Source organism: Pseudomonas sp. PA-1-6B, assembly GCF_021609545.1.
Classification (GTDB): domain Bacteria; phylum Pseudomonadota; class Gammaproteobacteria; order Pseudomonadales; family Pseudomonadaceae; genus Aquipseudomonas; species Aquipseudomonas fluorescens_BV.
This window is the reverse complement of sequence record NZ_WJZM01000052.1, coordinates 1-40741: the sequence shown is the minus strand read 5'-3', so window position 1 is coordinate 40741 and position 40741 is coordinate 1. Positions and strand designations below refer to the sequence as shown.

The 40741-nt window shown below is 55.9% G+C and carries 35 protein-coding genes and 5 pseudogenes; 12 read left to right on the top strand and 28 right to left on the bottom strand.

From position 1 onward, the window contains the following. The 5 genes from GIV35_RS21295 to GIV35_RS21275 all read left to right on the top strand — a co-directional run. Window positions 1-1306, top strand: a 1306-nt coding sequence (locus GIV35_RS21295; RefSeq protein WP_236491440.1) for an RHS repeat-associated core domain-containing protein, incomplete at its 5' end; no start/stop codon positions are given. Next, window positions 1303-1713, top strand: a complete 411-nt coding sequence (locus GIV35_RS21290) for a DUF6896 domain-containing protein (RefSeq protein WP_105226239.1) — start codon at window positions 1303-1305, stop codon at window positions 1711-1713. The genes GIV35_RS21295 and GIV35_RS21290, both read left to right, overlap by 4 nt. Window positions 1714-2004: 291 nt before the next feature. After that, window positions 2005-2346: a polymorphic toxin type 47 domain-containing protein gene (locus tag GIV35_RS21285; RefSeq protein WP_219848559.1), complete on the top strand. Its 342-nt coding sequence runs from the start codon at window positions 2005-2007 to the stop codon at window positions 2344-2346. After that, window positions 2346-2735: a hypothetical protein gene (locus GIV35_RS21280; protein WP_223024184.1), complete on the top strand. Its 390-nt coding sequence runs from the start codon at window positions 2346-2348 to the stop codon at window positions 2733-2735. The genes GIV35_RS21285 and GIV35_RS21280 overlap by 1 nt, the downstream gene beginning before the upstream one ends. 117 nt (window positions 2736-2852) lie before the next feature. Next, the gene (locus GIV35_RS21275) at window positions 2853-3215 is read left to right on the top strand and encodes an Mpo1-like protein (RefSeq protein ID WP_003189844.1); all 363 of its coding nucleotides are present in this window, start codon (window positions 2853-2855) and stop codon (window positions 3213-3215) included. A gap of 9 nt (window positions 3216-3224) precedes the next feature. On the opposite strand, the gene GIV35_RS21270 is transcribed toward GIV35_RS21275, so the two are convergent. The 3 genes from GIV35_RS21270 to GIV35_RS21260 form a co-directional block, all read right to left on the bottom strand. Beyond that, window positions 3225-4022, bottom strand: coding sequence for an acyl-CoA thioesterase (locus GIV35_RS21270; protein ID WP_105226237.1), 798 nt, complete (start codon window positions 4020-4022; stop codon window positions 3225-3227). An 89-nt stretch (window positions 4023-4111) separates the two neighbouring features. Then, a complete protein-coding gene (locus tag GIV35_RS21265; RefSeq protein ID WP_105226236.1) occupies window positions 4112-4873 on the bottom strand; it encodes a CHAD domain-containing protein in 762 nt (253 codons plus the stop codon). A 41-nt stretch (window positions 4874-4914) separates the two neighbouring features. Further along, window positions 4915-5193 (bottom strand): hypothetical protein, encoded by a 279-nt coding sequence (locus GIV35_RS21260; protein ID WP_003189839.1) that lies wholly within the window; start codon window positions 5191-5193, stop codon window positions 4915-4917. Between the two features lie 216 nt (window positions 5194-5409). On the opposite strand from GIV35_RS21260, the gene GIV35_RS21255 reads away from it, so the two are divergent. Continuing rightward, window positions 5410-6447, top strand: a complete 1038-nt coding sequence (locus GIV35_RS21255; protein WP_003189836.1) for a patatin-like phospholipase family protein — start codon at window positions 5410-5412, stop codon at window positions 6445-6447. Between the two features lie 115 nt (window positions 6448-6562). On the opposite strand, the gene GIV35_RS21250 is transcribed toward GIV35_RS21255, so the two are convergent. From GIV35_RS21250 to kdpF, 6 genes are all read right to left on the bottom strand, one after another. Then, window positions 6563-7252, bottom strand: coding sequence for a response regulator (locus GIV35_RS21250; RefSeq protein WP_003189833.1), 690 nt, complete (start codon window positions 7250-7252; stop codon window positions 6563-6565). 153 nt (window positions 7253-7405) lie between these two features. Further along, complete coding sequence (locus GIV35_RS21245; protein WP_213153478.1) at window positions 7406-10048, bottom strand: sensor histidine kinase; 2643 nt, start codon at window positions 10046-10048, stop codon at window positions 7406-7408. 127 nt (window positions 10049-10175) lie between these two features. Further along, window positions 10176-10721: a potassium-transporting ATPase subunit KdpC gene (kdpC, locus tag GIV35_RS21240; RefSeq protein ID WP_105226234.1), complete on the bottom strand. Its 546-nt coding sequence runs from the start codon at window positions 10719-10721 to the stop codon at window positions 10176-10178. 27 nt (window positions 10722-10748) lie between these two features. Then, window positions 10749-12812 (bottom strand): potassium-transporting ATPase subunit KdpB, encoded by a 2064-nt coding sequence (gene kdpB, locus GIV35_RS21235; protein ID WP_236264244.1) that lies wholly within the window; start codon window positions 12810-12812, stop codon window positions 10749-10751. 9 nt (window positions 12813-12821) lie between these two features. Further along, window positions 12822-14516 carry a potassium-transporting ATPase subunit KdpA gene (kdpA, locus tag GIV35_RS21230; RefSeq protein ID WP_236264243.1) on the bottom strand — a complete coding sequence of 565 codons (1695 nt, stop codon included), beginning with the start codon at window positions 14514-14516 and terminating at the stop codon, window positions 12822-12824. Between the two features lie 9 nt (window positions 14517-14525). Beyond that, window positions 14526-14615, bottom strand: a complete 90-nt coding sequence (gene kdpF / locus GIV35_RS21225) for a K(+)-transporting ATPase subunit F (RefSeq protein WP_003218754.1) — start codon at window positions 14613-14615, stop codon at window positions 14526-14528. Window positions 14616-15028: 413 nt separating this feature from the next. Between kdpF and eat the strand changes: the two genes are divergently transcribed. Together eat and GIV35_RS21215 are read left to right on the top strand one after the other, a co-directional pair. Further along, window positions 15029-16393, top strand: coding sequence for an ethanolamine permease (eat, locus tag GIV35_RS21220; RefSeq protein ID WP_236264241.1), 1365 nt, complete (start codon window positions 15029-15031; stop codon window positions 16391-16393). A gap of 110 nt (window positions 16394-16503) precedes the next feature. Beyond that, window positions 16504-16671, top strand: coding sequence for a DUF2897 family protein (locus GIV35_RS21215; RefSeq protein WP_065950345.1), 168 nt, complete (start codon window positions 16504-16506; stop codon window positions 16669-16671). Between the two features lie 59 nt (window positions 16672-16730). Here GIV35_RS21215 and GIV35_RS21210 read toward each other — a convergent pair whose 3' ends face one another. The 8 genes and pseudogenes from GIV35_RS21210 to GIV35_RS27350 form a co-directional block, all read right to left on the bottom strand. Then, a complete protein-coding gene (locus GIV35_RS21210; RefSeq protein WP_236264239.1) occupies window positions 16731-17579 on the bottom strand; it encodes an urea carboxylase-associated family protein in 849 nt (282 codons plus the stop codon). A gap of 14 nt (window positions 17580-17593) precedes the next feature. After that, window positions 17594-18238, bottom strand: a complete 645-nt coding sequence (locus tag GIV35_RS21205) for a GntR family transcriptional regulator (protein WP_236264237.1) — start codon at window positions 18236-18238, stop codon at window positions 17594-17596. A 140-nt stretch (window positions 18239-18378) separates the two neighbouring features. Next, entirely contained in the window at window positions 18379-18711 is a 333-nt protein-coding gene (locus GIV35_RS21200; RefSeq protein ID WP_213153482.1) for a ComEA family DNA-binding protein, read from the bottom strand. A gap of 188 nt (window positions 18712-18899) precedes the next feature. Continuing rightward, window positions 18900-19472 (bottom strand): annotated as a pseudogene (locus tag GIV35_RS21195) (plasmid pRiA4b ORF-3 family protein). A 3-nt stretch (window positions 19473-19475) separates the two neighbouring features. After that, complete coding sequence (locus tag GIV35_RS27365) at window positions 19476-19625, bottom strand: transposase domain-containing protein (protein ID WP_329609854.1); 150 nt, start codon at window positions 19623-19625, stop codon at window positions 19476-19478. 84 nt (window positions 19626-19709) lie between these two features. Further along, window positions 19710-20317 (bottom strand): annotated as a pseudogene (tnpC, locus tag GIV35_RS27360) (IS66 family transposase); the annotation flags it as partial. 107 nt (window positions 20318-20424) lie between these two features. Then, window positions 20425-20631, bottom strand: coding sequence for an IS66 family transposase zinc-finger binding domain-containing protein (locus GIV35_RS27355; protein WP_329609853.1), 207 nt, complete (start codon window positions 20629-20631; stop codon window positions 20425-20427). Further along, on the bottom strand, window positions 20589-20945 hold the full coding sequence (locus GIV35_RS27350; protein WP_329609852.1) for a transposase: 357 nt from the start codon (window positions 20943-20945) through the stop codon (window positions 20589-20591). The genes GIV35_RS27355 and GIV35_RS27350 overlap by 43 nt, the downstream gene beginning before the upstream one ends. A 352-nt stretch (window positions 20946-21297) precedes the next feature. Here GIV35_RS27350 and GIV35_RS21185 point away from each other — a divergent pair, with 352 nt between their 5' ends. After that, a complete protein-coding gene (locus GIV35_RS21185; protein ID WP_213153483.1) occupies window positions 21298-22422 on the top strand; it encodes an acyltransferase family protein in 1125 nt (374 codons plus the stop codon). 46 nt (window positions 22423-22468) lie between these two features. Here GIV35_RS21185 and GIV35_RS21180 read toward each other — a convergent pair whose 3' ends face one another. Further along, the gene (locus GIV35_RS21180; RefSeq protein WP_213153494.1) at window positions 22469-22606 is read right to left on the bottom strand and encodes a hypothetical protein; all 138 of its coding nucleotides are present in this window, start codon (window positions 22604-22606) and stop codon (window positions 22469-22471) included. 683 nt (window positions 22607-23289) lie between these two features. On the opposite strand from GIV35_RS21180, the pseudogene GIV35_RS21175 reads away from it, so the two are divergent. From GIV35_RS21175 to GIV35_RS21165, 3 genes and pseudogenes are all read left to right on the top strand, one after another. After that, window positions 23290-23880, top strand: a pseudogene (locus tag GIV35_RS21175) (reverse transcriptase domain-containing protein); the annotation flags it as partial. A gap of 168 nt (window positions 23881-24048) precedes the next feature. Next, the gene (locus GIV35_RS21170; protein ID WP_236264235.1) at window positions 24049-25086 is read left to right on the top strand and encodes a hypothetical protein; all 1038 of its coding nucleotides are present in this window, start codon (window positions 24049-24051) and stop codon (window positions 25084-25086) included. A 113-nt stretch (window positions 25087-25199) separates the two neighbouring features. Beyond that, window positions 25200-25406 (top strand): annotated as a pseudogene (locus GIV35_RS21165) (transposase domain-containing protein); the annotation flags it as partial. A 17-nt stretch (window positions 25407-25423) separates the two neighbouring features. On the opposite strand, the pseudogene tnpC (GIV35_RS21160) reads toward GIV35_RS21165, so the two are convergent. The 10 genes and pseudogenes from tnpC (GIV35_RS21160) to GIV35_RS21115 form a co-directional block, all read right to left on the bottom strand. Beyond that, a pseudogene (tnpC, locus tag GIV35_RS21160) lies at window positions 25424-26944 on the bottom strand (IS66 family transposase); the annotation flags it as partial. Window positions 26945-27472: 528 nt separating this feature from the next. Then, entirely contained in the window at window positions 27473-29467 is a 1995-nt protein-coding gene (locus GIV35_RS21155) for a polysaccharide biosynthesis protein (protein ID WP_034126705.1), read from the bottom strand. A 152-nt stretch (window positions 29468-29619) separates the two neighbouring features. After that, window positions 29620-30798, bottom strand: coding sequence for a DegT/DnrJ/EryC1/StrS family aminotransferase (locus GIV35_RS21150; protein WP_223024194.1), 1179 nt, complete (start codon window positions 30796-30798; stop codon window positions 29620-29622). Between the two features lie 99 nt (window positions 30799-30897). Further along, on the bottom strand, window positions 30898-31524 hold the full coding sequence (locus tag GIV35_RS21145) for an acetyltransferase (RefSeq protein WP_034126703.1): 627 nt from the start codon (window positions 31522-31524) through the stop codon (window positions 30898-30900). Beyond that, window positions 31521-32117, bottom strand: a complete 597-nt coding sequence (locus GIV35_RS21140; RefSeq protein WP_034126702.1) for a sugar transferase — start codon at window positions 32115-32117, stop codon at window positions 31521-31523. The genes GIV35_RS21145 and GIV35_RS21140 overlap by 4 nt, the downstream gene beginning before the upstream one ends. After that, window positions 32114-33331 carry a glycosyltransferase family 4 protein gene (locus GIV35_RS21135; RefSeq protein WP_034126701.1) on the bottom strand — a complete coding sequence of 406 codons (1218 nt, stop codon included), beginning with the start codon at window positions 33329-33331 and terminating at the stop codon, window positions 32114-32116. The genes GIV35_RS21140 and GIV35_RS21135 overlap by 4 nt, the downstream gene beginning before the upstream one ends. Before the next feature lie 2 nt (window positions 33332-33333). Further along, window positions 33334-35163 (bottom strand): heparinase II/III family protein, encoded by a 1830-nt coding sequence (locus GIV35_RS21130; RefSeq protein WP_223024196.1) that lies wholly within the window; start codon window positions 35161-35163, stop codon window positions 33334-33336. Further along, complete coding sequence (locus GIV35_RS21125; protein WP_034126699.1) at window positions 35160-37304, bottom strand: bi-domain-containing oxidoreductase; 2145 nt, start codon at window positions 37302-37304, stop codon at window positions 35160-35162. Before GIV35_RS21125 ends, GIV35_RS21130 begins: the two co-directional genes overlap by 4 nt. Before the next feature lie 99 nt (window positions 37305-37403). Beyond that, window positions 37404-39332, bottom strand: a complete 1929-nt coding sequence (gene asnB, locus GIV35_RS21120; protein ID WP_047710368.1) for an asparagine synthase (glutamine-hydrolyzing) — start codon at window positions 39330-39332, stop codon at window positions 37404-37406. A 10-nt stretch (window positions 39333-39342) separates the two neighbouring features. Continuing rightward, window positions 39343-40653: an oligosaccharide repeat unit polymerase gene (locus GIV35_RS21115; protein WP_233475325.1), complete on the bottom strand. Its 1311-nt coding sequence runs from the start codon at window positions 40651-40653 to the stop codon at window positions 39343-39345. Window positions 40654-40741: the final 88 nt, after the last annotated feature.

Genomic DNA, 40741 nt, shown 5'->3' with positions numbered 1-40741 from the left:
GCAGCAAAACTACCTCTACCAACGCCAATACGACTACGACAAAAGCGGCAACCTCACCCGCCTGCTCGACACCCGCAAGGGTGAACACCTTTACCGCTACGACCCCCTCGCCCGCCTGACCCGCGCCGATCACTCGCAAGACGTACAGGAACGCTTCGCCCACAACCCGGCCGGCAACCTGCTGATGCAAGACCGCCCCGGCCCGGACATCGTCGCGGCGAATCATCTGATGATCCAGGGCGACCGTCATTACCACTACGACGCCTTCGGCAACCTCATTCGCGAACGACGCGGCAAAGGCCAGCAACTCGTCACCGAATATCACTACGACTGCCAGCATCGGTTAGTCAGCATCACAAAACCGAACGGCCAAACCGCCAGCTATCGCTATGACCCATTTGGACGCCGCATCAGCAAGACCGTAGACGGCAAGACCACCGAGTTTTTCTGGCAAGGCGACAAGCTGATTGCCGAACACCATGCAGAGCGCCATCGCAGCTATCTCTACGAACCCGACAGCTTCCGCCCATTGGCACTATTGGAAGGTTTCGGTCCACAAGCCACAACGCCCTACCACTACCAACTCGACCACCTCGGCACCCCGCAGGAACTGACCAGCCCCGAAGGCGAAATCGTCTGGTCCGCCCACTACCGCGCCTACGGCCAGATCGCCCGGCTCGACGTGGGAAAAGTCGACAACCCACTGCGATTTCAAGGCCAGTATTTCGATGCGGAAAGCGGCCTGCACTACAATCGCCATCGCTACTACAATCCGGATATTGGTCGTTACCTGACGCCAGATCCAGTGAAGCTGGCGGGTGGGATCAATGGGTACCGGTATGTGCCCAATCCGACGGGATGGGTAGACCCGCTAGGCTTGAATTCATGCCCAGGCGATGATGGGTGTAAAAAGCAAACGAGTGCTGACGATCCATCCTACAAGTCGAGCGTGGATGATGGACAGCCTTCAGCTCCTCTTGTTCACGGAGTAGACGCAACCTTCTTAAATAGAACACACAGCATTGAAGGGAAGCGGTCAACCAAGCGTGTGGAAGAAATTGCTCGCAGTATGCGAAACGACGGATACGATAAAAATACGCCAATAGACGTTTTTGAGTATAACGAGCAACGCTATATTGTTGATGGGCACCACCGAGCTGCCGCTGCAAGACAAACAAAGACGCCAGTCACCATAAAACTAATCCAGAATATAGGTGACCATAACAGCTCGTTCAACAGCACCCAGGACGTAATAGACGCTTCAAATGCAGTAGGACTGGATAGACTGGAAAGGCCTAGACGATGAGAGTTCAGACGCTAGAACATTTGATCACAGAATACTTGGAACAAGTAAAAAAGGCTACCGACTTACTTGAGCAAGTGTTTGGAACCAAAAATATCATTGGTCTGTGGCGATCCAAAAAAATCCCGCAGCGTGGGACGGTCGCTGCAAATGTCACCTACGAGCTGCACGGTATTGGTTGCAGTGTTTACTTATCTGAAATATGTGTCGACTTTGATTACGGCCCGGACGATAGGGTCGACGGTTTCGACTCGTGGAGGCTGTATATGTACGCATGCGAAACACCCAGCAAGTATAAAAAATATACAGATAAACAAGCCTTGGAACGTGAGTTCAATGCGTACCTAAAAAAGGGCAAAGCCAAGAAAATCGAAGGGTCCACATCTAATTTGTACTTCATACAGTCTTGATGCCGTTCAGGTAAATCTCCTTACCCTAGACACTCTGAATATCGAATATGGGATGGGACTTGACCTCGATAACTGTGAACCAGCCAATGCATGTGCAAACTGACCCAACAACATCGGAGGTAAGCCTTGGTGCCGATCAGTCAAGCGAACGCAATACTCAAAGCAACGAAGATCAAAAGTGGGAGCTGGCTTGCCTGCGAAAGCGGTAGTGCAGTAACAGAGGCAGTGACTGACACACCGCCTTCGCGGGCAAGCCCGCTCCCACAGGGGATCTGCGCTTAACAGACTGGAATCCTTCCCACATTCACACCCACGGCGCCACTCTTTCCCACCGATGGTTTGGATGAGGCTTTTCGCAGAACGGGTATACCCAGGTCCGAATACAGCGTATCGAAATGGGGCAAAGACCAATATGGCAAATCATTTCCAACAGAATGGCGAGTACAAACCGGTCCCAATAGAGGAGCGGAAGTGAATATTGACGATCCTATGCTCGTGCCAAGTAAAGAAGGTCCGAAATCACCTCATATTGGCTATCAAACACCTGGAAAGAGAGGCGACGGAGGAGCCAAAAGAGGCCATATACTGCTCCAACTGGTTCCTGTCAGCCGGTCCAGAATAGGTGTCCCCTGATGAGTTACCTGGAAGACGAAATAGACGAAGCCTGTAATGCGCTGAACCTCGACGCTGGAAAGCTTGATTCGAGCGAACTCAACTTGTTGATAAGCTCTCTGACGAGAAAATTCTTCAAAGCGCAGAGCAATGTGCTTGATCCCATCGAACTGAACGAGAAAAGCACCGAACACAACCCTGACTTTTGGAAGGAGATGCCGCATCGCATTAGCGGGAATGGCCTGGTTCTGCTGGTATTTGACTCAGCGTATAGCGCCTGGAGAATGGAAAACGCTCGAGTGATAGCCTCTGTGTTAGGCGAAACCACCGGATATCCGTTTTGGATAACCGATAAAGAGCTGACGTTCTTGGTACACATGGATGATCATGACTGTGTCATTTGGGCATGAGGGTCACTCCGCCTAAATTGCAGCCTATGACCCCCATAGCCAGCCCCAATTCGCCACCCTGCCCACCTCAACCTAGACTCTGTCCAAGTTGTTTCAACGGACAGAGGATTCACCACCATGGGCAAACGTCACCCCAACCTCCCCGCCTGGCAATGGCGTCAGTACCCACAGAACCATCAGCACCCAACCAACCTGGCGTTGCACCTGATTGCCGTGCCGCTGTTTATCGTCGGTTTCCTGCTGATCGTGTCGGGCGTGTTCAGCCTTAGTCTGGCCAGCTTCGCCGTCGGCGTGATTGGTATTGTCGCGGGCCTGGCGTTGCAGCGTCACGGCCATAGCCTGGAAGCCCAGGCCAGTGAGCCGTTCAGTGATCGCAAAGATGCGGTGCAGCGCCTGGTGGTCGAGCAGTTCGTGACCTTCCCGCGCTTTGTGCTCAGCGGTGGCTGGTGGCGCGCCTGGCGGCAGCGGCACCACCACTGACCGGCGGGTTCAGGCGAACACCACCACGGTCTGACGGCTGAGGGCGATCAACTCGCCGGTCGGGCTCCACAAGGCAGCGGCAGCGTGGCCATAGCCGTCGCGGGCGTGTTCGATGTTGACGTGGTACTGGCACCAGTCGAGCGTAGTCAGGTCTTGCAGCGGCTGGATGAACTCGATGGTCCAGGTCAGGGTGCTGCCCGGCGCGGGCTTTTTCAGGTGTGGCAGCAACGCCGGTGGCCAGGCGTCGACCAGGGCGAGGATATGCGCCTCGGTCAGTGGTTCTTCTTTCACATCCCCCCGCAACCGTACCCAGCCACCCATGTCGCGGGACTTATTGCCGGTAAACGGCAGGCCACCCACGGCCCAACGCATCGCCAGGTGGCGCATGAACTCAGGGGTAACGCCCTTGATGTACGGCAGTTCCTGGCACTCATCCCAATGTTTGAATACCGGTGGCGGCTCACTTGCCACGTCAATTTCGGAGGGGCGAGAGGCGCCAAAACTGGCCTGGACCAGGGTCGCCACTTCACCGTTCTGCACCACGCGCCCGAGCAACTGGCTGACCGCCTTGCCTTCGCGCAGCACTTCGACTTGATAACTGGCAGGTACATCCGGCGCTACCGGGCCGACAAAGGTGATGGCCAGCGAGCGCAGCGGTCGATCCGCCGGCACCTGGGCGCGCAGCGCCTCGTACTGCAAGGCAGCGACCAGGCCGCCAAAAGTGGCCCGGCCCTGGGCCCATTCGGCAGGAATGGTGACATCCAGCGGATTGCTACGGGCAGCGTCGAGCAAATCACTAAAGCGCATGGCGACCTCACATCAAGAAAATCCTGGAGGAATCTTAACCATCGAATTGCGCAGGCACAGCGCCCATTCCGGCCAAAAACCGGACCGGTTTAAAAACACTCGGCGCTGAGCGTGTCCAGCACGCGGTCGGCCTTGCCTTGCGCCTTGAGCATGGTGCGCTGCCACACCGCTACGCAGGGTTGCAGGTCCGGCTCGTGCCCGGCCTGGGCCAGCCACTGCCAACAGTCATGCCAGTCACCCAGCGCGCTCTGGGCTTTCTTCAAGTGCGACAGGGCCTTGGTGGGTAATTTGTCCAGCTCGGGATACGCCTCGGCGGCATAGCGCACGCGCTTGATCAGCAACCGTAGTCGATGACGGTCATGATCGGGATCCTTCAGCGCCTCATCGAGTCTCTGCGATTGCTTGGCCAGGCGTTTCTGGATACGCGGGCGCAAGCCCTTGAGCAGTTTCTGGTGCTGTGACGCGCGGATAAACCGTGGGAACGCATCCAGGATCAGCAGCAAGTGCGCCAGCTCCGGGCTTTGCGCCACCTGGCGATAAGCCTCGGGCTGCAGACGCAGGCGACGATCAGCCGCGTCGTGATAGCCGTGCTGATGCAAATACGCCGCCAGCACCTCTCGGTCGCGTAGCGGCGTAGTCAGTTGGCCAACCGTGCTGGCGGCCAATTCAAGCTGTTCGACACCGGGCAGCCCGCGCAAAGGGCGCAACAGGCTGCGCAGGCGGCGTACCGTGGTGCGCAAATCATGCAAGGCTTCATCGTCAGTGACGGCGGCGAGGCGAGCCTGGCAGCTCAGTAACCCTACTTCCAGGCCAATGACCTGAGCGACTAACTGATTGACCAATGCTGACATCCTGCCCTCACTTTCCGATGAAAAATCCTATCCGCCCTGGGTTATCGCCCGGCGCGAGACTCACGAATGTAGAACCGCGCCTTTTCGGCCTTGTTGGAGCAACCCTCGAACGCCTCGAACTGCTGCTGAGTCTTGGCGCCAGTCAACAGCGACAACGCCTTCGAATAGCTGACAGTGCCGGCAAAACCTTCGGCCTTGGCCAGGTCCAGCTCTTTCCAGGCGGCGTCCAATTGCGAGCCACAGCTGTCGCGATACGCGGTTTTCCCGGCACAGCCAGCCAAGGCCAACACGATCACAGGCACACAGATCCAGGCTTTCATTGATGACACCTCAAATATACAAATTCAGTCGTAGCCTGTAGACGTTGCCTACAGGGAAAAGTGCCTTGTCCTTAGCCTGAAATCAGTAGTACCTATTGCCAGAGCATACCCGAGCCTGATCGCCAGCCTGGAAAAATATTGCGCGCTGTCAGCAAGGATTGAAGCAGGCCCCTTGATGGGTGCATTGTGGGCCCCTGTTTTGCGAAGGATCTGGCCATGAAGAAACGTGTTGCCTTAGTGCTGGGCTCCGGTGGTGCCAGGGGCTACGCCCATATCGGGGTGATCGAGGAAATCGAACGACGCGGCTATGACATCGCCTGTATCGCCGGCTGTTCCATGGGCGCCGTGGTGGGTGGGATCTACGCCGCAGGCAAGCTCGACGAGTACCGCAACTGGATCGAAAGCCTGGACTACCTCGACGTATTGCGCCTGGTAGATGTGAGCTTTCGCCTGGGAGCGATTCGCGGTGAGAAGGTGTTCGGGCAAATCCGCAAGATTGTCGGCGATATCAATATCGAGGAGCTGCGCATCCCCTACACTGCCGTCGCCACCGACCTCACCAACCAACAGGAGATCTGGTTCCAGGAAGGCTGCCTGCACCAGGCCATGCGCGCATCGGCGGCCATCCCCAGCCTGTTCACACCGGTGATGCAGGGCAACCGCATGCTGGTGGACGGCGGCCTGCTCAACCCGCTGCCCATCGTTCCGGTGGTGTCGAGCCATTGCGACTTGATCATTGCGGTCAACCTCAATGCCACCAACCAGAAACACTACCAATTGCCGGTGATCCAGCGCCCGCCGGCGTTCAAGAGCCGCTTCAACAGCCTGGCCAAGTCACTGGGCTCCCACCTGCCCTTTCGCCGCAAGCAGGCCGAGCAGTTGATGAAGCTGGAACAAGAAGCCTTGCAGGCCCAGGCCGCCGAAATCAACCCGTGGCTGGAGTCTGCCGAACCCGAAGCCCAGCAACCTGCCGCGGCGCCGGAGAAAGCCGGCGCACCGAAGTCGGCCACCGGCTCGTTCATCATCGACAACGTCGGGCCTGCCTCGCTGCTGGACCTGATCAACCAGAGTTTCGAGGTGATGCAAACCTCATTGGCACAATACAAGATCGCCGGGTATCCGCCCGATGTGCTGATCAACGTGCCGAAGCGGGTGTGCCGGTTTTTCGAGTTCTATAAAGCGCCGGAGTTGATCGCTTTGGGGCGGGAGATTGCCAGTGATACGTTGGATCGGTATGAAAGTGAGCAGAGTTGAGCGTGTAGGTGTTGCGGATGGCCTCATCGCGGGCAAGCCCGGCTCCCACAGGGGAATGCATTTCAACTGTGGGAGCTGGCTTGCCTGCGATGGCGCCAGCACAGGCACCAAAGGTTCAGGCACCTAGCAACCGATACCCCACCCCCGCCTCAGTCACGATAAACCGTGGCTGGGTAGGGTCATCCGCCAGCTTCTGGCGCAGGTGCCCCACCACGATACGCAGGTAGTGGCTGTCCTCGGTATGGGTTGGCCCCCAGATGTCCTTGAGCAACTGCTGTTGGGTAATCACCCGCCCCGGGTGGCGTGCCAACTGCGCCAGCACTGCGTATTCCTTGCGGGTCAGCGCCACTTCAGCACCGTCCAGCAAAACGCGGCGATAGGCCAGGTCGACCGTCAGCGGGCCAAAACTCAAAGCGGCTTCCTGGGCCTCTCCGGCCGGTGCCTGGCGCAACAGCGCACGCACACGGGCAAGAAACTCCTGGATGCCGAACGGTTTGGTCACGTAGTCATTGGCGCCACCGTCGAGGGCCTCGACCTTCTGACCTTCGCTGGCCCGCACCGACAGCACCAGCACCGGCACGCTCGACCACTCGCGAAACTCGCGCAGCACCTGTTGGCCGTCCATGTCGGGCAGGCCCAGGTCGAGTACCAGCAGATCCGGTTTGCTCAAGGCCGCTTGGGCCAGGCCTTCGTTGCCGGTGCCGGCTTCGATCACCTTATAGCCCTGGGAGGCCAGGCTGATGCGCAAGAATTTGCGGATCTGCGGTTCGTCATCAATGACAAGAATCGTCGCGGTCTGGCTCATGGTGTCTCATTAAAACCCATTAAAAAAATCACCCCCTGTAGGAGCGAGCTTGCTCGCGAAAAACCTCTAGGCACCGCGTGCATTCAGGACGCCATCATTATCGTTAACGACCTTCGCGAGCAAGAACTAGGCGTCCCCCTGTTCCTACAGGGCTTATTCCAGGGCAGGTTGTGTGGGTAGTGGTAAAAACAAGGTGATGCAGGTACCCAGACCGTCAATGCCATCGGCAACGCTGATATGCCCACCGTGCGCACCGACCATGCCCTGGCAGATCGCCAAGCCGAGGCCGGTGCCCTGCCCGCCTCGATCACCGCGGGCAGCGGTGTAGAACATGTCGAAGATCTTCGCACGCTCCTCCTCGGGAATCCCCGGCCCTTCATCCGCTACGGCAAAAAACAACTGCTCATCCTGCACGCCCGCACGCAACTGCAAGCGGCCCTGGGGCGGCGAAAACCGCGCGGCGTTTTCCAGCACATTGACCAGAGCCTGCTCAATCAGCGCCGCATGCACATACAACAAGGGCAGTTCCGGCGGCACATCGGTGCTCATCTGCAACGGCGCCAGCACGGCGCGCAATCGCCCAAGGGCACTGCCGACAATATCGCCGGGCGACACCCAATCGCGTGCCAGTTTCAGCGCACCGTGGCCCAGGCGGGTCATGTCCAGCAGGTTCTGAATATAGCGGTCGAGGCGCTCGGCTTCATCACGGGTGCCTTCGAGCAATTCGCGGCGATCCTCCAGGGGGATGGCTTCACCAAGGGCCAGCAGGCTGTCGATGCTGCCGCGCATGGAGGTCAATGGCGTGCGCAAGTCGTGGGACACCGAAGCGAGCAAAGCGCTGCGCAGTTGTTCGGTTTCGCCGTGCAGGCGCGCCGATTCCAACTCCTGCCCCAATTGCGCCCGCGCCAGTGCCTGGGCCAGCGGTTGGCTCAACGCGGTGAGCAAGCGTCGACGTTGCCCGCTCAATTCCAGGCCAGGCTTGGCACTGACACCCAGCAACCCCAAAGGCCCCTCTTCACCCGACAGCGGCCACCACCACCAACGCCCAAACGGCAAAGTGCCGGTGCCCATGCCGGCCGGCTGATCATGCTGCCAGGCCCAATCGGCGGCGGCGCGTTCGGCTTCGGTGAGGGTCAACGGGCCACCGGTCTCGACCTTCCAGCCGCCCTGTCCGTCGCGATTGACCAGGCACAGGTCGAGCTCGTTCCAACCTTGCAGATGGTGGGCGGCGGCGCTGATGACGGCTTGGCGGTCGGTGGCAGCGGTGAGCTTGCGCGACAGGTCGAGCAGCTCGCTGGTTTCTTCCTGGGTATCGCGCAACGCCTGCAACTGGCGGCGCTGGCGTGCGGCGAGGTTGCCGGTCAACGCTGCCATCAACAGGAAGAACAACAGGGTCAGCACGTCTTCTTCGCGCTGGATGGCGAAGGAAAAATTCGGCGGAATAAATAGAAAATCGTAAGTCAAAAACGACAGTGCCGCGCACACCAGGGACGGCCCCAGGCTACTGCGCACCGCCACCAACAGCACGGCAGCGAGAAACACCAACGAGATGTTCGGCAGCGCCAACGCGCTGGACACGGCCCAGGCCACTGCTGCAGCAGCGAGGGTGGCCACCACCGCCAAGGCGTAATCGAACCACACCAACCCGCGTACCTCCGGCAGGCGTGGCGGTGCAGGCATGTCATCGCTGTCGAGGACGTTGATTTCCAAGCCGCGGGCATTGCGCAACAGGCGTGCCGCCAAGCCGCCACCGAACAGGCGCCGCCGCCAGCGCATCCGTGACTGGCCTACCAGCACTAAACTGGCACGGCGTTCGGCGGCGTGCTGGATCAGGGTCTTGGCCACTTCCCCGGCGCGCAGCAACACCACTTCCCCGCCCAGCCGCTCTGCCAGTTGCTGGGCGTTTTGCAGGCGCAGGCGCGATTGCTCATCCCGCGCACGGCCGTTGTCGATGTGCACCAGGCTCCAGGGCAAATGCCGACGCTGAGCCACGCGGCTGGCATGGCGCACCAGGCGTTCGGCTTGGGCATCGCCATCCACACCGACCAACAGGCGCCCACGCACCGCCGGCGCAGCCTGGCCGAGTTGGCGATAGCCCTGGGCCAAGTCATCGTCGACGTGGGCGGCGGCAGTTTGCATGGCCAGCTCGCGCAGGGCCATGAGGTTGGTCTGGGTGAAAAACGCATCGATGGCCGCACGCGCCTGTTCGGGCACATACACCTTGCCGTCACGCAGGCGCTCGAGCAGCTCGCGAGACGGAAGGTCGATCAGCAGCAGTTCGTCGGCCTCTTGCAGCACCCAGTCCGGCAGGGTTTCGCGCACTTGCACGCCGGTGATGCCACGCACTTGGTCGTTGAGGCTTTCCAGGTGCTGGACGTTGACCGTAGTGAACACGTTGATGCCGGCGGCGAGCAGTTCCTGGATGTCTTGCCAGCGTTTTTCATGACGACTGCCGGGAGCGTTGCTGTGGGCCAGTTCGTCCACCAGCACCAGCTTTGGCTTGGCGGCGAGCAGGCCGTCGAGGTCCATTTCTTCGAGCATCACGCCACGGTATTCGCTACGCAACAGCGATTGTTGCGGCAGGCCGCTGAGCAAGGCTTCGGTCTCGGCGCGGCCGTGGGTTTCAACCACCCCAGCGATCAGGCGCACGCCCTGGCGCAGTTGGGTATGGGCCGCCTGGAGCATGGCGTAAGTCTTGCCCACACCGGGCGCGGCGCCAAGGAAGACTTTGAGCCGGCCACGGCCGTCCCGGGGCAGATCGGCTAACAGGGCATCGGCGCGGCCGGCGTCGCTCATGCTCGGGGGTTCCTTCAGGTATTGATAGAGAGTCTTCAAGGCCACCATCGCGGGCAAGCCCGGCTCCCACAGTGGAATACATTCCAAATGTGGGAGCCGGGCTTGCCCGCGATGGCAATCGTCTTGCTTACAACGCTTCCAAAGCCATGTTCAAGGCCAATACGTTTACTACGGGCGGGCCTACCAGAGGGCTTTCGATATGCTCATCCAGCAACCGCTGCAAGGTCGACACTGGCACATTTCGCGCCGCCGCCACTCGCGCCAGTTGATAGGCAATCGCCTGCGGTGGCAAGTGTGGATCAAGGCCGCTGCCGGAGGTTGTCAGCGAGGCCAGTGGCACCGGGCCCTGGCCAGGCACTGACTGTTTGCCGGCATCCTCGATGATGCGGGTCGCCAGGGCAGGATTGCTGGGGCCCAGGTTACTGGCACTGCTGGACACTGTGGCAAAAGCACCGGCTGACGGGCGTGGGTGAAACCAGCGGTCACCGGTAAAGTCCTGGGCGATCAGGCTGGAGCCGCGCACCTTGCCGCTGGCGTCGCGCACCAGGCTGCCATTGGCCTGGTCGGGGAACGCGACCTGTGCCACGCCAGTGACCACCAGCGGGTAGGCGACGCCGGTGATCAGAGTCATGAGCAACAGCAGACTCAGGGCCGGGCGAATGATGTTTGTCATGGTCAAATCCTCAATAAATCAGACAGGTCAAACCAGGTGCAGCGCCGTCAGCAGCATGTCGATGGCCTTGATGCCCACGAACGGCACCAACAGCCCGCCCAGCCCGTAGATCAGCAGGTTGCGCCGCAACAACGCCGCCGCACTCGCCGCCTGCACCCGCACGCCGCGCAGCGCCAGCGGAATCAGCACGACGATGATCAAGGCGTTGAACACAATGGCCGAAAGGATCGCGCTCTGTGGGCTCTGCAAGTGCATGATGTTGAGCACGCCCAGTTGCGGGTAGATCGAGGCGAACAGCGCCGGCAGGATCGCGAAGTACTTGGCCACGTCGTTGGCGATGGAAAAGGTCGTCAGCGCGCCACGGGTCACCAGCAGTTCCTTGCCGATCTGCACCACGTCCAGCAGCTTGGTCGGGTCGCTGTCGAGGTCGACCATGTTGGCGGCTTCACGCGCGGCCTGGGTGCCGTCGTTCATCGCCATGCCGACGTCAGCCTGGGCCAGCGCCGGGGCGTCGTTGGCGCCGTCGCCGCACATGGCAACCAGACGACCATCATTCTGCTCATGGCGAATACGCGCGAGTTTCTTCTCTGGCGTGGCTTCGGCCAGCACATCGTCCACCCCTGCTTCAGCGGCAATCGCGGCGGCGGTCAGCGGGTTGTCGCCAGTGACCATCACGGTGCGAATCCCCAACTTGCGCAACTCGGCAAAACGCTCACGGATACCTGGCTTGACCACGTCTTTGAGATGGATCGCCCCCAGTAACTTGCCATCGGCGCACACCAGCAAGGGCGTGCCGCCGCTTTGGGCGATCTTGTCGATTTCCCGCGACAACGCAGGCAGCAGGTCGCTGCGTTGCTGGCCGATAAACGCCAGCAGCGAGTCCACCGCGCCTTTACGGAACACACGGCCCTGATAGTCGACACCGGACAAACGGGTCTCGGCGCTGAAGGGCACGGCGGTCAACGCCTCCAGGCTCGGCTCGGCCTGGGGGTGCAAGGCGCGCAGGTATTCAACGATGGATTTGCCTTCCGCCGTATCATCGGCCAGGGACGCCAGCAACGCGCCTTCGGCCAATTCGCGGCCACTGACGCCAGGTGCAGCGACCACGGCCGAGCAACGACGGTTGCCGAAGGTGATGGTGCCGGTCTTGTCCAGCAGCAACACATGCACGTCCCCCGCCGCTTCCACCGCGCGTCCAGACTTGGCGATCACGTTGAGACGCACCAGGCGGTCCATGCCGGCAATACCGATGGCCGACAACAAGCCGCCAATGGTGGTAGGAATCAGTGTCACCAGCAGTGCGACCAGGAACACCAAAGGCAAGCTGCCATTGGCGAAGTGGGCGAACGGCTGCAAGGTCACCACCACCAGCAGGAAGATCAGGGTCAGGCCGATCAGCAGGATATCCAGCGCGACTTCGTTGGGGGTCTTCTGGCGTTTGGCGCCCTCCACCAGCGCGATCATGCGGTCCAGGGTGGACTCGCCCGGGTTGGCGGTGATGCGGATCAGCAGCCAGTCCGAGACCAACCGAGTGTTGCCGGTAACGGCCGAGCGGTCGCCGCCGGACTCGCGGATGACCGGGGCGGACTCGCCGGTGATCGCTGCTTCGTTGACCGCCGCAATACCTTCGACGACTTCACCATCACCGGGGATCATTTCCCCAGCAGCCACACGCACCACATCACCCTTGCGCAGGCTGGTGGCCGGCACCACCTTGAAGCTGCCATCAGCTTCCTGGCGACGGGCACTCAAGCCTTCGCTGCCAGCCTTGAGGCTGTCGGCGCGGGCCTTGCCACGGCCTTCGGCCAAGGCTTCGGCGAAGTTGGCGAACAGCACGGTGAACCACAGCCACACCGCGATTTGCACCGCAACAAAGGTGGGCACGGTGGTATCGGGCACAAAGCACAACACGGTGGTGAGGATGGCGGTCAGCTCCACCACCAGCATCACTGGCGAGCGTTGCAGTTGGCGTGGGTCCAGCTTGACGAACGCCTTGACCAGTGCCGGGCGCCACAGGGCCGAGATAGCGGTTTTGGCGGGCTCCTGGGGTTTGACCGGGGCCGCGTTTTTTACAGGCATATTCATTTTCATATCCCTTAACTAGAAGCCCATGCTCAAGTGTTCAGCGATGGGGCCCAACGCCAGCGTCGGCAGGAAAGTCAGGCCGCCCACCAGCAAAATGGTAACGGTCAACAAGGTCACGAACAGCGCGCCATGGGTGGGGAAGCTGTTCTGGCCAATCGGCGCGGTCTTCTTCATCGCCAGGCTGCCGGCCAGGGCCAGTACCGGGAGGATGTAGCCAAAGCGGCCGATCAACATGCCCAGGCCGAGCATCAGGTTATGGAATGGGGTATTGGCGCCGAGGCCGGCAAACGCCGAACCGTTGTTGGCACTGGCCGAGGTATAGGCATAGAGCAATTGACTGAAGCCGTGTGGGCCAGGGTTACTGATAGCGCCCGCCGGGCCCGGGAGGCTGGCAGCGATGGAACTCAGCACCAGCACGCCGACCGGCATCACCAGCAGGGTCACCACCAGCAATTGCACTTCCTTGGCTTGGAGTTTCTTGCCCAGGTATTCCGGGGTGCGGCCGATCATCAGGCCGGCGAGGAACACCGCGATCAACACGTTGAGCAACATGCCGTACATGCCGGCACCCACGCCGCCGAAGATCACTTCGCCGACCATCATGTTGACCAGCGCCACCATCCCACTCAGGGGACTGAGGCTGTCCTGCATGCCATTGACCGAACCGTTGGACGCCGCGGTGGTGGTCACCGACCACAGCACGGTACCGGTGGTGCCGAAGCGTGTTTCCTTGCCCTCCAGCGGCACGGTCTGTTCCACGGCAGGGTGGTTCAGGGTCGGATTGGGCTGGTATTCGGACCAAAGCGACGTCGCGCCGCCGATCAGGAACAACGCCAGCATGCACGCGAGGATCGCCCGGCTCTGACGCAGGTCCTTGACGTAATGGCCAAAGGTAAACACCAACGCCACCGGGATCAGGATGATCGAGGCCACTTCAAACAGGTTGGCCCAGGCTGTCGGGTCTTCAAACGGATGCGCCGAGTTCACGCCGAAGAAGCCACCGCCGTTGGTGCCCAGTTGCTTGATCGCAATCTGGCTGGCGGCCGGCCCCAGCGGAATCACCTGGTCCACGCCCTGCAGCGTGATGGCATCCACATAGTGAGCGAAGGTTTGCGGCACGCCCTGCCATACCAGGAACAGCGCGAGCACCAGGCACAACGGCAGCAGGCCGTAGAGGGTGGCGCGGGTCATGTCGACCCAGAAGTTGCCCAGGGTCTGGGCAGATTTGCGCCCGATCCCACGGCACAAGGCGACCAGGACGGCGAGACCGGTCGCCGCACTGACGAAGTTCTGCACCGTGAGGCCGGCCATCTGACTTAGATAACTTAGGGACGCTTCGCCGCTGTAGTTCTGCCAGTTGGTATTGGTCATGAAACTGACGGCGGTGTTGAACGCCAGGGTCCATTCCTGGCCCGGCAGTTTTTGCGGGTTCAGTGGCAGGGAGCCCTGAAATAAAAGGATCGAGAACAACAACAAGAAGCCCGCCAGGTTGAATGCGAGCAAGGCCAGCATGTATTTCTGCCAGCTCTGTTCCTGCTGCGCATCCACGCCCGAGAGGCGATAACAGGCTTTCTCGACAGGCCCCAATACGGGCGTGAGCCAGGTGCGCTGGCCTTCCATCACCTTGTAGTAGAACCGCCCCAAAAAGGGTGCCGGCACCAGTACCACGGCAAAGAAGGCGATGATCAGCCAATAGTCATAACTGTGCATAGCCCGCTCCTAGTTCCGATCCGCGCGTAACAGCGCAACCAGCAGATAAATGAACAGCGCCACGGCCAATAGCAGTGACACTCCGTCCAGAACGCTCATGGAAATTTCCCCGTCTTGCGGCGATTGCCGCGTGTGGGGGCATTGTCCGCAGGAGCGGTGTAAAGGAACGAGAGCGAGGGGCTGGGTGGGGCGTAAAGATGGCGTAAAGAGTGGGTTTATGTGGGGTTTACAGCGGGGTTTGCCGTGGCTGGGAGGGCCTCTTCGCGGGCAAGCCCGGCTCCCACATTCGACTGCGTTCTTTCAATTAAAACTCGGTCAAGTGTGGGAGCGGGCTTGCCCGCGAAAGCGCCCGCCAAGTCACCACCGCACTTATGTGGTGCAACTCATGCCGCATTCAAACGCCAAACCGTCCCTTCGGCGACATAGGCATTGCTTTACGACATAGTTCTGAGGCTTGGCATAGCCACTGCAACACCTTGAATCATTACAAACAGTTCAAGGAGCGCAGCACAATGAACACACAACTCAAGCCCACCTTGGGCACCTTGCATCTATGGGGCATTGCCGTGGGGCTGGTGATCTCCGGCGAGTATTTCGGCTGGAGCTACGGCTGGGGCGTCGCCGGTACCTTGGGCTTTCTGGTGACCTCGTTGATGGTCGCCGCGATGTACACCTGCTTTATCTTCAGCTTCACCGAACTGACCACTGCGATTCCCCACGCAGGAGGCCCCTTTGCCTACAGCCGTCGCGCCTTCGGTGAGAAAGGTGGCTTGATTGCCGGCCTGGCCACCTTGATCGAATTTGTCTTCGCCCCGCCCGCGATAGCCCTGGCCATTGGTGCGTACCTGAACGTGCAGTTCCCGGCACTCGACCCCAAACACGCCGCCGTCGGCGCCTATATCGTGTTCATGGGCCTGAATATCCTCGGGGTAAAGCTCGCCGCCACCTTTGAGTTGGTGGTCTGCGTGCTGGCCGTTGCCGAACTGCTGGTATTCATGGGTGTGGTCGCCCCGGCCTTCAGCTTCAGCCACTTCGCCCTCAACGGCTGGGCCGGCTCCGACACCTTCGGCGCCCCGGCGATTGCCGGGATGTTTGCCGCCATCCCCTTCGCCATCTGGTTCTTCCTCGCCATCGAAGGCGCTGCCATGGCCGCCGAAGAAGCCAAGGACCCCAAGCGCACCATTCCGAAGGCCTACATCAGCGGTATCCTCACCCTGGTGATCCTGGCCATGGGCGTGATGTTCTTCGCTGGCGGCGTAGGTAACTGGCGCGCGTTGTCGAACATCAACGACCCATTGCCCCAAGCGATGAAAACCGTGGTGGGTGAAAGCTCCGGCTGGTTGCACATGCTGGTATGGATTGGCCTGTTCGGCCTGGTGGCAAGCTTCCACGGCATCATCCTCGGCTACTCGCGCCAGTTCTTCGCCCTGGCCCGTGCCGGTTACCTGCCGTCTTTCCTGGCCAAACTCTCACGCTTCCAGACACCGCACCGCGCCATCCTCGCCGGCGGCGTGGTGGGTATCGCCGCCATCTACAGCGACGGCCTGATCAACCTGGGCGGCATGACCCTGACTGCCGCGATGATCACCATGGCGGTGTTCGGTGCCATCGTCATGTACATCATGAGCATGCTCAGCCTGTTCAAACTGCGTAAGACCGAGCCGTTGCTGGAACGCACCTTCCGCGCACCGGGCTACCCCATCGTGCCGGGTATTGCGCTGGCGCTGGCGGTGGTATGCCTGGTGGCGATGGCCTGGTTCAATACCTTGATCGGGCTGATCTTCCTGGGCTTCATGGCGGTGGGTTTCATCTACTTCCAGCTGACCGCACAAGACCGCGTCGATGCACCCGCGGATGCGATGTTGACCGGACAATAGCGCCTATGAGGCAGAACGGGCCTACACTGAACTACTCAGAAAGCCCATGACTCAAAGCAGTCATTACCGTGGGAAGCTTTCCCACGAACATCTGCCTCAAGGAGAGCCTTATGCCGTGGTATGCGTGGTTGATTATGATAGTCGCGATCGGGTCGATCGTCGGTGGGCTGATGATGCTGCGCGACAGCGCCAACAAAGTCGAACTCACCGACGAACAACGCAAACGCGTGGCCGAGCGAAATGCGCAGGCGGATGCCAAGGATGCACAAGACAGATAAATCGCGTGTAACCCCGTGGCGAGGGAGCTTGCTCCCGCTGGGCTGCGAAGCAGCCCCCCCTACTCCCAATCCGCCTTGGCAATATGCAACCCATGTTGCCCCTTATAGGCCGCACGCTCCGGCTGGCTCCAGCCACTGAGCAACTCATCCTCCAGCCTATAGATCTCCACCCCCAACGGCCGACACACCGTCAACGGGTCCTGCGCCTCCGGCCCCCACATCGGCAGCGACAAATCCCCGCCAGGGCACGTCGACAGCGCACACAGCAGATCAATCTCGGCAAAGAACTCCAGGTAATCGCCCTTCTGCGCCGGACAGGCCTTCATAAAGTACATGTCATCGTGATTGAGCCCGGTGCACTGGAAAATATTCAACACGTCATGCACATCGAACTCCGTCAGCCCATGGGGCAATACCGCACGGGTCAGGTTCGAGTGGCAATGGTGATGAAAGTCCTCCCCCGTCAGCATACGGTTCACATAGGGGTCGCACCGCGTGCCCAACAAGTCATGCAAACGCCCACCGTGCTCATCAATGCCGTAGCTGGACAGACTGTCATCGGTGATCGTGACCAAGGGCCTTAAAAAGGGCAGGTTCGACCACAACCGATCATGGGTGCTGACATGAGCGCCTTGCAGCTGACGAGTGCGCGCAGCCCACAAACGTTCGCGCGGATCGTTGGCGTTCCAGACATTAAAGTCCCCCACCTGCGGCCCCACCGGCGTGGTCACACGAAACACATGCCCGGCCGGCACCTTCCACGCCCTCCCCGTACGGATCGGCACCTCGAACTGTTCGATCAACGTGCGCTGGGTTTTCTGATCACGAATACGCTCATAGAACGCCGTATCCACCTGCAACGCCGAACCTTTGCTGACCTGGTAAGCGGCCGGATAGTCTTTGTACATGGGGCAATCCTCCATCAAGGGTGATCAAACAGGGCGAGGGAAAGGTGTTCTGAATCGTCCAGGTACAGGCTCATCGCCTCGCTGGCGGCCTGGGTTTGGTTGCGGGTTAGCAATGTGTATATCTCATGGTCGCGCTCCAGCCAGGGCGACTGGAAGCGCTGCTCGTCCGGTGCGGCGCAGAACACCAGACGCAACTGGGCAATCACCTGAGCGAAAAACTCGTCGAACAATGGGCTGCCCATCAAGGCGACGATCTGTTGGTGGAACATAAGACTGTGGGTGGCCACGGCTCGCCAATCTTCGCGCTCCCGGGCCAGGGTGGTGGCGTCGATGGCGTTTTGCATACGGCCTGATTGAGTGTCCGTCAGCGGGCCGCTTTGGGCTATGGCCTGCAACTCCAGGCTGCGGCGGACTACGAAGAGGTCGCGTACTTCTGCTCGCTCCAAGCGCCGAACCATGACGCCCTTATTGCGCACATAGCGAGTAAGGCCCTCCTGGCCCAGACGATGCAGCGCCTCGCGAATCGTATTGCGGGATGCGTTGTAGGCCTTGACCAGCTCGACCTCGATCAGCGGCATGCCGGGCAATAGCCGGCCCCCGATGATGTCAGCGCGGAGTTCCAGGGCGATTTGGTCGGCTAAAGATAAAGTGAGTGGCATCGTTACCTCGAGATTGTTGAACAATCACTGAGGAGGAGGTAATCACGTTTCGTGCCAATGCTGCCTGCGAATTACAAGGCGCAAGGTCCGATAAGGAAAAGGCCGGTCAATGACCGGCCTTCTGCGCTTTTATTACATCTTCAATTAATAACCAACCTGTCGCGATTCTTCTCCAGCAGTGCCTTGCCGATGCCTTTTACTTCCAGTAACTCATCCACCGCTGTGAACGGGCCGTTGCTTTCACGATAGGCGATGATTGCCTTCGCCTTGGAAGCACCAATGCCGAATAGATCGCGACGCAGGGTCTCGGCGTCGGCGACGTTGAGGTTGACCTTGGTGGATTGCTCGGTCTTGGTCATCTGGGTGGAGATGGGGGTTGGGGGCTCTGGCTTGATTGACGGCGCAGCGGTGGTGGCGACGGAGAGGCTGGTGAGGAAGGCGAAGATGAGGGATGAGATGTAGAGGTTTTGCATTGGTGACGCTCCATGACATCAGTAAGAGAAAAAAGCAGCTTTTCCGAAGCTGCTTTTCTAACTTAGGTGATTGCTAGAGACTGTCAAAAACTGATAAGTAACCGGGCGTGTTTAAAAATCAGGTCATAAAATTGCACCAGGGCCGATCAAACGTATGCGTCCGAGCTACACCGCCTTGCAACTCAAACCTAAATTCGTTTAAACCACTGATTCACGCGCTCGCACTTAATGCCGCTGGATCAAAAACATCGCCATGCCATTCAACCATGTCGTCATGCTCTGGATGATTGGGGTGGGCCATCGCCGCCAAAAAGTCCTCATAGCCAGCCCCGCCACCCACATTTTCCGGTGGGCAAGCATTGGCGCCATCGATGCAATACGGCACCTGAGGACAGGCAATAGCGGGTAACGTTTTTTCGACCTTGATACTGTGATGCCAGCTGTCACCAAAGTCGTAGAGATAATTAAATGTCCGCTTTCCGTTCAGCGCCTTGATCAGCGTTTTACGAGCTTCCGGATTAACCGTCGGCCCCCCAGCCATTGGGATCGGGCATACCATAACGCTCACCGGCAATTTCAAACTCATGCAGATGGCTATCATCTCTAGCCCATCACGGCCTGGATGACACGGTGCAGTTTGCCCAAGGTGATGTTTCAGGCCCCGCGAGCCGGCGCCAAATCTTCGGATTGGTCCACTTCAGCGCAATGTGCAGCAGCAACAGGTCGGAGGCGGGTTTGGGTAAACGGACAATTTTAACCATGGATCAGGCGGCCTCGCAGTGTTCAGAGTGGCTCAAAGAAATATTCCAGGGCAGCAACTCACTTACCCGATTGATTGGGTGCTCGGCAATGTGCTCCAGCACATAAGTCAGATACGCCTGTGGGTTCAATCCGTTTAGCTTGGCCGAACCCACCAGACTGTAAATCGCCGCGGCTCGTTCTCCGCCGGCACCGGAACCGGCAAACAGATAGTTTTTGCCCCCCTGCGCGACGGCGCGCAGCGCCCGTTCGGGGGGGTTGTTGTCGATTTCGATTCGACCGTCATCGCAGCAACGCGTTAAAGCCTGCCACCGGTTTCGGTATAGAGGATTGCACCGCCTAATGTCGATTTTTTCAACAGTTGAGTGAGCGTCTGGTTAAGCCATGCGTGTATTTTTTCCAGCAGCGGACTGGCCCGGCTTTGCCGAATCGCTTTGCGTTAGTCTGGCGGTTGCCCTCGAATTTCGCTCTCGATGGCATACAGGGCAGCAATTCTTTACAGCGCCTCGCCAGCAAGTGGTGAAGCCTGGTCTTTGTAGACATCGTAAAACTTGAGGCGGGCATGAGCCCAGCATGCGGCTTCCTGAATAATGCCCGTCGCATACAACTGAGCAAAACCGGCATAGCCGTCAGCCTGCAAGATCTCGCTGAAACTCTTGAGATGAGCGCGGGGATGTTCTCCCTTGCGATCTGGCGAGTAGGCAAACCATACAGCCGCGGGCGTCGTGTAACCAGCAGATCGGTCGTCGCGCACGTACGTCCAGAGGCGAGCCGTTTTGGTTTTGCCGTGGCCCGGCGCGAGCACGCCAATTGATGTGTCGTCGGCATGAACTTTGTGCCCGCTCATGACATGGCGCTCAAGCGCGTTGACCAGTGGCCTGAGCAATTGGCTGCTCTGGCCACCCAGTCGGCCAGGGTTGAGCGCTCCAGATCCACGCTCTCACGGGCGTAGGTCTAAGACTGGCAATACAAAGGCAGATGATCGACAAATTTAGAGACAAGCACGTGAGCCAGCAGCCCAGGGCCTGCAAGGCCTCGGACTATCGGTCGACTCGGTGCAGGAACTTGGGCAATGTGCTCGCAGCAACTGCAAACCATCTTCGGGCGCACATGCAGGATCACTTTAAAACGCGCCGGGACGTACTCCAGCACCTCAGACATATCCTCACCCAACTGGCGCAGATTCCCACCGCAGCCAGAACATTACGACTCGGGCTGATGCGCTTGTATTTCGCGAGGCAGATGTTCAGGCAACGGCTCGCGCCGAGAGACGACGCGAGGAGACGAGGAGGTGATTCGGTTGGCGGCGTCAGTTCAGTCTGGATGACTTGCAACTCTTCAAGGTTCAACTGGAGTTGGTCGATCATCGCATCCAATTGCTCGGAACTGCGACCGAACTGCATACGACGCAGCTTGGCGATCATCATGTTCAAGCGCTCTATCTCTGCCCGCTGGGCAGAGACCAGAGTTTTCAAGGCTTGAAGATCGTTAGGCAGCTCCGTCGGCGGTGATGGCGGCAGCGGTTGACAGGCGAGCCTGCCTGGTTTTACAGGAGGACTGGCGCAACCGCTAACACCTCCAAAGCGCGAAGTTTCGGAACTCCTCTCAAAAGCCCCCCCAGAAGCGCAAAGCGCTCCATTACCTCAAGGAAATGACAGGGCTGGAGACCGCGCTCTACAAGGGGGGCGCCTTTAGTTCTGGAACATCCACCCTCCCTCGGCGTCCTGCCGAACGAAATTTACCGACTGCCCTGTCGCAATTTCAAAACACGTCTACAGTCTCTGTTATTCGAACGGACCTCGATTACAACAATACAAAGGAATCATCATGCATAGGATCGCTTTTGCGAACGCCTTGCGCGGTATCGCCGCCCTCTGCGTGGTCAATGCCCACTACGTCCTGATGTTCAATTACATCAAGGGCGCATACGGCGGGCTGCTTCCTCTGACGGAGCCTGTATTCCCATCCTGGATGCTCGAAACCTTCAATCCTATCGGAAACATGAATATGGGCGGCTTTGGCGTGGCCTTGTTTTTTCTGATCAGCGGCTTGGTCATTCCGATTTCTGTCGCAAGTCTTAATGGAAGCGCTCTCGCAAAAACAAAATTTGTGATCGCTCGTATTTTCCGTATCTGGCCGACGTACGCCGTTGGCCTGCTTGTCACCCTCGGAGCCCTCAGCGTAGCGGCCGCGTATATGGGCAATAACGCTCCCTATACCGCTTCGCAGGTTCTCATGCAGATGTCCCTATTCCGTGATTGGTTCGGCAGTTCGGCGCCGCTGGATGGGGTGGTGTGGACGCTGGAGGTTGAAGTTAAATTCTATCTAGTAGTGTTGCTGTTCTGGTCGATGATTAGCCGGGGAAAACTTCTCCCTCTATACGCGCTAAGCGTATCTACCGTGATGGTGGCTAACTTTTATCCGGGGAATATCCACCAGGCCGGCGCGCTAGCCGCCTTCGTTTTTCCGATAAAATACATTTTCTTCATGATGATCGGCGTGGCATTCAACTATCACTACCGGGGTTTTATTAGCAGCGAAAAACTCTTTGCCATAAGTATCAGTATGCTATGCGTTTTTGGTTACAGTGGATTCACCGAGGGATGGCCCTTTGAAGTAATCGCGGCCTACTTTATGGCTTTTGCCGTTTTCACAGTTCTATATTTTTTTGCAAGCAGTTGGGCGGGCGGCCCTACCTTCACTTTTTTTTCAAACATCAGCTATCCGCTATATGCCTGCCATGGCGCACTAGGCTTTGTTGGCATGAGAATTATGATAGACCATGGAATTGGTGCCATGCCTGCCCTAATCATCCAAACGACGGTTACTATTTTTGTTTCATGGATCATCCACAAGGCGGTTGAAGATCCAACTCACCGTATGGGGAAAAGGATAGCCGCAAGCATAGGGAAGTCACGACAGATAAGCAGGTTCACTAGATCTACTCAATAAAAAAGCCCGCGTTCTGCGTAATGCTGTTCACTTAAGCGGAGCAGCCTTACGGTTTACTGGAAACCGGTTTTTTCAGATCTTCACCGTCCTTGGTCTTGATGGCCTTTGGCGGGGCCTCCCTGAGGATTCGGCCGGCATCGTTGGCGGTCAGCCACTCGAGTTCTTTGATGGTGATTTTGGTCATGAAATGGACTCCCCCTACTTTCCCCCCACAAAAACATCGGCTCTTGATGGACGTTACTGGACTCGTAGAGCAAAACACCGCTGGAGCTCAAGTAAATACTAGCGTGGAACAATCCAGAGTAAAATTTTGGAAGCTTTCAAGAAGTATGAAAAAGGAGATGGGGTGCTAGGGGTCGAGTGTTCGAATCACTCCATCCCGATCATTATTCCTGAGTAGAATCAGATACTTGAGCCAACCAGCTAGATCGGCTTTTTTGTGCGCGCCCAGCATGGGCGCAATCTTGTGGGTGAAAGTCCCGCCGTGAGCTGAGCACAGCGAACGAAGTGAAGCGCAACTGCATGAGGGCGACCGAGTGTGGGGAGGAAGCGTGAATCGAAGCCATGAGCCGATGTACAAGAACCGGATGTAAGGCAAGGCCGATTAGGGCGAGCGGGCACAAAACCGCGAAGCTCTTGTGGTCAAGGATCAGGCTGTGTAAATCCGGCGGTTGTGTGGTGAAGGATTGCGTTCTTACCTGGGGAGATCTCGCCTCATGCCTGAAAGGGCGACGGTGCAAGCTGGAGCGAGAAGTCAGCAGAGGCCGTAGTAGTCTTTTTTTTGACGAAGGGCCGAACGAGAGAAAGCGTTATAGGCCATGTTGATGCGAAAGACCGGAAGTCAGATGCCTGCCAAACGCGGGGCTGATGGAGACTGCGAACGGTGAAGCCGTGAGAAGCTCCGTCAGCGACGAGGTCAACCGCCCGCAAAATGAAACCGACAACGCAGGGCAAGGGCTGCTCGAGCGGGCCTTTGCGAGAGAAAACCTCAAGCGGGCGTGGAAACGGGTCAAGGCCAACAAAGGTGCGGCCGGGGTCGACGGTCTGGATATTGATCAGACGGCCGAGTATCTGCTGATCCAATGGGCGGCGATTCGTGAACAGCTTCTATCAGGTGTCTACCGGCCCAGTCCGGCACGGAGTGTAACCATTCCCAAACCCGACGGCGGTCAACGCGAGTTGGGTATCCCAACGGTCACCGATCGTTTGATCCAACAAGCGTTGCTGCAAGTCTTGCAGCCATTACTCGATCCGACTTTCAGTGAACACAGCTACGGCTTCCGTCCTGGACGCTGTGCGCAGGGCGCCGTTTTAGCGGCGCAGCGCTATGTTTCTTCAGGACGTAAAGTGGTGGTGGATGTTGATCTGAAGAAATTCTTCGACCGGGCCGACCACGATATATTGATCGATCGTTTACGCAAACGGATCGCGGATCGGGCGGTTACCCCTTGGCTGCGCTTAAAGGACTAACTGGCAGCTATGGGTGGTGAGGTAATTTTGATCAGCCGAGGTGTAGAAAAAATAAATTTATCAATTGGTTACGTAATTTCTTTAAAAAAAAACTGTATGTATGTACAGTTGTTGGCGCGCCGATTTGGCGTTACTTAAATAGTTACGAGGAGAATCATGCCAATCTATAGAGATACCCCTTACGTTTTCACCCCCGACCCTGAAAATGACAACGGCCCAAAGATTCAGTCCTTGCTAAAAGCTGGCTACCGCTGGCTGCAAATCAATGGTCCTGAATGCCCAATTGGAACCACAGTCCTTCTCAACCGTGACGACAACTGGCCCTATAGCGGCCAGATAATCGAGCCAGCACCAGGCATCGACAAGGTGACAATTGACGTTTCTGGCGTTGGGAGAAATTCAGAACAGCCGACCGATCCTAGCTATGCCGGGATCGACTACCAGGGGAACGTGCGCCCGGGAAGCTACCTGACGGCTCCGGCATACGAAAATACGACTCAGATATTTGTCGCTGACACGACGCCTTATACAAATGGGTCGTGGATCGTGATCTCGGACGCATCCACCGACTTCGATACCCACCCGATGCCGCTTGATGGGCCGCTCGAGGTGCGCCAGATCATCTATGTATTGGCAGACTCTCTGATTCTTAACCGAGTTATAAAGCGTGATCACCCCGAGAACGCTATTGTTGCCTTGTGCGAACCCATCAAGAATGTTTACATTCGGAATCTCGAGTTCACCGGTAACGCTACTGTTGGTTTGCACTTGCACTACGCGCAGCACTGTGTTTTCGAGAACATTACATCAGTAGATTGGACTGGCCGTTGCATGCTTTTGCTTGATAATGGCGGTGAGTACAACACAATTCTTAATAGTTACTGCACTGCGACGGAACCTGGTATTGAATCCGGTCAAACCGCATGGGGCGTTGTCATTGAAGGACAGGACTCCACCCGCGTGATCAATTCAGGCGGTGAAAACTGTGGTGTTGGGATGGGCATGAATTACAGTATTGATTGCGTGTCAATTAATGCGCGCGCGCAGCTCAACACAGTAAATGTTGGAGTTTATACATCGTCAATTCGGACTGGATTTCTCCGACCTACTGTTGAGGGCGGGATTATTCTAGATACAGTGATCACGGATGATTGTGTGGATTGCTATATGGTCGAGCCACTACCTTTTTCGTGATTTTTTAGTGAAAGGAAAGCCCGCAGAATGCGTAATGCTGTTCACTTAAACATTTGAGCTCACGCTGGGCTTCCTAGAAAATCCGATGCCAGACTCCTGGCATCGAATTTTTTATGTCTGTTCAGCAAGAACTGCCCGACCTTGGCGACCTTTTTAACTTCTCAAACCTGAGCACCTTCACCCAGAACATCCCGGTCGAGTGGGTTGCATCGGCACTCGGGCTCTCCTCCCAAGCCACCATCCGTAGGCGCCGCTTGCCAGCCGATCAGGTGCTTTGGCTCGTTCTGGGCATGGCGTTGTTTCGTATGCGACCCATAAACCCCACCTGCCCAACGGTCATTTCGGGCGAGCAGTTCCAAGGCAGCAGAGCTTCGTAGTCTGTTACTGACGAGGCGTGCGGCAGCCGCTCAAGTGCGTGGCGCAGTCACGTATAAGGCTCTTGGCCATTGACCTTGGCGGTCTCGACCAAGCTGTAGATCTTCTCGCTGGCACTGGCACCGTTGACGGTATCACTGAACGGCCAGGCCTTGCACCCGACGACAAACGGCTTGGTCGCTCTTTCGGCCGCGTTGTTGTCGATGGGCAAGTAACCCGCTTCGACATAACGCTCCAGCCGGCTCCAGTTATTCGCCAGATAATGCACGGCCTTGCCAAACGCACTTTGTGCCGTCACCTGCGACTGGGTTATATCCAGCCAACTTTTCAGTTGGATCAGGATTGGCAGGCTTCTCTCCTGTCGACCGACAAACCGCTGTTCATCGCTGAAGTCCTTGAGCTCACGCTCGATGCCGTACAGCGTGTTGATCATCGTCAGCGCGATATCGGCCCGTCCGGTTCAACCCTTGGGCTGCACTTTTTGCGCGTCCACGAACTTGCGACGCGTATGGGCCATGCACGCCAGACGTTCCACACCTGGCTGCAAAGCCAACGCGTTATAGCCAGCGTAGTCGTCGGTTATGACATAGCCATGATAACTTTCCAGCAAGCGCAACGGCACTTCCTGCGCACGGCTGGACGTGTAATCAAACAGCACGACTTTTCGATCAGGCGGGCCACTGGCCTGCCCCCACATCCAGGATTAACTGGTCGGGTCTCGATCCGGTTCTTTCAACACCTGGACACGGATTTCATCGCAGTGGATGACCGGGCTTTCCAGCAGCCGGTCACGCATCAAATTGATCAGCGGCTGGAAGTGTTCGCTACAGCGATAATCCAGCAAGCCAGCGTTTGCCGAGGGATCTCGATGCCGTGTCGGCTCAGCACACTTTCGAAGCGGTGCAGCGGCAGACCATCGACGTATTTGGTCGTTAGCAGCATGGCCAGTACGCTTGGGCTGGCCATGCTCTTTTCGATCAGTTGCGCAGGTTTGTCAGCCGTGACCGGGGCTGATTCGCAGCCCCTGCACCCATAGACCTTGCGGATATGTTTGAGACCAGGATCTGCATCGGCACGATGTCCAGTTGCTCGCTGGTCTCTTCGCCGATGGCATGTTTGCGGCAACCGCAAGTACAGGTCAGTTCGTGTTCGGGCAGTTCATGGATGACTTCGATACGCGGCAGATCGGCCGACAACGGTTTGCGCTTGCCACGGCGTGCTGTCGGCGAAACAACTTCTTCATCGGCGTCACCGACTGAAGGCACCGGCTCGCTTTCAGGCTCATTGAACAAGGCCAGTTGCGGCGTATTGGGCTCACCGGTTTGCTCGGACTTGCGCCCCAACAGACGGTCGCTCAACAACTTGATCTGTTCTTTCAGATCGACGATGTGCGTCTAATAAGCCTGGGCCGATTTCTCCTGGCGATTGAGCGCCTCAAGCAGCAATTGCTTGAGCAAGACAGATCATCAGGAAGGTCATCGGGTCAGGCCACATAGCGCGGCGTCAAAACCTGATGGGGACGATTCCAGAGATCAAAACCCTCGAGCAACCAGTTCAGTTCCTGAACGCTGAGGATGATCGCCTCGTCCGTGGCATCGGGCGACCTTGATGCGGTTACGGGCTTTGTTGAGGAAGACGAACAGTACAGGGTCGAACACGGCCACCTTGACCCAGCTCAACCAGGGCTGTAAGGCCGTCGATGGACTTTCGAAAGTCCGCGGGCTTGGGGTAGAGATAGACTTTTTCGACTTTGCTGTCGGGGCGCATCATGGCTGGCAGCCCCCAGAAAGAAATCGGGAGCGCAGCATCGGGCTTCAGTTAGTTGCTTGGAATGTGGGGTTCGTGGAGCGGATACAATCAATGAAGGCCCCCAACCCCTCGATAAACCCAAGAAATCGAAGAGGTTGGAGAATAGTTGACTCTAAGCAAACAAAAACTTGTACTTGTAAAGTCGCCACAAACGCCTGAATTATTATTTTTTGAAAAGGCAACAAGAACTGTAGAGAAAAAATCAGGGATCAAGTCGTCGTTGCTGATATATCCAATCGACGATTTCACCGTCAGGAGAGTAACCACTGACCGTTTCACGTAGAAGCTGACGTACGCGGCTGTAATCGTCCTTCTCAACAGCATTAAGCAATTCTGTCAGACGTGCCTTCAATATATCCCAAGACAAATAGTCCTCACTAGCACTCATAATCATCGGGTGCGACGTCATTACAACATTGTCACCAATTAAAAGTTCTTCATAGAGCTTCTCACCCGGTCGCAGCCCAGTAAACTCGATGGAGATATCACCTTGAGGGGCCTTATCAGAGCGAATACTCAGACCCGATAAATGAACCATTTTTTCTGCCAGCTCAACGATTTTCACTGGCTCGCCCATATCCAGAACAAATACGTCCCCGCCCTGTCCCATTGAGCCGGCCTGGATAACCAATTGGGCGGCTTCGGGAATACTCATGAAATAACGAGTGATTTTTGGATGTGTAACTGTTATTGGGCCACCCGACTTGATTTGCTTGTGAAACAACGGAATCACTGACCCGGAAGAACCCAAAACGTTCCCAAAACGCACCATTGTGAAGCGGGTTTTATTAATATAGGAAACATTGGCTTTATCACCAAACAAGACCGGAGCCATCTCCTTGCTCAATGCCTGCAGCGTCATTTCAGCAAGACGCTTGGTACTCCCCATTACATTGGTTGGACGCACAGCCTTATCAGTAGAAATAAGAACAAAATTCGCTACCTTCGCTCTTAAAGCCGCCTGCGCAGTGCTCAATGTGCCTATCAGATTATTCATTACTCCTTCAGCAATATTGTGCTCAACCATAGGTACATGCTTATAGGCTGCTGCATGATATACCGTATCAACATGCCAAGTATTCATGACATCCAAGAGTTTTTCCTGGTTACGGACAGACCCTAGGATAGGTAATAATCTTACAGTCAAAGACTCGCGTAAAACCCGCTGCTCCAACTCTTGCAAAATGCTGTAGAGATTGAACTCACTATGTTCATAAAGCAGTAATGTTGTCGGCTGAAGAGCAAGAATTTGTCGACAAAGTTCCGATCCTATTGAACCGCCGGCCCCGGTTATAAGGACCGACTTCCCCTTGATACAATGTTCCAACAAATCATCTTGCGGAGGCACGGAGTCTCGACCCAGCAAGTCGGCTATATCAACTTCCTGAATATCATCAACCTTCACTCGCCCACTGGCCAGATCCATAAAGCCAGGTACGCTTTGTACGTGAAGGGAAAAACCCTCAAGAAAACTCAATATTTCTCGGCGGCGCCCACGATTGGCAGAAGGGATTGCAAGAAGTATTTGCTGAGCGCCAGTCATATCAACCATCTGTTGGATATGCTTGGGTTTATAAACATGCAGCCCCGAAATGACCCGGTCAGCAATACTGCTATCATCATCAATAAACGCGACAGGACGCATGAGTCTACCCATCCGTAAGGCCGCAACCAATTGATTACCCGCTGCGCCAGCCCCATAAATCGCCACCCTCGGTAATCCATCGTCTCGGCTAGTGAACGGAACATGCTGTGCAGCAGCAAACCAATCGCCTAGAAAATATTGACGCATCGCAAGACGTAGGCCTCCAATCATAATCATGCTCAATCCCCAGTAATTGAAGATGACCGAGCGCGGAACGAAGGCTTGCTGATTGTTGTTCCAATAAACTATCAGAGCGAGAATTAATGCCGACAAACTCACAGCTTTAATAATAGCAATTAATGCGTCGTTTCCGAAGTAGCGCATTACCGCGCGGTACATGCCAAAACGCACAAACAGAGGAATAGCAACGATTGTGGCGCTCAAGAACAACCAAAGGTACTCCTTGAACGGATTGATCAACTCATCAACCCCTAAGCGAACAACAAAGGCCATCCAGAGAGCAAACCAGACGAGAAAAACGTCGGTCACTACTTGAAAGGCGCGTTTTTGCCGTCGCGTCAGCCCCAATAAAAAGACTCTTAACTTATCCATAACACCTTGAAACACCTCTGCTACTCCTAAGATCACACCTGCGCCTTGTTGGGTAACGGCAAAAAAACTCTTGAAAGGTTCTCGTTGACCAAGACGTTAAGAAAATCCTTAAGCATTGGAAAAACACACGCCACTACCCATGTACTAACCGATTACTCCTCGGTAGCTAGCTGCATGACCGCTTTTAGGACCGAACATGTTTTTTCAATTTCAGACCGCGTCAGCGTTGGATGCACAAGAAACATCATACTCGTTTCGCCGAGTTCCCTCGCCACCGGCAACCGGCTCGCTGGCCGCCAGCCAGTATTGTCAAACGCCTTCTCGAGATAGACCTCGGAGCAGGACCCAGAAAATACCGGAACTTCTCGTGCCGAAATCTCCGCCAGAATACGATCACGATCCCACCCGGCCTTGAGTGCCTGAGGCTCGACAAACACGTAGCACTTATACGCCGCGTGAACACTACCCTCAGGCGCGATTGGCACACGCACACCCTTGAGTTGGCTGGCGCAGTCCCATATCTGACCCGCATTCGCAAGCCGACTGGCTTGCCAATCTGTCATGCGTTTGAGTTGAATCCGACCGATTACGGCCTGAACCTCTAGCATTCTCCAGTTCGTACCGAAGCTTTCGTGCAACCAGCGAAAGCCAGGGGGATGGTCACGTTCATAGACTGCCTCCCAGCTTTTGCCATGATCCTTGAACGACCACATATCCGACCACAGCTTACGATCGTTGGTTGTGACCATTCCGCCCTCTCCGCCTGTCGTCATGATCTTGTCCTGACAAAAGGACCAGGCTGCGATGTGGCCAATTGACCCCACTGGGCGCCCCTTATAACGAGCGCCATGAGCTTGGGCACAATCTTCGATCACTTTAAGATCGAACTCCTCGGCCAAAGCCATGATCGGATCCATATCACAAGGCCAGCCGGCCAAATGCACACAGATTAGGGCTCGGGTGCGAGGAGTCAGCACAGCGCGAATAGTCTGCGCGCTGAAGTTCTGCGAATCGCGATCCACGTCAGCGAAAACCGGAACAGCCCCGGCATTTACAATGCTTGAAACAGAAGCAAGAAAAGTGCGTGAGGTGACAATTACTTCATCGCCGGCACCAATGCCCAAGGCCTTCAAGGCAAGGTCCAGGGCAACCGTTCCGTTGGCCAGCCCGATGGCGAATTCGGTTCCCGCCCATGCCGCGAACTCCTTTTCAAACTCACGCCCCTGTGTACCGGTCCAGTAGTTAACCTTATTGGACAGAACCACATCACGTACAGCATCAGCCTCTTCTTCAGTAAAAGAAGGCCAAGGAGAAAATGGTGAATTCAACACAACCAGTACCCGTCAGTTTTCATTCGAAAATATGAAAGACTCGTCAACATGAGCCCCGTTGCAATTCGCTCGACACGTTGTTCACGCAGCGACGACTTTTCAAGAACCGTGCAATAACCTGGCCGGTACTCCGGCGACTGTAACCTCGTCTGGCACGTCTCTGACTACTACGGCTCCAGCGCCAACCATGACCTTTGAACCGATGCTCACAAGTTGTCGGACGCAGGCGCCTATGCCTATCCAGCTCATATCCTGAACGCAGACGCCCCCTGCAAGCCGGGCGCCGGGGCTGATGTGCACACACGACCCCAATAGACAATCGTGGTCAACACTGCAGCCCGTATTGAGAATAGCGCCACTGCCAACTCTCGCATCGGCATTCACAACCGCTCCAGCAAAAATCACCGATCCCTCACCAACCGTGGCATACCGGCTGACTGTTGAACCCGGATGGCGCAGCGTAACCAGTTTAGCGCCCGCCGCCTTTAGTTGGCCCAGTTTTGCTTGGCGGACCCGATTGTTGCCGATCGCCACCAGCACTCCGTCATATTCATGCACAGCGGCCATCAGCCTCTCGGTGTTGCCTACGACATTCCAGGCACCATTTCGCACCAAGCCAGGCCACGCGTCATCGAAGAACTCAATGATGTCCCATCCACAGCATTCGGCTGTATCCGCGACGACTTTGCCATGGCCGCTTGCACCTAATACCGCAAGGCGGCTCATGACTTGGAGCCCGTAAACTTCGATGCTGTAGCTTCGCCCTCGGCACTGATACCGTCACGTACCAGAACTTTTTTGATTGTCAGGAAAATGACCTTAATATCCAGCCAAAAAGACTGATTATCAACGTACCAGGTATCCAGCTTGAACTTTTCTTCCCATTCGATTGCATTGCGCCCGTTGACTTGCGCCCAACCACTCACGCCCGGGCGCACCTCATGACGACGGTATTGCTCTGCGTTGTAGAGAGGCAGATATTCCATAAGCAGCGGACGAGGGCCCACAAGACTCATATCGCCTTTAACCACATTCCACAACTCGGGCAATTCATCCAGGCTACTGGACCGCAGGAAACTCCCAAAGACTGTCATGCGTTGTGAGTCTGGTAAAGGCTCGCCGTTCGCATCATGAGCATCTCGCATCGTGCGGAACTTGATCATTTCGAATGGTTTGCCATGACGACCTGGACGTACCTGACGAAACAGAACGGGAGATCCCAGTTTCTTGCGGATGTTCCATGCAATTACTGCTATGACCGGGGAAAGCAGAATTAGTCCAAGCAAGGACGCAAATAAATCAAACCCACGCTTGATCATCTGGCAACACCCTCCAGCCAATCCACAAATCGATCCGCCAACTTGCGTCGATCAAACTCTCTGACCGCCAACTCTCTACCGCGTGCGCCCTTGTCCAGCAGGTCGTTACGATCATCTGCCGCCTGTATCAAAGCATCTGCGAACAGCGCAGCATCGTCGGGAGGTACGACAAAACCGCAGTTTTCCTTGGCGATCATCTCAGCAAGCCAGCCAGGATAGTTATTTAAAACAGGTAACCCCGAAGCGATATAGTCGAAAAACTTGTTAGGCGACGTACCGTAGTAAAAGGCTGGTACGTTTGCCAATATTTGCAGGCCCAGATCTGCGCTGGCCATCAAACCTGACAACCGGGCCTTGTTCACCGGGTCGTGAAATATCACATTGTCCAAGTGTTCTTGCGCTGCGCGTTTTTGAAGCGCGGGTTTAAGCTTGCCCTGCCCGATCAAAACCAGCCGGATATCATCGCGCTTTCGCAGTTTCAGTTCTCGAGCTGCATCCAGTACCGCATCCAGGTTGTTGGCCACCCCGTGAGTGCCGGCAAAAACCGCAACCAGATGATTTTTATCCACGCCAGCCGGCAACCATGGCTCAGCATGCGTATTGAAAATATCAAGGTCACAACCGTTTGGAATCATTTCGATTCGATCATGTGCTACACCGCGGTGCGCAATACCTTTCACAATACCGGGTGACAAGCCAATGAGGCGGTGAGCCGAACGATAACTCGCCCACTCAAGGAAAGACATGGCAGCAAGGATCACTGGATTACGAATGACGCCCATCGCTTTCGGCAGCTCGGGCCAGAGATCCCGAACCTCGAATATAAAAGGCTTATTGCGAAACCACCGGGCGAATATCCCGGGGATACCAGCTGTCAACGGCGTAGTGGTCGCAAAAACCAGGTCGTAACGCTCGGTTAACGCAATACCGATACTGCGCACGGCAAACTTCAAAAAGCTCAGCGCTCGGACAAACAGGCCATCGCTGTTGGAGTACGCCAAGTCAAATTCAATGATCTCGATACCATCGACCATACCTTGGCGTTTTCCACCAACGAAAGGGCTTTCCAGCCCGGTTTGGCCACCACCATAGCTGCCACAGACCATTGTCACCTGGTGCCCCCTGGCAACCAGACGACAAGCCATCTCATAAGACCGAATACCGGTCGCTCCTTTCGGAGTCGAAAAATGCTGATGAAAATAAAGGACTTTCATGTCTACCAGTGATACTCCGTAGTCAAAACGCCCGCCGAAGTCACCTCAACCTCTAGCACCGGCACTTCAGTTTTTTGTAAGTAGTAACGAGACTCCCAACCCTGGACGAGCTCTCGACGAACGATAGGCATGCTGCCAATGACCGATATTCGATGCGAGCCGTTGGTCAGAACGTCGCCTTCAAGCCGCCAGTCCCCCGGCTGCAAGCGCCATCGTAGAACTGCACGATCCTTGAACCCGGTAAATTCATCTCTGACCTGCAAGCCGACATCCGTCAGACTGACGTGCCGCTCGTGACGGACTCCGCTACCATCGACATACGTGGCGCCACATGAGCTGGCGGCAACCTGGTCAACCAGGCTTTCGACCTCTCGCGTTCGCAGCCATTCCCCAAAAAGAAACCGGCTGAGTCTGGGCATCTGGTCTCGCCCATCAAATTGAAGCGTGTTGTGGCTGGCGGTTCCAGGAAAATAACTCAGCCACTGCGCTGAGGTGTTGTAGCTGAAAGTACCTGCGTCCCGGAGCAAGTTAATACCTGCACGCCATAGATCCACATGCAGGGCATCTGCCTGGCTGGGCCGAAATCGGAATCGCGGATAGCGCAATACGGCGTAGGTCTGCTCACGCCGTAACAATGCATAACCACCATGATCAAACAGTTGACTAGCTGGCCGCGCCGCTACAGCCGATGGACTCGGCAGCAGCAGCCAGCGCAGTGGCAGATCCCACTCACCTGCAGCCTCGTAGGCTCTCTTTCCGGCAAACAACGCCATGGACAACTGCACGGCAGGCCTGAAGTCGCGATAGTCCGTATCCGTCAATGGGAGCAGTCGGGCGCCATCATTTGCGCCAATGTTAGGCGCATCACCCGTGTGCTCGTCGACTAACGAAAATAACCAATGCGCGGCTGCGCGAGCCCTGAGCTGGAAGGTGGCAGAGAACGCCGGGAGCGCCAGTTTTTTTCTCCAGACTTCAACCATGGAAAACGTGTCGAGCATCACCCTATGATAATTGACGGAGTACTGGCTGAAGCTGCCGTCTTGCTCAATCAACCGAGCGGCACGATTTTCAAGCCATCTGCGCCCCAAACGCTGCCAGCGTTCGCCCTCAGGGCGACCACTTAACGTCAACCAACTGCCGCCGACAAAAAGCGCAGCCGCCTCCGAAGTCCCGTGGTTATTATCCTGAGCCATTGCATAGCTCAGCGTCGGCTCAATACGCTGGAGATGCAGCAGAACCAGGTCCACGAGACCTGGCAATGGGCTGGCAAACTGTTCGAGAATGACCGAACTCATTGCCAAGTGCAGGACTCGAATGGACGCCTCCTGGCCGCACTTCCAGTTAGGACCGCAATAGGGAGGATTATTGACGCACCAATCCGCCAGCCAAGCGTTTAACTGTACAGTTCCCGCAGAGCCGCCAACACAGGACTTCTGGGCAAAGGTCAACGTCCAGTCAAAGCGCGACGCTTCCCAGATATTCTTTATATCACCGACAGCGGCATCAAAATCAGGAATCCGCCACCATTCCCGTCCAGGATCAGGCACTCGAACTCCATTCAGAGGATTCAAATGCCAATCAGGAGGTGCGTCAGATATCGGGCATTCCCATGCCCCGAAATATCGGACCTGGGAATCCCATTGGGATGCACATGGTAACGAGGCGGCCTGTCTAGCACTTTCCGCAAAAAACGGCCCCTGGGGAACTTCAGCCCGAAGGCGTCGGACCGGGTTCAAGCCCGTCTTGACCCCAAGCCGGTAGCCCAATGCACGCGCCAGATTGCCAAAACCGAGAGCTAGCGCAGTTTTGGCCTTAACAAGAAGAAGGCTCATTGCTCGCGCAGAATCCGGGCAACTTCAATGCTCACGCGTGCCACTTCGAATATTTCATCAGAGGTGATCGGCGTGACAGTCCCATTTTCCACCGCGGCCAGGAAAGCCGCAGCACACTCGCTTTGCCCCTTGTTCTGCTTCCAGAGATTCAGCTTGCTGAAGCCCGGCCAACCGAAACCTTTCAACTTGCGGAAGTTATCCAATTGCAGGACACGTCCAGCAGCGAAGACTTCAACCCGCTCCTTTGGAAAGCTTGAAGCGCCATTGGCCAGATAGTGGATTGTGCCGAAAGAGCCATCCTCAAACCCGAGGGTAATTGCCGCTTTATCTTCAGTAATGGCTACAGCTGGCGTATCCCCCATTCTACGGGCCTGGATCGAAACAATTTTGCTACCTGCCAGAAAGCGCATCAGATCAATGAAATGACACGCTTCGCCAATAATACGGCCACCGCCGACTGAGGGGTCCTGGGTCCAGTGATTCGAGGGAATCGCTCCGGCATTCATCGTCATGATGAAAGACTTGGGCTCTTTGACAGCCGCAAGCAACGCCTTCATCTTTTGTACCTGAGGCGAAAAACGTCGATTGAACCCAACCATCAAATGTGGCTTGAGCCCTTTTTCAACGGCATTTCGATAGGCTTCTTCAACCGTTACCAGATCCTGGGCTTCAATTGCCAAAGGCTTTTCGACGAAGACATGTTTACCTGCCTCCAACGCCTGGCTGACAAAATGAGCATGGCTGTCGTGACGAGTGACAATTGCGACGGTGTTGATCGTACGCTCGCCAAGCATCGCATTGATATCAGTCGAGGCCTGTGCAAATCCTGCCTTGCTACCGTGAATGACACCATTGATACCGCCGGCAGTAACAATCGTATGGAACTGAGCACCTGCGGCCTTAAATGCCGGTATCAGCATTCTTGATGCATAGTTTCCTGCGCCAATGAAGCCAACAACAGGTTTGACGGGGTCGAAACTGGCCGCCGCACCGGGTGCCAGTACTACTTCCTTGATGTTTCGCTCGGTATCTTGGGAGGTGTATTGAAGAATGATGCCCAGCGCCGAATTATCCGTCGTAAGCGTCTGATAGGCATCCGCTGCTTCTTCGAATGCAACCCGATGGGAGATCAGCGAGTTGACCTCCAATTGGCCGCTGGCGAGCATATCCAGGACGGCTTCGAAGTTGCGCTGTTCAGTCCAACGGACAAAACCTATCGGGAAGTCGTTGCCTTGATCTTCGTAACTTGGATCATAGCGCCCGGGCCCGTAAGAACATGAAACCTGAAATGTCAGTTCCTTTTCATAGAAGTCAGCTCGACTCAACTCAAGCCCGGTTACCCCGACCAGAACAATACGTCCCCGTTTGCGACACATATGTGCCGCTTGGGTGACAGGATCGGAAGACTTGGTAGATGCCGTGATAATGACGCCATCCACTCCTCTTCCGCGGCTGAACGTCATCCCCGCAGAAACGACATCCTCTCCCTTGCCGGGATTGCATGTTTCGGCACCATAACTGCGAGCCAAAGCCAGCTTTTGTTCATCGAAGTCAATGGCAAGTACTCGACAGCCTTGAGCCCGCAGCAGTTGAACCGTCATCAATCCGATCAGACCAACGCCGGTGACTACGAAGGTTTCCCCCAGTGTCGGTTGAGCGAGCCGGATACCCTGCAAGCCAATACTGGCCAACACCGTAAACGAGGCGGCTTCATCGCTCACCGAGTCCGGAATCAAGGCACACAGATTCTTGGGAACAACAACGATATCGGCATGAGGACCATTGGAAACAACACGGTCGCCGGGCTTGAAGCCGGTCACATCCTTCCCGACGGCACCCACGACACCTACATTGCAATATCCAAGGGGCAACGGTTGTGCAAGCTTCGAGCGAACGGCTTCGACGGTTGTCGCCAAGCCATCAGTCTGAACCTTTTGCAGAACCATACGAACCTTGTCAGGTTGCTGGCGAGCTTTTTCCAACCAGTTGGCCCGCCCAAACCCTACCAGCATGCGTTCCGTGCCGGCAGAAATCAGCGTATTGGTTGTATTGATCTTTAGCGCGCCACTGCGAACAGCGGGAGCCGGCGCGTTAACCAATGACGTCTCACCGCTAGCCATGTTCTGAACAACCTGCTTCATGCATTCACACCAATAAAGTTAAAAATTCACTCATCACTGAGAAACTTGTATAGAGCTGTCTATCCTACCATCGGATATGGTCGGGGCGTCGGCGCCCACTCAACCGTCGAGGGCGAAATTGCCGTCCAGGTACTGCTTGCACCAGAGTTCCATGCAAACGATGCCGAACAACGTATAGGCAGCGTCTATTCGACCAGAACGATCTGCATCGATCAGATGCGCCACTGCCTTAGGGTCGAAAATCCCCCTCTTAAGCAGGGATGCAGGAGAAAGCACCTCATCGACCAAAGGCTTCAAACGTCCTTGCAACCAGTTGCGAAGCGGCACACCGAAGCCGGTCTTGGGTCGGTAGATAACATCGTGAGGCAGATAGGGTTCCATGGCTTTCTTGAAAATCCATTTCCCCTCCCGACCTTTTTGTTTGATATCCGAAGGCAATGAACCTGCCAGGCGTACCAAATCAAGATCCAGCAGCGGTACACGCACTTCAACGCCCGTCGCCATACCCATTTTATCGGTGTAATTGAGATTGTGATCGGTGAGAAAATGCTTGCACTCCAGGGTAAGCATTTTATCCAGGGGCGTAGCATCCGAAGGTAGCCGCGAGAGTGTTTCTCGCATGGGGGCAAACAGATCATCTGCTGCCAACTCACGTCGCAAGTCCGGGGCTAACAAACTATAAGCCTGATCAGGCTCAAGCCAAAGGAAATAACTGATCAAGCGATCATTTGCCGGCAAGTCCGCGTATCGAAAAGCCTTCCCGAGACGGCGAGACAGCGGAGAGGATGCCGGAAGCAAACTTGAACTACGGGCCAGTACCGAGCGCAGCGGGCGAGGCATCCCTCCCCACCAACGCTCTTGCGCCAAAGCGAAATGACGGCGATAGCCGGTAAAAATGTCATCCCCCCCAGCACCGGACAACAGAACCTTAATGCCGTTCTGGCTTGCCAGCTCGGAAATGAACAACGCATTCAATGCAGCTGGATCCGGCGTAGGCTCATCAAGCAGATAAACCATTTCTGGTAGACGATCCATCATCTCATCACCGACGCCTACAACATGTAGGTCGACGTCCAGATGCTTGGCAACGCGCTGTGCGTACGGAAGGTCATCCGCGAAGCCTTCGTTTGCAGTGGATCCATTGTCGACACGAATACTGAAGCACTGCAACCGCCCTTTATCGCGTATTTCCTGTGCGGCGAACGCAACTATGGCGCTGGAATCCAACCCGCCTGACAAGAATGAACCCAACGGTACATCAGACACCAACTGACGCTGGACGGCAGTCCTGACTGCATCGGCGACATCGACAGCGACATCGGCAACCGTCTTTTTCAGGGGTTTCTCTGAAATAGGCAGTTCATAGTAGAACCAGCTCTTCTCGATATGCCCATTACGGACACATAAGGCTTGGCCAGGTAAAACTTTTTTGATATCCCGCACAATCGTGCGATCGCCTGGCGACCAAAGAAAACCAAGGTGCGCCAGCACGGCTTGCGGGTCAATTTCAGTTTTACTGAAGCCCCCTCTGATCAAGCCTTTCATTTCACTTGAAAATGCAAAGCAACCATTATTGGAATGGATATAAAGCGGTTTGACGCCGAGCTGATCCCGGGCCACCCAAAGTGTTTGAGTATCACGTTCCCAGAATACGACCGCGAAAATCCCGTTTAACCGATTCAAACACTCGATTCCGTAGCGACAGAAGAGCGCGAGCAATACTTCGGAATCTGACTGGCTGGAAAAATGATCTCCCGCAGCTTCGAGATGAGCTCTTAACTCACGAAAGTTATAGATTTCACCATTAAACACCATCACCACTCGCCCATCGGCAGAGACCATCGGTTGATGCCCGGCTGAAGTCGTATCAAGAATGGAAAGGCGCACCTGACCCAGCCATACACCAACGTCGGTATCAGACCAAACACCTTGATCATCTGGCCCGCGACGTCGAATAAACGAAAGCGCTGAAGAGAAATCAATAGACTCTCGCGTTCCGTTATGGATGTAGCCCAAAATTCCACACATATCAATTTCTCTAAATTGGGTTGTTAACAGGCTCGTCGCGCTTTGAGCTCAAGAACAAAAAAGGTATTAATATAGACGCTATGAGAAGAGCGACCGAAGCCAATTCGCCTCGAAAAAGGTGAAGCAGGGAGGCCACCGCCAATGCATATAGACCTAGCGCTCGATCACTTTGAGGGTTATAGATAACCGCGCCATAAAGCCGTCCTCCTATAAGCCCAAGGAAAAAACCGCCAAACAGTACACCTAAGGTACCAAAATTCATGTAAAGCTCACCAAAAATACCCGGTGGCATTGTCGTGCCCTGCAAAAGCCATTTATCTGGCCAAAAGGCTTCTGTAAATACGCCCGCGGCAGTGAGCGGCTTATCGGGAAAAAGACCCGATGGGATCAAAATCAACACGAGCATCAACAGAGTTGTTCCGTTTTGCCATTCAAGCCTTTCAGGCATCGCATCTACCAGCACAGTCATTGTTTGCAACTGCATTAGGTTGCCTGTGAACTGAGTCGCCAAAAAGTGAATGAAGGATAGAAAAACGCCTTGCTCTTCGTTAATAAAAAAGAACTTGCCAGCCACAAGAAATTCTTGCTTAAAAAGATGATACGCCATTAAAGAGACAAACATCACTCCGCCAAGCACAGCCCCTTTTATGAGGTTGACACGTTTAACACGATAATGTCTAACGACAATCATCGCCAATACAATAATGAAAATTGTCGACTTCTGACCTTGAAGCGCGCAAATAAACAAACCACTAAAAAAATATAACCAAAAACAAAAGCGTTCGGACAGCGTTCTTTTTTTACTGCCCGTCAGGCGTATAAACCAGGCAAGCGAGACAGACAGAAACAGATTCTGAAGAAGAAACAGGCCGTTCAACCCTGCAAATGCTCTTATTCTATCGCTCGCGCCATAAAGCAACCCCCATACCCCTCCGAGGATTATAAGAATGGCTGCAAAGGCCAGCAGTGCCATTAACGTAAATATTGTAGACCTTTGAGAGAAGATTCTGGAGCTCACTATGTAGCGAACCTTAACGGGAAAATTCAAGTGAGTCTTTCGCCCTAACCAACAGCCCATTAAAACAAAAACCAAAGCCAGAACATATAACAAAACAGCATAATCTATAGAACTACTTTTATCCGAATAGTTGAAATCCCAATACAGACTAAACCCATCGAACCCCATAATGAATGGATACAGCGGAACGATCACGCCGGCAAACCAGATCACCATAAAGAAAAAACCAAAACCAAAACAATCAAATACTCTCTTTCCAATAGGCGTTCGTAAACGCCCTTGCTCCGAATATTTATCTTCCAAGGCATTATCCTCTAGAGTCATAAATCAGCGAGACGGAGTCTCACCGCAACCAAAAGCAGCATAGAGGACAAAACAACACCCGTTGCAT

Excerpts from the sequence above, each read along its gene's own strand:
- GIV35_RS21125 (WP_034126699.1), bottom strand. The coding sequence starts at position 37,304 with ATGAAGCAGGTTGTTCAGAACATGGCTAGCGGTGAGACGTCATTGGTT.
- eat (WP_236264241.1), top strand. The coding sequence starts at position 15,029 with ATGAACACACAACTCAAGCCCACCTTGGGCACCTTGCATCTATGGGGC.
- GIV35_RS21205 (WP_236264237.1), bottom strand. The coding sequence starts at position 18,238 with ATGCCACTCACTTTATCTTTAGCCGACCAAATCGCCCTGGAACTCCGC.
- GIV35_RS21180 (WP_213153494.1), bottom strand. The coding sequence starts at position 22,606 with ATGACCAAAATCACCATCAAAGAACTCGAGTGGCTGACCGCCAACGAT.
- GIV35_RS21265 (WP_105226236.1), bottom strand. The coding sequence starts at position 4,873 with ATGTCAGCATTGGTCAATCAGTTAGTCGCTCAGGTCATTGGCCTGGAA.
- GIV35_RS21280 (WP_223024184.1), top strand. The coding sequence starts at position 2,346 with ATGAGTTACCTGGAAGACGAAATAGACGAAGCCTGTAATGCGCTGAAC.
- GIV35_RS21250 (WP_003189833.1), bottom strand. The coding sequence starts at position 7,252 with ATGAGCCAGACCGCGACGATTCTTGTCATTGATGACGAACCGCAGATC.
- GIV35_RS21260 (WP_003189839.1), bottom strand. The coding sequence starts at position 5,193 with ATGAAAGCCTGGATCTGTGTGCCTGTGATCGTGTTGGCCTTGGCTGGC.
- kdpA (WP_236264243.1), bottom strand. The coding sequence starts at position 14,516 with ATGCACAGTTATGACTATTGGCTGATCATCGCCTTCTTTGCCGTGGTA.
- GIV35_RS21130 (WP_223024196.1), bottom strand. The coding sequence starts at position 35,163 with ATGAGCCTTCTTCTTGTTAAGGCCAAAACTGCGCTAGCTCTCGGTTTT.
- GIV35_RS21155 (WP_034126705.1), bottom strand. The coding sequence starts at position 29,467 with ATGGATAAGTTAAGAGTCTTTTTATTGGGGCTGACGCGACGGCAAAAA.
- GIV35_RS21200 (WP_213153482.1), bottom strand. The coding sequence starts at position 18,711 with ATGCAAAACCTCTACATCTCATCCCTCATCTTCGCCTTCCTCACCAGC.
- GIV35_RS21210 (WP_236264239.1), bottom strand. The coding sequence starts at position 17,579 with ATGTACAAAGACTATCCGGCCGCTTACCAGGTCAGCAAAGGTTCGGCG.
- asnB (WP_047710368.1), bottom strand. The coding sequence starts at position 39,332 with ATGTGTGGAATTTTGGGCTACATCCATAACGGAACGCGAGAGTCTATT.
- GIV35_RS21135 (WP_034126701.1), bottom strand. The coding sequence starts at position 33,331 with ATGAAAGTCCTTTATTTTCATCAGCATTTTTCGACTCCGAAAGGAGCG.
- kdpF (WP_003218754.1), bottom strand. The coding sequence starts at position 14,615 with ATGAGCGTTCTGGACGGAGTGTCACTGCTATTGGCCGTGGCGCTGTTC.
- kdpB (WP_236264244.1), bottom strand. The coding sequence starts at position 12,812 with ATGAAAATGAATATGCCTGTAAAAAACGCGGCCCCGGTCAAACCCCAG.
- GIV35_RS21140 (WP_034126702.1), bottom strand. The coding sequence starts at position 32,117 with ATGATCAAGCGTGGGTTTGATTTATTTGCGTCCTTGCTTGGACTAATT.
- GIV35_RS21275 (WP_003189844.1), top strand. The coding sequence starts at position 2,853 with ATGGGCAAACGTCACCCCAACCTCCCCGCCTGGCAATGGCGTCAGTAC.
- GIV35_RS21245 (WP_213153478.1), bottom strand. The coding sequence starts at position 10,048 with ATGAGCGACGCCGGCCGCGCCGATGCCCTGTTAGCCGATCTGCCCCGG.
- GIV35_RS21185 (WP_213153483.1), top strand. The coding sequence starts at position 21,298 with ATGCATAGGATCGCTTTTGCGAACGCCTTGCGCGGTATCGCCGCCCTC.
- GIV35_RS21215 (WP_065950345.1), top strand. The coding sequence starts at position 16,504 with ATGCCGTGGTATGCGTGGTTGATTATGATAGTCGCGATCGGGTCGATC.
- GIV35_RS21290 (WP_105226239.1), top strand. The coding sequence starts at position 1,303 with ATGAGAGTTCAGACGCTAGAACATTTGATCACAGAATACTTGGAACAA.
- GIV35_RS21145 (WP_034126703.1), bottom strand. The coding sequence starts at position 31,524 with ATGAGCCGCCTTGCGGTATTAGGTGCAAGCGGCCATGGCAAAGTCGTC.
- GIV35_RS27355 (WP_329609853.1), bottom strand. The coding sequence starts at position 20,631 with ATGTCTGAGGTGCTGGAGTACGTCCCGGCGCGTTTTAAAGTGATCCTG.
- kdpC (WP_105226234.1), bottom strand. The coding sequence starts at position 10,721 with ATGACAAACATCATTCGCCCGGCCCTGAGTCTGCTGTTGCTCATGACT.
- GIV35_RS21255 (WP_003189836.1), top strand. The coding sequence starts at position 5,410 with ATGAAGAAACGTGTTGCCTTAGTGCTGGGCTCCGGTGGTGCCAGGGGC.
- GIV35_RS21170 (WP_236264235.1), top strand. The coding sequence starts at position 24,049 with ATGCCAATCTATAGAGATACCCCTTACGTTTTCACCCCCGACCCTGAA.
- GIV35_RS21270 (WP_105226237.1), bottom strand. The coding sequence starts at position 4,022 with ATGCGCTTTAGTGATTTGCTCGACGCTGCCCGTAGCAATCCGCTGGAT.